This is a genomic window from Marinobacter santoriniensis NKSG1 (genome assembly GCF_000347775.1).
Taxonomy (GTDB): Bacteria; Pseudomonadota; Gammaproteobacteria; order Pseudomonadales; family Oleiphilaceae; genus Marinobacter; species Marinobacter santoriniensis.
The window spans coordinates 57672-101360 of the sequence record NZ_APAT01000008.1 but is presented as its reverse complement, the minus strand read 5'-3'; the positions used below and the strand labels follow the sequence as shown (position 1 = coordinate 101360).

Sequence of the window (43689 nt, the reverse complement as noted above, 5' to 3'; positions counted from 1 at the left end):
CAGAAGCAGATCGAGGATCTGGGGCTGAGTTACTACTACGAACTGATCGATGCCCAGGCGGCGCGCATTGTATCCAACCCGCCGGAGCGGGCGATCTGGGGTGTGCCGGATAACACCACCGGGCGGAAACTGCTCAAGCTCGTGAATCAGCTTCGGGAGTTCGGTATTCCAAGCCGGGGTGCTCATGTGTCCATCTCCCGCATGAGTGCCGGTGGCGGCGACCAGTACGGTAGCTTCAACATGGCGGCTAAGGAAGACGGCATTCTCAAGGTCATCGTCGACGGTGACGAGAAGCACGCGCGCCGGGTCAGGAAAGGCGATCCCATGCTGTTAATGTCCAATGACAGGGAGGCCATAAAGGACTGGGTCCTGCAAGTCTTTCGGGATGCCTCTCGCAAGGACAAAGAGGTGTATTTCGGTCTCAAGCGCGAGTACATGGAGTACGACGAAGTCTACAGCGATGTGATTACCGAGGTGCGCAGGGAGCTGGCCAGCGAGCACACGCCGCCCCCATCGTTCATGATCATGCGGCCTTCCAGCCAGCTCAAGAAGATGATTACAGACCCGCCCAGAAACGCGCTGTATCCCTCCCAAAACCTGGACGGCGACATCTTCTCGGACATTTCCGCCGCGCTCGGTGGCAGCCTGGCGACCGCCAGTTCGATTATCGAGAGCAAGGACGGCACCATGCTGTTCGAAGCGCCCCATGGTACCGCTCATGATCTTTATTTGAAGTATCTGGAGACCGACGGTCGCGACGCCCACTTTAATCCGTCAGCACTGATCTTTGCGCTTGCCAATGCCTTGGAAACCCTGGGTGAGCGAGAGGGTAACGAAGCCCTGAGCCATTACGCGGTGCAGCTTAAGGCTGCGTTAACCGATACTGTTGACGGTGGCATAGTCACTGCCGATCTAAAAGGAAAAACCGTCAATCCAGGGTCTGAGAAGGTGGTTGACATGGCTGGTTTTTTGGAAGCTGTAGACGCTTTGCTCAAGTAATTTCGGGCTCCCCTCGCTTCCTCAAGCAGTTGCCCCGAAGAGCATGCCCACTCCGGCCGTTAACGCCATGGCTAGAGCGCCCCAGAATGTCACGCGGGCGGTGGCTACGCCCATCGGCGCGCCGCCCGTTTTCGCTGATAAGGCCCCCAGCAAGGCAAGAGACAGGAGTGAGCTGCCTGAGACAGTCCATATCAGGGTGAAAGCGGGAAACAGCAGTACGACCAGCAGCGGAAGGGCTGCGCCCACCGAGAAGGTTCCCGCGGACGCAAACGCCGCCTGAACGGGACGAGCTGCCAGGGTTGTCGAGATACCGAGCTCATCCCTGGCATGCGCACCCAGCGCATCGTGCTGCATCAGTTGACTGGCCACCGTAGAGGCCAGCTCCGGCTCCAGGCCACGTTTGACATAGATGGCTTTGAGTTCCTGATGTTCCTGATCCGGATCGTTTTCCAGTTCTTGTTTCTCTCGGGCGATATCGGCACGTTCGGTGTCGGCTTGCGAACTGACCGAAATATACTCTCCCGCCGCCATCGACATGGCGCCAGCGATGAGGCCGGCCACGCCGGCAACTACAACGCCCTCGGAATCTGCTCCCGACGCAGCAACGCCCAGAATCAGACTGGCTGTCGAGACAATGCCATCATTTGCCCCAAGAACGGCTGCACGAAGCCAGCCAACCCGCTGTGTTTTGTGTGTTTCAGGATGCCCCATAGGCCTCTCGATATAGAACGATGAAAGAAAGCACTAACGTTCCAGGTGATTTTTTATTTCTTGCGCAGCAGCCCGGGCGCTGCGCATGACCCCAAGCAAAGTGGCAGAGGCAAAGCCTGTCCAGTCGCCATATCCCACAAGCCACAACCGTGGCTCCTTTACGGAACGTGTGCCGTTCGTTTTCACCTGTCGATTGCTTTCCACCACACCCAGGCTTTCCAGGTGGTCCAGGGCCGGCCGGAAGCCGGTGCACCAGATAACGGCATCGACCGTTTCCTCCTGGCCATCGAGCCAGACCACACCGTTTTCGGTGAAACGGGTAAACATTTGCCGGGTTTCCAGCACGCCCCGTTCACGGGCCTCCTTTACTGGTGGCACCATGACAATGTCCGCCAGGGTTCCGGCAGGTGTGTATTCACGCCCTTCCTGTTCGGCCTTCCATTTTTCGGTGGCCATTTCGAACAGAGCCCGGCCGTCCACATCGTCCGGCAGAAACTTGGGCGGATGGCGGGTCACCCAGCTGGCATTGGCCACCCGGGAGACTTCGGCGTAGATCTGGGCACCCGAATTGCCACCGCCGACCACCAGAACCCGCTGGCCCTCATAGGTCTCAGGGCGCCGGTAATGGGCGGAATGAATCTGCTCACCCTGAAAATCCTCGATACCCTCCACCGACGGGATGAACGGGTGACTCCAGGTGCCGGTAGCGCTGACAACGGCGCGGGCATGGTAGGTGCCGTGGTCGGTTTCGACGGCCAGTCCGTCGCCACTCGTCGTGACTGATTTCACCGCCACCGGCCGTTCCACCGGGATGTTGTACCGTTCCTGGTAACGCCGGAGATAATCGATGACTTCATCGCTCTGTGGCCACTCGCCATCCTCGGTTTCCGGCATCTGCCAGCCGGGCAGGGAACTCCACTGCGCCGGAGAGAATAGCTGCAACGAGTCCCACCCATGACGCCAGGCGCCACCCGGTGCTGGTTCACGGTCCAGCACCCGATAGTCCAGTTTGTGGCCGCGCAGAAAATAGCCAGTGGCCAACCCGGCTTGGCCGCCACCGATTACCAGAACATCAACCGTTTTTGGACTCATGGAGTTACCCATTCAGCCAGCCAACAATTTTGTCATGCTCCGGAATGGAGCCGCTGTGAACCACCTTGCCGTCCACGGCGACAGCCGGGGTGGACATGACCTGATATTCCATGATTTTCGCAGGGTCAGTCACTTTTTCCACGGTCACCTCCTGGCCCTGTTCTTTGGCGATCCGCTCGATAGTTTCAGCGGTTGTCACACACTTGCGGCAGCCGGTGCCGAGTACTTCGAATGTTTTCATAGCTTTCTCCAATGTGTTGGTTGTATCTGTTCAGTTTTGGTCAGAACCCGGCGAACAGCCAGGGTCCTACAGCATTGATCACCCAGCCGACCACCATGAAGTTGGCCAGCAGGATCACAAAGATGATAGCCAGCAGCCGGAAGGTCATAACCTGCTTGAGCATGATGAATTCCGGAAAGCTGGCCGCGACGGTGGCCATGCAGAAGGCCAGGGTGGTACCCACCGGCAGACCCTTCATGATCAGGCTTTCCATCACCGGAATGACACCGGTTGCATTGGAATACAGGGGCAGGCCGGCAAAGACGGCCGCCGGTACGCTCCACCATTGACCGGAGCCAAGGTTCTCGGCAAACCAGCCATCGGGCACAAAACCGTGCAGGACGGCACCAAGGCCAACGCCGATCAGTACCCACTTCCAGATCCGGCCGACGATTTCCTTCAGTTCGTCCTTGGCAAACTCATGCCTTGCCTGGAAGCTCAGCTTTGGTGCTTCGGGTAGCTCGGAACCGTCCGGGTGGCTATGGGCTTCAGCCGCCGCCTTCTGATAGGCCTTGGCGGCAAAGCCTTTCAGCCAGCGCTCGCCCTTGATCGCATCCAGAATCATGCCGCCAACGACGCCCACCGCAATGCCGATCACGATATAGGCCAGGGTGAACTTCCAGCCCAGCAGGCTCCAGAGCATAATCACGGCCACCTCATTGATGATAGGCGAGGTAAACAGGAAGGCCATGGTGATGCCCAGCGGAATGCCGGCGCTGGTGAAACCCAGGAACAGCGGAATGCTGGAGCAGGAGCAGAACGGGGTAATGGCGCCAAAGCCGGAGCCGAAGAAATAGCCCACCATCCGATGCTTCTGTTGGATATAGGCCCGCACCCGTTCCAGATTCAGAGACGCTCGCGCCAGGGCGATCACGTAGATCATTATCACCAGTAGGAACAGGATCTTGGTGGTGTCCTCAATGAAGAAATGGATGGACGTACCCAGTTTTGTGTCCGGGCTCAGGCCCATCAGATCGTAGGTCAGCCAGTTGGCCAGGTGGGTGAATATCTCAAGCATCGGTACGATCGCCCTTGTTTTGGCGTTAATGTTGAAAAGACTCATTGGATGACGAACAACCGATAAAAAGGATACTTCTGCTAGCAAAAAGTTTGCTGGTACGGTATGGAGCTGTGGTCGTTTTCCTGCGACTTGGAACCTTCGGGGGCGGAGGGAAGGCCTGACTCGAATGTTCGCTTTTGTTTAGCTACTGCCTGGGATGCGGGATGGTCGCAAAGCGAACGTTTGTTCCCAGTTGTGTTCACCTTTCGAGCCTTCCCAACCTTTTCGGGTAACATTAGTTTGAGCATTGCTCGTTGGAAAGATCCCGAGCTATTCTGGCAATTGAGCGGCGAAACCATCTTCTGAACCAAGAATCGGTCAACAAATCATCATGCGAGATAAGAGACATGCCCCATCAAAGCGATCTGGCTTTACATTAATTGAGCTTGTCGTTGTTATCGTGCTTCTAGGAATTCTTGCTGCCTTTGCCCTGCCGAAATATGCGAACCTGACAGCCTCAGCCAATATATCGGTGCTGGAGTCAATTGGGGGAGCCGTATTATCAGCTGCCAACATAGTTCATACCAAGGCGTTAGTGCTGGGCGTTCAAGGTGAGCCAAACGCAACGATTGATCTGGACGGAGATGGCGTTGACGACATAGAGGTTCGATATGGTTATCCAACGGCCAGCCGTGCGCCAAGCGGCTTTCGTGATCCGAACAACGTTTTTAAAGCTATGGATAGTAATTCTACAACCGATCTGGCTTGGGGTACCGATGCGCCTCCTGCATCCTACGTTGTGATTACTACTGCATCAATTCAGGGGTCGTCGGGAGGTAAGGTCAACCGCAATGCGATAGAAAACACCAATTGTTATCTTCGTTACGACCGCGCGGCGTCTCCAGGCGCACCTCCCACGGTCACCTATGTGACCAACGACTGTTAACCGGATATCGCCATCGCCTCTCTGCCACACGTCAACTAGTACTCTGGACATTGAAGAGGTCGCAAAGCGAACGTCCAGATTGACCACAATGCCGACCTTTTCATGGGCCGTGAGACCGCGTTTCCTCTCTCGATGATTCACTGAAGACTTGACGCAATTGGAATGTCTGGAGAAACACCAACGGGCGGAAAACTCTAATCAGCAGTGCAACTAAAGCAGAGATGTTTAAAACGCTCTGAGACGTGAGAACCACCAGCACCACTGCTTTATTGGACGCAGCTTGCGAGCAGGAATTTAAGCAATTAAGCCATTCATATCATTAATTAAGAATGTCTGTTTCCCGATGCGATCGGCGATTCAACAATGGCATTTTATGTGTCGATTTTTTTTTACACATATTACTGTCAGCTCGCCACATCCACTTAAATCACAGTGTAACTTTCTGAAAAATAGGTAATTAGATTTAGTTAGCAAAACTGGTTCATTTTTTGCTCCTAATGAATGGATTGCCAAGCCTGCCGTGTACGAGCAGGCACATCAGAATTAAGAATAGCTGGAGTAAGTATTATGGGAGTAAGTCAGTCCTTTTTTTCGAAGCAGCGTCAGCTTCAAGCTTGTCTCGTCGGAGTCGGTGTTTGTGCAGTTTCGATGACATCCGTTGCGGCTCCGATCACGCCTCAATTCGATCGCTTTGGTGAGTTGTCTGAAGCAACCTTTGGAGGAAGTGGAATTCCCAACGACTCCGTTGCCATAACGGAATTCGACGTTTTCGGCTCTATTGAAACCTTAAACCGTCCGCGGTCACTAGGAACAATCACGTTGGGAATGTCGTCTCATGGTCGGTACGATAATGTTGATGAGGGTAATGATGGGAACGGCACTTTTTTCGCATCGACAGGCTCCAACATTCCGCCTTCTTCCAGTCTGGAAGGGGCAACCTGGAACTTCAATTTCTTCGCGAGTTTCACCGCAAACGACTTCATTAGCGAGAGTTACATTGCTGAAGAACTCTCTGCGATCGAGTTAGCGCTTTTCTACGATTTCGACAGTGCAGTGGGTACAGATGAAGCCGATCATGGCGTGATCAACTTTGGGGCGCTGAGCCCTGCATCTCTTCCGCTTCAAGGATCGCAGAACCTGCTGTTCTCGTACCTCGGTGATTCGAGTTTGCCAGGCATCACCGCGCCAGCCTTCTCCTTTGACCCGTCGGCTGCTGGCGAATACACGCTTGCCCTTACGGCGTCGAAAAGCCTAAAATAAAGTCTACATCGGGCCGTGATAGACGGCTTGGTTGTGACGTGGACTCGCTTGCACAGTGACAAATGAAATCCGGTTCCTTAGCTCTAGGGATCGGATTTTTCATTTCTGTGGTGCTGGTATTCGGCCATAAACGATGTCGCCTTAAATCAGTCTGCATATCGGCTTTGTATTGCCATTTCCGCCGAACTCTCTGTGTTTAGGTTATGGGCTCTCCTTATCGACGATCGAAGAGCTGGAACTGTGAGTCCATTTGATCGTTTGCCGGGTTCTTGGGAAATGACCAAGCGCCCAACCAGGACAGAAAGAGCCGAAGACCTGAGGCACTGCGAATGTTCGCTTTTGTTTAAAAGCTTGGATTTATGTTGGGGCCCTTGCCACTCCTAGCCTATGAGTGAACTTACCTCGGTTCAGATTCCCCTCACTGGCTCATCTCGTCGCGGCAAAAAGTCCGCTTTCCCGATGAAAGCGTGGCCAGAACTCCGACGTATGTCGCCATAATAATGTGGCAGCTTGGGCTAGACTGGAACGTCAAGAACACACTCAGACTTGCAGCGTAGACGACTACTGTCACAGGAGGAACAAAAATGACTGACGGTCATTTTCCACCTGGCCGCAGATCGAACCGTCACAAGCCTTGGCACATATTTGTCACATATACGTCACAGGGGATTTTTGCCGGCCCAAACGCAAAAAAGGCAGACCAGTAACTAACTGATCTGCCTTTCTTAAATATGGTAGCGGGGGCTGGATTCGAACCAACGACCTTCGGGTTATGAGCCCGACGAGCTACCAGACTGCTCCACCCCGCATCAAAACTGGTTGTCTTTCGGGGAACCCCCGATCAACGTGGCGCGTATATTAAGGACTGAAGACAGACCTGTCAATTGTTAATTTTCGAACAAATCGGTTGGGAAGCTGAGCTCTTCGGCAGCCGGCTCACGAAGCTCCCGATACATACCGACAGCCTCAAATGCCTCTTGCACGGGCCGGAAGGATCGGCGGTGCTCAGGGGTCACGCCCAGTCGATTGAGTGCTTCCATATGCACTGGCGTGGGGTAACCCTTGTGTCTGGCCAGCTCGTAGCCGGGGTATCGATCTTCCAAGTGCTCCATTTCACGATCCCGCGTCACTTTGGCCAGAATGGAGGCTGCGCTGATTTCCGCCACCCGGCTGTCTCCCTTGACCACCGGCTCCGACGGCCAGCGCCAGTTCGGGCACCGGTTACCATCTACCAGCACATATTCCGGCGCAACCGGAAGTCCATCGACCGCCCGCTCCATCGCAAGCATGGTGGCCTGGTAGATATTCAGCCGGTCAATTTCGTGGGACTCGCACCGGCCTATACACCAGGCAGTGGCCTTTTCCAAGATCTCATCGTAAAGCGCCAGCCGCTTTTTTTCGGAAAGTTTTTTCGAATCAGCCAGGCCGAGAATGGGACGCTCAGGATCAAGGATAACCGCCGCCGTCACCACCGCTCCAATCAGGGGCCCACGACCGACTTCATCTACACCCGCAAGCAAACGCCCATCGTAACGGCACTCAAATGGCGGCAACACGGTCTTGGCCATCAGGCCCTCCCCTTCAGCAGGCCGGAGATCGCTTCAGCGGCCCTTTCATCCGCGTTCTGGCGTAGCGTCCGGTGAAGCTCAGTGAATGCAGCCTTCAGGCGCTGACGCTCTGCCAGATTCTCCATGCGTTCGAGCACAGCCGCCCCCAGGCTTTCGGGGGTCGCATCATCCTGCAGCAACTCCGGCACCAACGCCTCTCGTGCCAACAGGTTTGGCAGCGCCACGTGGGGCACCTTGACCAGACGGGAGACGAGTGCGTAACTGAAATTACTCAGTCGATAGCCGACCACCATGGGCTTTTTCAGCAGCATGGCTTCCAGAGTTGCCGTGCCTGAGGCCAGCAGGACCACATCGGAGGCCGCCATGACTTCCCGGGACCGTCCGCGAACAATGGTCACCGGCAAGCTGACGCCGAGTGACTCCACCAGGTCTCGAACCTGCTGTTCCCGCTCCCGATTGACGCAGGGAATCACCAGCTGGATATCCGGACGCCGTTGCTGAATCCAGCGACAGGCTTCCAGAAACAGGGTACCAAGGCGTTCCACCTCTCCCGAACGGCTACCCGGCAGCACCGCCAGCAGGGGCGCGTCCGGACTCAGACCAAGCTCTTCCCGAGCCCTGCCGGTCTCAGGCTCCATCGGAATCCGATCTGCCAGGGGGTGGCCGACAAAGGCGACAGGCACATTGTGCTCTTCGTAAAACCGGGCCTCGAAGGGAAACAGAGTCAGCATCAGATCAACGGACCGGGCAATCTTGAAAATACGCTTCTGGCGCCAGGCCCAGACCGAAGGGCTGACGTAATGAGCTGTGGGAATGCCTGCGTCCCGGCAGCGTCTCTCAATGGTCAGGGTAAAATCCGGCGAGTCGATACCGATCACCACGTCGGGACGGTTGGTAAACAGATAATCCAGCAAGCGTGCCCGGATGCTGAACAACTCGCGTATACGGCCAAGCACTTCCACCAGTCCCATGACGGACAACCGCTCCATCGGGACCAGCGAATGAAAGCCTTCGGCGATCATCTCATCGCCTCCGATGCCAACAAAGCGTGCACGAGGGTATCGGCGCCTGAGTGATCGGATGAGGCCTGCGCCGAGGATGTCCCCCGAGGCCTCACCGGCAATCATGGCGATGGTCAGTGGTCGTTCACGAAGATGATAAGGAAGGCTGTGATCCGTCACCGGAAAGCTCCGGCCGATCAGCGGATGATGCCGCGGTCTGCTCCGCGAAGGGAGTCGATCAGCGGGCGAACTTCCGGCACGTCCGGATACTGGGATTCCAGCTCTTCGACGGCCTGCTCCGTCGTCAGCCCCTGACGGTAGACAGTCTTGTAGGCCCGACGCAGAACCAGCAGAACGTCCTTGCTGAATCCACGACGCTTGAGCCCCTCCGCATTCAACCCGTGGGGTTGTGCAGACTGACCACTGGCCATGACATAAGCGGGAATATCTTTCAGAACGATACTGCCACCCGCCGCCATGCTATGCGGGCCGATATGGCAGAACTGGTGCACCATGGTCCCACCACCAAGGATGGCAAAATCGCCGACGGTAACGTGTCCGGCAAGCGTGGCGCAATTTGCGAGAATGGTGTTATCTCCGACCGTGCAGTCATGAGCGACATGGACGTAGGCCATCAGAAGATTATCACTGCCGATCCGGGTCTCACCCCGATCCTGGACCGTACCACGGTGAATCGTACAGTTTTCCCGAATCACGTTGTTGTCGCCGATCACCAGTGTGGTGGGTTCACCCGCGTACTTCTTGTCCTGGCACTCTTCACCGATACTGGAAAACTGGAAAATCCGGTTGTTACGCCCGATTACCGTTGGCCCCTTGACCACCACATGGGAAAGAATCTCGGTTCCCTCCCCGATTTCAACGCCCGGCCCAATATAACTCCACGGACCAACGGTTACGTTGTCCGCCAGTTTGGCTGATGGGTCCACGATCGCTTGAGGATGGACACCCGACCAGTCATTTGTCGCCATCAAACTTCTCTCTCAGCGGTGAGAACTTCTGCCACACAGACGACTTCACCGTCGACCAGTGCGCGGCAATCGAATTTCCAGATTCCGCGCTTGCCAGAGATCAATTCCGACTCCATACACAGACGGTCTCCCGGCAGCACAGGGCGCTTGAACCGCACCTTACTGGATCCAGCCAGATATTGTACCACGCCGTCAGCCGGTTTCCGTTCAACGGTCACAAATCCGAGGATGCCTGAAAGCTGGGCCATTGCCTCAATGATGAGGACTCCCGGCATGATTGGATTGTTCGGAAAATGGCCCTGAAAGAATGGTTCGTTGAACGAAATGTTCTTGTACCCCTTGATCGACTTTCCCTTTTCGACCTCGGTTACCCGATCCACCAGCAAAAACGGGTACCGATGCGGCAGGTATTCCAGAATTTCGTCAATATGCATCATGTTGGTCGGCCTCAGCCCTCTATTTTCTTTTCCAGTTCTTTTACCCGCCGTGCGAGCACATCCAGCTGGCGGAAACGCACGGCGTTCTTGCGCCATTGTCGGTTGGTATCCGCGCTGGTGCCGGAAGAATAGACTCCCGGTTCGCGAATATCTCCGGTAACCAGGGTCATACCTGTCAGATGGACGCCGTCGGTGATATCAAGGTGACCGGCGACACCGGAAGCCCCACCAAAAACACAGTGATGACCAATCCGCGTGCTGCCGGCAATTCCGACCATGGCCGCCATGGCACTGTGGTCGCCAATCTGGACGTTATGTGCAATCTGGATGAGATTGTCCAGTTTGACGCCATTTCCGATGACCGTATCGTCGAGGGCTCCCCTGTCGATCGTGGCGTTGGCGCCCACCTCGACATCATCACCCAGCACCACTCTTCCCAGCTGGGCAATGCGGTGCCAGACCCCCTTTTCATTGGCAAAACCAAAGCCGTCAGAGCCAATCACAGCACCGCTGAGTATATGGCACCGCTCACCGACAAGAACATCGTGAGCGAGAGTGACCCTGGGACGCAGCAGGGTTCCTGCTCCGATACGGGTGCGGGCCCCAATCACCGAGCCTGCACCGACAACCACTCCGGCACCAATCTCGACGCCGGCTTCAATCACTGTCTGGGGACCAATGCTGGCCGTGGCATCGATGTTGGCGGAGGGATCCACAACCGCGGAGGGGTGAATACCCGGCGCGGCCACAGGCGCCGGATCGAACCAATGGCTGAGGCGAGCGTAGCCCAGGTAAGGATTGTCCAGTAACAGGACATTCGTCTGAGTATCGCCAGCCGAGGCAGGCGATAGAATCACAGCCGAAGCCCTGGTATCGACCAGATATTTCCCATAGGCCGGATTGGCTAGAAAGCTGATCTGTCCGGGGCCTGCCGCCTGCAATGTAGCCAACCCCGAAATCCGGATATCCGGATCGCCACGTAACTCTGCGCCCAGGGCCTCTGCGATCTCTCCCAACCGATAGGACTGTTCTGTCATGTTTTCCCTCCAGGGCATGAGTCAGGACTCTGAGAGCCCTGGAGTGCTTAACGGTTCAGCTTGTCCAGGAGCTCGGATGTCAGGTTCATTTCCGGCTTTACATAGACGACTGCTTCACTGGGCAGGATCAGATCAAGATCGTGCTCCTTGAGCAGTTCTTTTACAGCCGCATCCACATCCGGACGCTGCGATTGGAGGAAGTCCTGCTTCCGCTTGGCGACGGTGGAGTCCAGCTTCTGCTTGAGGTAGTTGAATTCCTTGACCTTGTCCTGAAATTCCCCCGCCAGCTTGTTTCGCTCTGTTTCGTTCATCATGGCGCCATCTTTCTCGAGGCGATCCTTGAGCTTCTTCGCGCTTGCCTGAGCTTCACGGACTTTCTGTTCCTCGCCGGAAAAATCCTTCTTCAGAGTTTCGCTGAACGCCTTGGCCTCGTCTGAAGAAAACAGCGCCTGACGAAGATCGACAACGCCGATACGGGTCTCCGCGAAGGCAGAGACGGACACCACCATCAGCAGGGCCGCCAGAAGGGATTTCAATCGGAACATGGGGTTTCTCCTGTATTTCGTCCTTTATGTTGTTATGTCCGGGCAATCAGAAGGTCTGGCCCAGCGAGAACTGGAACACCTGGGTATCATCGCCCGGCTTATCGTTCAATGGCTTGGCCAGACTGAACGCCAGCGGACCTACGGCCGTTATCCACTGGAAGCTGACACCGGCCGACAGCCGGATATCTCCGAATGCCGGATCGAACCCGCGCTCGGTATCAAACACCTGCCCGCCATCGATAAACACCGAGGTCCGCATGGACCGACTGTCACCTGCGAAGGGTGTCGGTGTGATCAGTTCCAGGCTTCCTTCCGTCAGGAGGTTCCCACCGAACGGATCCGGGGTCGAGAGATCATATTGGCTGTTTGTCGCGCGAAGGCCAAGCGAATTGGACTTATAACCACGAACAGATCCAAAACCACCGGCATAGAAATGCTCATAAAACGGCATCTGGCTGCGCCCGGCGTACCCATCTCCGTAACCGATGTCCGATCGGGCACGGAAAATCCAGTGGTGATTATCGGTAAGCGGGAAGTAGAAGTTGGTTTTGTGGCTCAGCTTGTAGAACGTCAGATCGCTCCCGGGCACGGCCACATTGAGAGAGATCGACTGACTGTAACCATCGGTTGGCAGCACACCCCGGTTGAGGGTACTGCGATTCCAGCTGCCGCTCAGGAAGAAATTATCGAAAGAGTCGCCCTCTTTCGCAATGAAATCCTGAACCTCCTGGGAGGTGTAGATTCCCTGTTTCAGGTTTGACCGGGTAACTCCGAAACCAAAGTTGAGTCGGGTGATACTGTCCGTCGGGTAACCGAACGTGACCTTGCCACCGTATTCATCGAGCAGGTACGAGGAAATATCCTGTTCCTGGTAATCGGTCTTGCGCGCGAACAGACTGAAGCCACGGCTGACGCCATCGACGGTGTAATACGGATCCAGGTAGGACACGTTGGCGCTCTTGACCGCATTGCTGACGTTCACGCCGAAAGAGACCCGCTTGCCCGAGCCGAAGAAGTTGTTCTCTGACACGTTGGCACCCAGAATCACACCGGAACTCTGGGAGAACCCGACAGACGCGGAGAGGCTGCCGGTGGGCTGTTCCTCGACCGAGTAATTGACGTCAACCTGATCGTCCGTCCCGGGTACAGGAACCGTATCCACGTTAACCGTCTTGAAGAAACCGAGGCGTTCAAGCTGGGTCTTGGAGTACTCAATGCGATCGGAGGAAGCAACGCCACCTTCCATCTGGGTCATTTCCTGACGCAGCACATCGTCCCGGGTGGAGACGTTACCATCGAAGTTGACTCGACGGACATAGGCGCGCTTGCCCGGTTCCACATAGAACGTCACAGAGGCGGTATTGTCATCACCCGGTTCCGGAACCGCATTGACGTTGGCAAACGCATAACCTTCCTTACCCAACCGGAACGACAGAGCCTCAGAAATGGCCGTCATTTTGGCGCGGGAGAAAACATCCCCCTTCTGGATGGGGATCAGTTTGCGCAGCTCGTCCTCTCCGACAATCAGATCCCCTCGCAGTTTGACGTCAGAGACCGTGTATTGCGGCCCTTCGTTGATCGCGATGGCGATAAAGACCTTTTGCTTGTCCGGGGAGATGGAAACCTGGCTGGATTCGACGCTGAAATCGAGATAGCCACGATCGAGGTAAAATGAACGGAGACTTTCCAGATCACCGCTCAGTTTTTCGCGTGCGTATTTGTCCGCGTTCGTAATGGAATTCCACCAGTCGGACGTCTTCAGCTCGAACAGGTTCAGCAGTTGCTCTTCACTGAAATCATGATTGCCGACAATATTGATGTGCTGGATTGCCGCCACGCTACCTTCATTGATCTTCAGGTTGATCGCCACCCGGTTGCGGGGTAGCTCATCGGCAGTGGCGTTGACCCGGGCGTTGTAACGACCCTGGGCGATGTAGGAGCGCAAAATTTCCAGTTCGAGACGTTCCAGCGTAGCCCGTCGGAACACCTGCCCCTCCTGGAGGCCGGCCTTGGCAAGGGCGTCCATCAGCATGTCCGTTTCGATATTCTTGTTGCCTTCAATATCGATGGAACTGATCGACGGCCGCTCCCGGACCGAAATGATCAGGACGCCTTCATCACGACTGGCCTTGATATCGGTAAACAGCCCGGTCTTGAACAGCGAACGGATCGCATCGGCAAGCCCGGATTCATCGACCTGCTCACCGATATTGACCGGAAAGGCCGAAAAAACGGTACCGGCGGACACCCTCTGGAGTCCTTCAACCTCAATATCCGCAACCGTGAATTCATCCGCCAGAGCAGGTTTTATGCCCATCGTGGCCACTGCGAAACCGACGGCTACACCTAGGAGAGAACGTCTCATTCAAATATTTCGCCTGATTAATGCGCGTAAGGAGCTCGCAATTCTCACAACCGCATCAGGTCGTTGTAAAGAGCAAACACCATTAAAGTGAGGATCAAAGCCATACCAATTCGTAATCCAAGCGCCTGAGCAGCCTCGGAAAGCGGCTTCCGGCGTATGGCTTCGATGGTGTAATAGACAATGTGTCCACCGTCCAGAACAGGCACGGGTAAAAGATTCAGAACCCCTAGACTGACACTGAGATAGGCCAGGAATCCGACAAAGTCTTCGAATCCGGAGCTGACACTGGCTTCCGCGGCGCGCGCAATCGTGATCGGCCCGCTGAGATTGGAGGGCGAAAGCAATCCCGTGATCATTTTTTTGATGGCCACAAGCGTTAGCCGGGTATCGCCCCAGGTTTCGCCGATCGCCCGGGGAATCGCTCCTAACGGCCCATAGCTGATATCCCGAAGCATGTTGTCCGGCCAGGTGACGGATTCGACGCCCGCCCCGATGAAGCCGATGACTTCGCCATTGTTCAACGTCTTCTCGGCCGGAGTCACTGACAGGGTCTGTTCCGAACCGTTCCGGCGGATGGTAAAGGCCAGCGTCTGGCCTGGCGCATTCCGGACATGGTCCACCAGGTCCTGCCAATCGGATACATCATTGCCATCAATACTGACGATCCGGTCACCACTGCGCAGTCCTGCCGCGTCCGCCTGCCCGCCCTGGCTGATCTGGCCAAGGACAGCCGGAATGTCCGGACGCCAGGGTGTAATACCGAACTCTCCCAGGGGATTCGGGGTCTCGTCGTTCAGACGCCAACCGCCCAGCGCCCCATCAAGGGTTCCTTCGGCGCCGTTTTCGGATACCGAGATACGAATATCACCCTGCTCGCCGGCTCGCTCGAGCAGCCGCATGTTCACGTCGCGCCACGAGCTCACGCTGGAGCCATCAACAGCGGTGATTTCCATGCCGCGATGGAGTCCCATGCGATCGGCAATGCTGCCCTGCTCGACTTCCCCAACGACCGGAGCGACGGTCGTGACACCAACCACGGCGATCAACCAGTAGGCAAAGATTGCAAACAGGAAATTGGCAATCGGGCCTGCGGCTGCGATCGCAATGCGCTGTCCGGGCGATTTGGACGTGAACGCCTGATCCCGAAGTTCCTCGGGAACCGGCCCTTCCCGCTCATCAAGCATCTTCACGTAACCGCCGAGAGGAATGGCAGCCACGGCGAATTCAGTGCCGTGCCGGTCATACCAGGAAAACAGCGGTTTGCCGAATCCCACCGAGAATCGAATCACCTTGACGCCGCAGCGCCGAGCTACCCAAAAGTGGCCATATTCATGGAGGGTCACCAGGATGCCCAGGGTCAGTGCCAGGGCCAGGATAGTCTGAAGTATGTGCATAGATTTCCCGGTTAATTACTGAAGCCAGAGGGACAATATCACCGACGGTATCAGACAGTCAGCAAGGCAATCTGTTCCCTGGCGTGGCGACGCGCCTCGGCATCCCTGGAAAAAATGGTGTCGAAGCTGTCAGCAGGCACGACCGTTGTCGCCGCCATTGTACGCTCTATGATAACGGGGATATCAGCAAAACGCAGACAGCCCCTGAGAAACGCCTCGACCGCCACCTCGTTGGCAGCATTAAGTACGGCCGGCGCCGTGCCTCCGGCTTCAAATGCATCGGCCGCAAGTGCCAGGCAGGGGAACCGGTGGAGATCCGGCTTCTCGAAGTGAAATCGACCGATTGCAAACAGGTCCAGTGGAGCAACGCCCGCATCAATCCGCTCCGGCCAGGCCAGGCCATTGGCAATGGGCGTTCGCATATCCGGACTGCCCAATTGCGCCAACACAGAGCCATCCGCGTACTCGACCATCGAATGGATAATGCTCTCGGGATGAACGTGCACTTCAATCTTTTCCGGGGTGGTGTTGAACAGCCAGCAGGCTTCAATCAGTTCCAGCCCCTTGTTCATCAGGGTTGCGGAGTCGACCGAGATTTTCTGTCCCATCGACCAGTTCGGGTGCTTGCAGGCTTCGGCCGGAGATACGTCCCGCAACTGTGCCGCCGTATGTTCCCGGAAGGGTCCACCGGACGCCGTCAGGAGGATTCGGGTCACGCCCGCCGCACGGGGATCCCGGATATGCTCCGGCGGCATGCACTGGAAAATGGCATTGTGCTCGGAGTCGATCGGCAGTAGCTCGGCACCAGACTCGGCCACCGCGTCCATGAACAGACGGCCCGACATAACGAGCGCTTCCTTGTTCGCCAGCAGAACGCGCTTGCCGGCTCGAACCGCAGCTAGCGTCGGAGAAAGCCCTGCAGCACCGACAATGGCCGCCATCACCGTATCGGCTTCCCGGGCACTGGCCACGTCACACAGCCCAGCCTTACCCGACAGCACCCGGGTTTCAGGCACATCATCGAGTAGCCGTTCCAGTCGCTCGGCGGCCTCCTGACTGGCCATAACGGCTACCGACGGCCGGAACTCCCGACACAGCACAGCCAGTTCATCGGCCCGGGTTCCGGCAGTCAACGCATAGACGGCAAAGCGATCCGGGTGACGCCGAACGACATCCAGAGTACTCAGACCGATGGAGCCGGTAGCGCCAAGAATTGTAAGGCAGCGTTTTGACATACTTACCAGTGTCCGGTGGTCAGCCACCCGAGTTGCGTGATGATCAACGCAAACACGGGAATGGCCGCAGTCAGGCTATCGATACGATCCATGATACCGCCATGTCCCGGCAAAAGCTGGCTACTGTCCTTGATCCCGCGAAAACGCTTCAACATGCTTTCAAGCAGATCGCCAAGCACCGAGACCAGACCGGTCACCAGGCTGGCCAGGACCAACAGCCCCATTTCCTGTCCGCTGGCAGAAGCCAGGTAACTGACGATGACGGCGAAGACGCCCACAGCCAGCAATCCGCCCCAGACGCCAGCCCAGGATTTGCCGGGGCTGACCCTGGGCGCCAGCTTTTTCTTGCCAAACGCACGCCCTGCGAAATAGGCGCCAATATCGGCGACCCACACGACGCAGAAAACATAAAGGATTCCCCAGAGATTGTTCTCGACAGTCCCGAACTGGAACCCTCCGGTCCTCAGATGATTCAGGCCTACCCATGCGGGAACCAGCACAAACAGCCCCATCAGTGCCCGGAACGGAAGGTTGCCCCATCGCAACGACCCGGACGGATAGTTCCGAACCAGCAGGAAACAGACAAACCACCATACGAGAGCGAGCCAGAGCACAATCACCGCGGGAATATTCAGCAACCCGAACAGAATGAGAGCGGTTGCGACCGCATAGAGAATCCGGCCGCCCTGACCGACGATTCCGGCCATGTTGGCCCACTCCCAGGCTCCGATCGTGATGATGGCACCGGTAAAGACCGCAAAGCCGAGTGGGGGCAGGAAGAAGATGCCGCCGATCGCAAGTGGCGCCAGGATCAGGGCTGTAATAATACGGGTCTTGAGCACAGTAGAATTCGCTCTCGAATCATTATTGTTGTGCGGTCTGAAGCGCAATCTGGTCGTCTGTCTGGCCGAACCGGCGTTTGCGCCCGGCATAGGCGTGGAGCGCCTTCTGCATTTCTTCGTCCTTGAAATCAGGCCAGAACACCGGAGAAAAATAGAACTCGGTGTAGGCAAGGTGCCAAAGCAGGAAATTGCTGATCCGCTGCTCGCCGGCGGTACGGATCATCAGGTCAGGCATGGGCAGATCGCCAATACAGAGATGCTGCTGAATCAGATCATCGGTAATGTCACCCGGCTCAAGCTGCCCCTGACGGACTTTTTCCGCGACCTGTCGTGTGGCCTGGGCAATGTCCCAGTGACCGCCATAGTTGGCAGCAATAACCAGCGTCATGCGGGTATTGTCGCGGGTCAGGGTCTCGGCTTTCTCCATGCGTTCCTGCAAAGCATCACTGAATGCCGAACGATCTCCGATAATGCGCAGCCGGATGTTGTTCCGGTGCAGTTTCCGAACCTCGCGCTCCAGCGCAAACAGGAACAGCCGCATGAGGGCCGACACTTCGTCCTTGGGCCGCCGCCAGTTCTCACTCGAAAAGGCAAACAGGGTCAGTACCTCAACGCCCTCGCGGGCACAGGTCTCGACCACTGCCCGGACCGCATTGACGCCCGCCTTGTGACCCGCCACTCCTGTCAGCCGATGGGCCTTCGCCCACCGGTTGTTACCGTCCATGATGATGGCCACGTGCCGGGGCCGGCGATCCGCCGACACCGGAATTTCCGCGGTTACTTGTCCCGTCATGAAATCCCCTGCGCAGCCCCGATCAATCTGCGGAGCCGACTGTCCTGCAACTGAGCAACCCGGCGGATCAGACCGCCATCAGGTCCTCTTCTTTGGATTTGAGCATCTTGTCCACTTCGGCGATGTACTTGTCGGTCAGCTTCTGGACCTCATCCTCTGCCCGACGCTCTTCGTCTTCGCTGATTTCCTTTTCCTTCAGCAGATCCTTGACCATGGAGTTGGCATCGCGGCGGGCGTTGCGAACGGACACACGCGCGTGTTCCGCATCGGCCTTGGCCTGTTTGACCATTTCCCGACGGGTTTCCTCGGTGAGCATGGGCATCGGAACCCGAATGATGTCACCGCTGGTCGCCGGGTTCAGACCGAGATCCGACGTCATGATGGCTTTTTCGATGGTCGGCACCAGGTTCTTTTCCCAGGGAGACACCGCCAGAGTGCGGTTGTCTTCAACGTTGACACTCGCCACTTGCTTAAGCGGTGTCTCCTGGCCGTAATAGTTCACCATGACACTGTCCAGAATCGCAGGATGAGCGCGGCCGGTACGGATTTTATTAAAGGCCGAATGCAGAGCCTCCAGGCTCTTTTTCATTTTCTTTTCGGCTTCCGATTTGATGTCGTTAATCACTAGAGCATTCCTCAATTCGTCAGGTCAATCCGGGAGCCGACCGCTAACATCCGGGCCGGCTAACGAGTTCACTCGATCAGTGTACCTTCTTTTTCGCCAGTCACGATGCGGGTCAAGACGCCCGGTCGGTTCATGTCAAACACCCGCAATGGCATACCATGGTCGCGCGCCAGACAGATGGCGGTCAGATCCATCACGCCCAGCTTCTTGTCGAGCACTTCGTCATAAGTGAGATAATCGTATTTCTCGGCAGTGGGATCCAGATTCGGATCGGCGGAGTAGACCCCATCCACCTTGGTTGCCTTCAGTACCGCATCCGCCTCAATTTCGATACCTCTCAGACAGGCGGCAGAGTCCGTCGTAAAAAAGGGATTGCCGGTACCGGCGCTGAAAATCACCACATCGCCTTCTTTGAGATCGCGTACAGCACGACGACGATCATAATGCTCGACAATGCCGCTCATGGGGATGGCCGACATGACACGGGTGCGGATATTGGAGCGCTCCAGCGCATCCCGCATCGCCAGGCCGTTCATGACGGTTGCCAGCATCCCCATGTGATCGCCGGTTACACGATCCAGCCCGGCGGCATTCAGGGCGGCACCCCGGAACAGGTTACCACCACCAATCACCAGGCCAACCTGTACACCGATACCGATAAGGGCACCGATTTCCAGGGCCATACGGTCGAGAACTTTGGGATCAATACCGAAATCGTGCTCCCCCATGAGGGCTTCGCCACTGAGCTTGAGCAGAACACGTTTGTATCTGGGCTGATTTTTCGAAGATGTCGGCATGGTGATCCCCTTTTCGTCTGATGGCTATCCGCGTACACGGTTTTCAGGCTCGTATCTGACATACTCCTCGAAAAAGGGGTATCTCAGATACAAGCCCGCCACGAGAGCCGGAAACATCCGGCCAACGTGGCAGACTCAGGTCGGTGGTGGACTCAGTGGACCACCACCTTTCGGAAGGATCAGGCCTTGCCAGTTCCGGCTGCAGCAGCAACCTCGGCAGCAAAGTCGACTTCTTCCTTCTCAATGCCCTCACCGACTTCCAGGCGAACAAAACCAACCAGTTCACCACCGGCGGATTTGATCAGCTCGCCTACGGTCTGGTCCGGGTTCTTGACGAACGGCTGCTCAACCAGGCTGTTTTCCTTGAGGAACTTCTTGATGCGGCCACCCATCATCTTCTCGACGATCTCGGCAGGCTTGCCTTCCATATCCGGCTGGGCCTTGATGATTTCCTTCTCTTTTTCCAGCTCTTCCTGCGGCATGTCTTCCGGCTTGCCAACGCGCGGGTTGACAGCGGCAGCGTGCATGGCGATGTCGCGGGCAACTTCCGGATCACCGTCAGTCAGGGCAACAACGGAAGCGATCTTGTTGTTGCTGTGAACGTAGCCACCGACAACCGGACCTTCAACCTTCACGATGCGGCGAACGGTGATGTTCTCACCGATCTTCTGGACCAGCGCCTCGCGCTTGGCTTCCAGGTCGCCTTCCATCAGCTTTGCAACATCGGTTTCGCCCTTCTCGAACGCAACGTCCAGAACGTCATTGGCAAAAGCCATGAAGTTGTCGTCACGGGCAACGAAGTCGGTCTCGGAATTGACTTCCAGAATGTAGGCTACGGTGTTGTCGTCGGAAATCTTGATCAGAGACACACCCTCAGCGGCGGTACGACCAGCCTTCTTGGCAGCTTTCAGACCGGAAGACTTGCGCAGCTCTTCGATCGCAGCATCAACACTGCCGTCAGCTTCTACCAGAGCCTTCTTGCACTCCATCATGCCAAGACCGGTACGCTCACGCAGCTCTTTGACCATTGCAGCGGTAATTGCAGCCATGTTCAATCCTCTTAACTTGTACGAATTCGGTGGGGAGGTATGCCCGTAAGACAGGCGGGCATACCTTACAACTCAAACGTGAAGCTGATGCGTCACTCGGCAGCCGGAGCGGCGCCTTCGGCGTCTTCGCTGACTTCGACGAACTCGTCAGCGCCGGCGCCAGCAGACTGGGCCGCTTCAAGGCAGGTGTCAGCCACAGCTTGCACGTAGATCTGGATGGCGCGGATGGCGTCATCGTTGCCCGGAATAACGTAATCAACGCCGTCCGGATCGCTGTTGGTATCGACCACACCGATAACCGGGATGCCAAGCTTGTTGGCTTCCTTGATGGCGATACGCTCGTGATCAACGTCGATGACGAACATGGCGTCCGGCAGACCGCCCATATCCTTGATACCACCGATTGAGCGCTCCAGGCGATCCATTTCGCGGGTACGATCCAGAGCTTCTTTCTTGGTCAGCTTGTCGAAAGTGCCGTCCTGACTCTGGGTTTCCAGGTCACGGTAGCGACGGATGGACTGACGGATGGTCTTGTAGTTGGTCAGCATACCACCCAACCAACGGTGGTTGACGTACGGCTGGCCGGCACGCAGAGCTTCTTCTTTGATGATCTTGGCGGCGGAACGCTTGGTACCGACGAACAGGATCTTGTTCTTGTTCTCTGCCAGCTGCTGAATGAACTTCAGCGCTTCTTCCATGGCAGGAACAGTCTGCTCGAGGTTGATGATATGAATCTTGTTGCGGGCACCGAAAATGAACTTGGACATTTTCGGGTTCCAGTAACGGGTCTGGTGACCGAAGTGAGCACCTGCCTTGAGCAGGTCACGCATATTTACCTGAGCCATGATATTTACCTTTTAGCTTCGGGTTAGTCCTCCACGCATCCGATTGACCCAACCGACCCTATAAAAGGGAACAGCACCCTGGGACAACGTGTCGACACGTGTGTGAATTTGCCGGATTCGTTTCCGGCGGCGCGTTTATACCATAAACCGGCCGGGCGACGCCATTAAATTTGCGCCGAACCTTCCTTGTATGGAGCTCTCAGGGCCCTTAAAATGCCGGTTTGGCTCAAACCAACAGGAATCCCGATGCAGGTATCGATCAAGACACCGGAAGAAGTTGAAAAGATGCGCGTGGCCGGCCGCCTGGCCGCCGAAGTCCTGGAGATGATTGGCGAGCATGTGAAGCCCGGGGTAACCACCGAGGAGCTTGACCGCATCTGTCACGACTACATCGTGAACGTCCAGCAAGCCATCCCGGCACCACTCAATTATAAGGGATTCCCGAAGTCCATCTGCACCTCTGTCAACCACGTGGTGTGCCACGGCATTCCGTCGGAGAAGAAGGTTCTCAAGCACGGCGACATCCTGAACATCGACGTCACCGTCATCAAGGACGAGTACCACGGCGATACCAGCAAGATGTGGGTGGTTGGCAAACCCAAGCCCGGCAGTGAGCGCCTGATCCGCATAACCCAGGAATGCCTCTACAAAGGCATCGAGATGGTCAAGCCTGGTGTTCGGCTGGGCGATATCGGCCACGTGATCCAGCAACACGCGGAAAAGCATCACTACTCTGTCGTCCGTGAATACTGCGGGCACGGCATCGGCAAGGTGTTTCATGAAGAGCCCCAGGTCATGCACTACGGCAAGCCCGGCACCGGCCTGGAGCTGAAGGAGGGCATGACGTTTACCATCGAGCCCATGATCAACCAGGGCAAGCACCAGACCAAACTGCTTGCCGACGGCTGGACGGCAGTTACCAAGGATCACAAGCTGTCCGCCCAGTGGGAACACACGATCCTGGTGACCGCTGACGGGCATGAAGTGCTCACCAAACGATCGGAAGAGTCCTTCTGACGGTGGCCGATTCCGATCTGGAAGCCCGCATCAGCAACGACCCGTCTCCGGTCAGGGCCGCCCGCGAGCTTTTGCAGGAACGATACAACGCCGACGCTGAGGCATTTCGTCAGGGTGCCGATGTTCGCGCCCTCGTCCACTCCCGGGCACAGACCGTCGATCGGGTTCTGGATCTCATCTGGCACCGGTATCCGTTCGCCAGCTCAGAGGATATCGCACTGATTGCTGTCGGCGGATATGGTCGTGGCGAACTCCACCCCCACTCCGACATCGACCTGCTCATTCTCACCCGGAACGGCATTCGAGAAGACTGGCAAGACGACCTGGGCGCGTTCGTTACCCTGCTCTGGGATCTGAAGCTGGACATCGGGCACAGCGTGCGGAGCATCGAAGAATGCAAGGATGCCGCCCGCGAAGACGTCACCATTCTCACCAACCTTCTTGAAACCCGGACAATTTCAGGACCGGACAGTCTCCGCCAGACGCTAAGCGAGGAGGTGTATTCCGATACCGTCAGCTCCGACCGGGATTACTTCATTGCCAAGCGGGAAGAACAGCAACAGCGTCACAAAAAGTACGGCAATACCGAATACAACCTGGAACCCAACCTGAAGGGCTCTCCGGGCGCCCTTCGGGATATCCAGACCATCGGCTGGATTACCAAGCGCCACTTCGGACTCCAGAACATTGCCGACCTTACCCGCTTCAGCATTCTTACCGAGGAAGAACATCAAATCCTGTTCCAGGGCGAAACCTTCCTCTGGCAACTCCGGTTCGGTCTTCAACTGCTGGCCGACCGTAACGAAAACCGTCTGCTGTTTGATCACCAGCGGGCACTGGCCGAAATGCTCGGCTATCACGATGAAGGCAAGCGCCTTGGCGTCGAGCTGATGATGCAGTCCTACTACCGAACCGTCCTGGCGCTCGCCGAGCTGACCGACGTCATCCTGCAATATTACGACGAGGCGATTCTCGGAACCGGCGGCGAGGATGATATCCAGCCGCTCAACAAGCGGTTCCAGATTCGAAACCGGTACATCGAGGCGGTCAACAACCAGGTGTTCGCCTACGCCCCCTACGCCATCATGGAAATTTTCGTACTGATGGCACAGCATCCCGACATCAAAGGCATTCGCGCAACCACGATCCGTTCGCTGCGGGCCCATCGACACCTGATCGACGACGCCTTCCGGTCGGACCTGGCCGTCACCACGCTGTTCATGGAGTTATTGCGCACCCCCCATGCGCTCGACGTGACGCTTTCGGCCATGAAAAAGTACAACGTGCTCGGTCGATACCTGCCCGAGTTCGGGCAGATCATCGGCCAGATGCAGCACGACCTGTTCCATATCTACACGGTCGATGCCCACACCATGCGGGTCATCCGCAACATGGTTCGCCTGAACGGTTCCGAGGTTCGCACGGAATACCCGCTGGCATCGCGCCTGATCCATCGCCTGCCAAAGCTGGAAACCCTGTTTATCGCCGGCCTCTACCACGACATTGCCAAGGGGCGGGGTGGCGACCATTCAGAACTCGGCGCCGCCGATGTCGAAGCTTTCTGCGCCCGGCATCATTTGAGTGAACGGGACACCCAGCTGGCCTCCTGGCTGGTCGAAAATCACCTGTTGATGTCAATGACGGCTCAGCGCAAGGACATCTCCGACCCCGAGATTATTCATGCGTTCGCCCATGCGATGCCGAGCCAGGCCCACCTGGATTACCTCTACATCCTGACCGTCTGTGACATCAGCGCCACCAATCCGAAACTCTGGAACACCTGGCGAGCGTCACTGCTGCGCCAGCTTTATATCGAAGCCAAGCGCGCACTGAGACGGGGAACAGAGAACCCGGTAGATCGGCGCGAGTGGGTGAACGCGACCCAGTCGGAAGCGCGGGAAATTCTGCACGCCCAGAACATGACGGACGAGCAGATCGACCATGTCTGGGACACGGTGGAAGAGGATTACTTCCTTCAGGACTCCACGGTCGACATTGCCTGGCAAACCGCGGCCATCATTCGTCACGGTAATAACCCGGACCCACTGGTCCTGATCCGTGATACCCGGGGAGGGCCTACCGATGGCTACTCCCAGATCATCATCTACATGAAAGACCGGGTCGCACTGTTTGCCGCCACCACGGCCGTTCTCGAGCAACTGAACCTGAACATCGTGGACGCGCGAATCAGCTCGGGCCAGGGCCCCTATTCCATCAGCTCCTACGTCGTGCTGGACGACCAGGGGCAGCCTCTGGGCGTGGATCCGGCACGGAAGGAAAGAGTGCGCAAACGCCTGATTGAGGAACTCGATGATCCGGAGGATTACCCGGACATTATTCACCGGCGTACACCGCGACAGCTCAAGCACTTTGCGTTTCCAACCGAAGTCACCTTCTCCAACGATACCGGCAACCAGCGCACTGTCATGGAAGTGATCACACCGGACCGCCCCGGTCTTCTTGCCCGGATCGGCCAGGTATTGCTGGAGCATCGGGTCCGGCTGACCAACGCCAAGATCGCCACCCTCGGCGAGCGGGTCGAGGACGTGTTCTTCGTCACGGACGAAGACGGTCATCCACTGAGCGATCTTGCGACCTGCCAACACCTCCAGGAAGACCTCTGCACCATGCTGGACGACATTCAATGAACCCGAATCTTGACCGTTTACACCCTTATCCATTCGAAAAACTGGCCAAACTCAAAGCGGGCATTTCTGTCCCGGAGCACCTGGCGCCGATATCGCTTGGCATCGGCGAGCCCAAGCACCCCTCTCCAGAATTCGTCAAGCAGGTAATCGCCGACAACCTGGACAAACTGGCAAACTACCCGACCACCAAAGGTACCGATGAACTCCGCTCCGCCATCGCAGACTGGGCGACCCGGCGTTTTCAACTGAAAGAAGGCTCTCTCGACCCGGCACACCACATTGTCCCGGTGAACGGCACTCGCGAGGCCATTTTCGCCCTGGTTCAGGCGGTGATCGACTCCAGCAAACCCGCTGCTGTAGTGAGCCCCAACCCCTTCTATCAGATCTACGAAGGGGCGGCATTTCTGGCCGGCGCCGATCCCGTTTATCTTCCCTGCGATGCCGGGAACGGCTTCATCCCGGATTTCGACCGGGTTCCCGAGTCCGTCTGGCAACAGTGCCAGATCCTGTTCCTGTGCTCCCCCGGCAACCCCAGTGGCGCAGTCATCGGCAGGGATACGCTGGCCAGGGTGATTGAACTGGCGGATACCTACGACTTCCTCATTGCCTCCGACGAATGCTACTCGGAGCTGTATCCGGATGAAGGCCAGCCACCGGAAGGATTGCTGCAGGCCTGTGCAGCGCTGGGGCGTCATGACTTCAGCCGCTGCATCGTGTTTCACAGCCTGTCCAAGCGCAGCAACCTGCCGGGGCTGCGTTCGGGGTTTGTCGCCGGCGACGCAAAGGTACTACAGGGCTATCTCAAATACCGCACCTACCACGGATGCGCCATGCCCATTCACAACCAGCTGGCCAGCATCGCCGCCTGGCAGGACGAGGATCACGTCCGGGAAAACCGGGCTGCCTACCGGGCGAAATTCGAGGCCGTCGTTCCGATTCTGCGGGAAGTGATGGACGTAGACTTCCCCGACGCCGGGTTTTACCTGTGGCCGGAAACCCCCATGGACGACGAAACCTTCGCGCGGGAATTGTCCGCCCAACAGAATGTGCATGTCCTCCCGGGCCGATATCTGTCCCGCACCATCGACGGCCATAATCCTGGCGAGAACCGGGTTCGCATGGCACTGGTGGCTCCGCTGGAAGAATGCGTGGAAGCGGCCCGTCGTATTGTTGAATTTGTAAAGGCGAACCAGACATGAAGCTCTATGGCATCAGGAACTGCGATACCGTGAAGAAAGCCCGGAAGTGGCTGGACGAACAGGGCATTGGCTACGATTTCCACGACTTCAAGAAGGAAGGGCTTGATGATGCCCTGTTGAAACGCTGGGAGCAGGCAATTGGCTGGGAAACCCTGCTGAATCGCAGGGGAACCACCTGGCGCAAACTTCCGGAAGAGGTTCGTGATACCATTGGCGCCCAATCCGCCCATGAGCTCATGCTTGAGAATCCGTCGATCATAAAGCGGCCGGTCGTTGAGCATGACGGAACCGTCAGCGTGGGATTCAGCGCAGACGATTGGGCCAAACGTTACTCTAACGCCTAACTTCAAAACAGATCAGACAGGAGCAACCACCAGATGAGTTTTGCATTCGGCATCGGCGTCGGGACCCAGAACAACCAGGGCGAATGGCTGGAAGTGTTCTACCAACAGCCGATCATGACACCCGACAAGACCCTGATTGATGTGGTTGAAAGTGCCCTTGACTACCAGGGCGGCAACGAAGCCATTGCGGCCACCCCGGAACAGTTGCACCAGTTCGCCAATTCGCTGCGCCAGGTGGGCCAGACCGACCAGGCGACCCTCGCCGAGAAAGCGGCCGAGAGCACCCGTCCCGTGGTCGTCACAGTGCTGGCCACCGACGATACCGCCTCCAGCACCCCGGAGGTCTACCTGAAGCTGCACCTCATCTCCCACCGGATGGCCAGGCCCCATGGCGTCAAGCTCGACGGCATTTTTGGCCTGCTGCCCAACCTTGCGTGGACCAACGAAGGCGCCATCGATCTGAACGAACTGCCTGAGCGGCAGCTGAGCGCCCGTATTGCCGGTCGCACACTGGAAGTGAAGTCTGTGGACAAGTTCCCCCAGATGACCGACTACGTCGTACCAAAAGGTGTCCGGATTGCCGACACGGCCCGTGTCCGCCTGGGTGCCTATGTTGGCGAAGGCACGACCGTCATGCATGAGGGCTTCATCAACTTCAACGCCGGCACCGAAGGCACGTCAATGATCGAGGGCCGGATCTCCGCCGGCGTTATGGTGGGCAAGGGTTCCGATCTTGGTGGAGGCTGTTCCACCATGGGCACCCTGTCCGGCGGCGGCAACATCGTGATTGCCGTCGGGGAAAACTGTCTGATCGGCGCCAATGCCGGTATCGGCATCCCTCTCGGCGACCGCTGCAAGGTGGAAGCGGGTCTGTATATCACTGCAGGTACCAAAGTGGCCCTGCTCGACGACAACGGCAAACTGGTTGAAGTCGTCAAGGCCCGGGACCTGGCCAACCAGCCGGATCTGCTCTTCCGTCGTAACAGCCAGACCGGCGCGGTGGAATGCGTGACCCACAAATCTGCCATCGAGCTGAATGAAGAACTGCATGCCAACAACTGATTCCCCGACCCAGAATCTGGCCATTGACCTGATTCGCCGGCGTTCCGTCACGCCTGACGACGCCGGCTGTCAGGAGCTGATGATGTCGCGTCTGGCTCCCCTGGGTTTCCAGGGTGAGAACCTGCGCTTCGGCGATACTGACAACCTCTGGGCCCGCCGGGGCAAAGAAGGCCCCTTGCTCGCCTTTGCCGGCCACACCGATGTGGTGCCAACCGGACCGGAGAAGAACTGGGCTCACCCGCCCTTCGATCCGGTCATCCGCGACGGCTACCTGTACGGGCGTGGCGCAGCTGATATGAAAGGCAGCCTCGCAGCCTTCATCACGGCCTGTGAACGCTTTGTGGCCGCCTATCCGGATCACCGTGGTTCCATTGCCCTGTTGATTACCAGCGATGAGGAAGGCCCGGCACAGGACGGCACGGTGCGCGTGGTACAAACACTGGAAGCGCGGAACGAGAAAATCGACTGGTGCCTTATCGGTGAACCGTCCAGCACCGAGGAGGTCGGTGACGTCATCAAGAACGGGCGCCGTGGTTCACTGCATGGCTACCTGACGGTCCATGGCATTCAGGGGCATGTTGCCTACCCTCACCTGGCAGAGAACCCGGTGCACGCGGTCGCCCCGGCGCTTGATGCCCTGGCCAGCGAATTCTGGGACAACGGCAACGATTTCTTCCCGCCAACCACCTTTCAGGTTACCCGCATCGAGTCGGGCACCGGCAGCAATGTGATCCCCGGGGAATGCCTGGTGCATTTCAATTTCCGGTATTGCACGGAAAATACCGCGGAGAGTCTGGAGGAGCGCGTGGTTGCCATCCTAGACCGACACAATCTCCGCTATGACCTGAAATGGCATCTCAGTGGCCGCCCCTTCCTCACCGATAAGGGGGCTCTGGTCTCCGCCAGCCAGGCGGCAATCCGCGAGATAACGGGACGGGAAACCGAACTGTCCACCTCGGGCGGGACATCTGATGGTCGCTTCATTGCGCCCACCGGCGCGCAGGTGGTGGAACTCGGACCGATCAACGCCACCATTCACAAGATCGACGAGTGCGTGAAAGCCGAGGACCTGGACATCCTGTCCCGGATCTACGAGCGCATCCTTATCGAACTCCTTGCCTGACGGGCAATCCGGAAACGCCGTCTCCGCTCAGTAATGCGGGGGCGGTGTTTCCTCTTCCTCGCTCCGGATATTGGACGGGGACACTTCCTTGAGTTGCTTGTGCAACTGCCTTTTCGCGTCCCAAAGTTCTCGAATGTCGAGCTCCTGCCGGGCCAGCTGCTCACTCAGGGTATTGATGAGATCGTCCTGGAACGCAAGCCGCGTTTCCAGTTCGTCAAGCCTGCTTTGAAGGTCTTTCTGTGTCATGGGTTTGGTCAGTGCTCAGGGTAATCTGGTAATATTCCGCTTTTCTCCGCCGGGCCCCTGGTTTTCGGGGTATGGCGGTTTTCACCGGCCGGATGACTGATTTTACCCGATATCCGGCTCTTTATCGTTAGCGCTCAAAAAATGGAGAACTATCTTTCAATGCGTAATCCAGCCAAAGCGATCCTTGTTGCCATCCTGGTCGCCATTCCTGCTCCCTTTATTCTCGGTACCCTGCTGGTTGCCCTCACGCCGGAGCTGTTCCAGATCCTGTCCCAATCCGAAACCAGCGAACTGGCGACCAACACGCCGTTCGTTCTTGGCAGCGCTCAGGGCATTGCCGCCTACGTGATTGCCTTCGTGATTTTCGGACTTGCCGGTTTCTTTGCGATCGCTCTCGCCGCCAAACAGCAGCCAGCGCAGCGCAACACAGGCCAGTCACAGGCTCCGCGCAATCAGAGTCGTTACGAGGAAGAGGACAACGATTACGACGACACCACACCTGAAGGCGACGAAGAAGGCACGGTAAAATGGTTCAACGTGAAAAAAGGCTTCGGCTTCATCGTAAGGGACAGCGGTGATGAAGTGTTTGTTCACTTCCGGGCCATCCGCGGCCGCGGACGTCGCGTTCTCCGCCAGGGCCAACTGGTTCGTTTCAACGTTGTTGAGGCGGAAAAAGGCTTGCAGGCGGACAATGTGTCCATCCTGAGCGACTGAGCCAGTCGCTTCGCGGATCGTCAAAAGGCAGCCACTTGGCTGCCTTTTTCAGTTCCAGACGACCATTTTCTCCCCGCGGTCATCCAGACGCCACCATTTTTCATCCTCGACCGGATCACCCTCTTTCCAGTCGCCGGGGCTGCAACGGATTTCGGTTTCCATGGCCCGCCAGGCACTGCGGGCACAGTCGAGGTCACTGTTCCAGGGCAATGATTCGCCCTCAAGCACCAGGGAAGTGAACCTTTTCCCGAATGCCCCGGGGTATAGAGTGATCCGGAGACCTGCACCTTCATACACTGCGAAGCCCTTGATCACCTTCGCGGTATCCGAGTCATCAAGATCAAGCTTATCGACGTGTACTTCCAGCCAGGCGGATACCTGACCGGGCTCCAGATCACGAATGTAGATTTCCAGATCCTGCACTCGCGGATTCTCCCTGCTGCTGTTCACAATGCTGCACATAGTGAACCGGGCCGGGGCGCGCCGCAACCCATCTTTCCAGCTCCTGGCGCAAATCAGCCACGGTCAGCGTGCGCAAGGTACCCTCTCTCTGGCGCTCATGCCACGCCACCTCCGCCGCCGCTTTCTGTAACTCCAGAGCATCCAACGCCTCTTCGATAGAGGCCACCGGCTGATTGCGGGCGGTCGCCACCAGACTCTGACGTCGGAGTGTGTCTATCTGGGCGGCCAGCACTTTTGCCTCCCCGGGGCCTTGCCGCGCGAAGAGGTCCAGCCGTGCTGCAGCACGCTCAACCCACTGAAGCAGACCTCCCGGTGTCGACACTGCCCGGTTCTGTCTGGAACAGGCGTACCGGATTGCGGCTGGCGTCAGCTCTACCGCCCTGCTTTTTTCGATCCGGGATTGGTGACTGGTCAGTATCGCCTGCCGCTGGACCAGACTGCAGGCGGGAAACCTGACCGATTCAAGGGTGCGCCCCAATTGACGCTCAAGTCGTTCCGACGAATCATCCGGTCCGCCTTCCGGCCCCAGCAGCAGAATCGGGCCGGCCCACCGCAGGATCAGTTCACGGGTCGCCGTCTCTCTGGCAACGACCACCTCAAGCAGGTCCGCCGGCGAGGTATTGTCCAGGATCAGTATGGGCCAGGCACGGGAATGATCTCCATCGACGCCACCGGGGATCTTCGGCCATTCAACGGCCTGCGTTTCAGACTCCCGTCGCACGTCGAGTGCCACGTAATCGCGATCCAGCATCGGCGTCAGACAGTTCAGCCATGAGGATTTACCAGCTCCCCGCTCTCCCCGCAGCCAGAACAAGGCACCGGCATTGGCCGAGAAGGCAACCGCAATCTCCTCGGCCAGTGTCAACCAGCCGGAATCGGTCACGGTGATGGGCACATGGCCCCGTGTAACCGGCTCCGGGGACAGGCAGCCGGAGTCTCCAACCGGCCAGTCTCCGATCGTTTCCAGAACCGCCACATAGGCCTTGCCCTGTAGTCGCTCAGCACTCCGGACCAATGCTGACAGCAGGTGCGACCATGTCAGCCAGGGGCCGAGGTATATTTCCCGGGCGCAGGCCAGCCAGTAGGTCAGTTGCGACGACAGCGCGCCCTCTGCCCCGACCTCGGTAATAATAGGCTGCTCACACTGAATGGTGCGCACCAGTTCGTCCAGATCCACGCCACGCCCGACCATGAAACGGGGCAGCCCGGGCTCGGTGTCCAGCAGCGCCAGCAGAAAATCCTCAACGGTGATCACAGTGCCACCGCGGCGTTCCACCTGCTCGCGCGCCTTGACCAACGCAGCTTGTCCTTCCGGTGCCAGGCATCCTTGCCAGTCCTCCATCACATTCTCCTTGTGTTGTATTCCGATTGCCGCCTATCCATTGGCGACGGGTGGTGCATTCCTTACCAGGTGCCGGTGTTCTCCATACTTGCCCAGGGCTCCCGGGCCGGCAACGCCTCGCCCTTCTGGAGCAGCTCGATAGAGATATTATCCGGTGTACGGACGAACGCCATATAGCCATCCCGAGGCGGGCGATTGATGGTCACACCGTTCGCCTGGAGCTTTTCACACAGGGCATAAATATCATCAACCCGGTAGGCGAGATGGCCAAAATTCCGGCCACCCGTGTACTCCTCCGGATCCCAGTTGTAGGTGAGCTCGATCATCGGGGCTCGATCCTCCCGGGCGCGCGCCTCATCTTCCGGGGCTGCCAGGAAAACCAGCGTAAAGCGTCCTTTTTCACTGCTTTTTCGGCTGATTTCAACCATTCCCAGGAGATCGCAGAAAAAATGAAGCGTCTCGTCGAGATTGCTAACACGAATCATCGTATGTAAATACTGCATTCTGGCTCCTTGGCGCTGTCAGTCCAGCATCATTTAATGTTTACCGCATTCTCCGCACAGTTTACGGTATTCTTTCGCTATGAGTGAGAATACGGACACCTGCCTTTTATTGCCATTCCGTCACCCGGCGGTACGACATCTGGCGTGGACATGCACCGCCCCTCAACTACTGCACTGTAGCCAGAGCTTCGAGCCAGCTCGCCACCTGCCGACTAATTACCCGGAGATATTACGGGACTGGGATCACCAGCCAGAGCGGATCCCGAAAATCCTTACGGAGACACCGCCCCGACGGCTCGGCTTCTATTTTGAACGTCTCTACGAAAGCCTGCTCACCGACCTCCTCGGATGGGAAATCCTTCTGAAAAACCAGCAGGTACAAACAGAGGGACGGACCCTGGGGGAGCTGGATTTTGTTGTTTTCAACAGAAACGAGAATCGAATCGAACATCACGAAATTGCCATCAAGTTCTACCTGGGCGTACCCGGCCACGACGGGCCGGACCGTTGGTATGGCCCCAATGCCAGGGATCGCCTGGACCTGAAAACGGATCGGCTGCTGAACCAGCAGACCCGGCTCACCCGTCGGCCCGAGACACGCCATCTGCTGGCGCAGCGGGGCATCGCCACGCCGCTGGTGTCTCGGGTGTTTATGCCCGGCTACCTCTTCTATCCGGACAACCGCTCGATCGACATCTCCGTGCCCTCGACAACGCCCGTAAATCATCTCCACGGTACCTGGCACTACGCCTCGCAGATCCTGCAGGCAGACATCGCCCGATGCGTGCCGCTCCATAAGCCCCACTGGATTGGCCCATGGATTCAGACTACCGAGCCGGATCCGGCCGCGGCGGAGGCGGCACTGTCCTTGGTCATCCAACGCAATATCCCGCAGCTTTTCGCAGAATTGGATCGGGACTCCGCATCCGGTGCCTGGACCGAGCAGCGGCGGTTTTTCCTGGTTCCCGATAGCTGGCCCGCAAACGCCTGAGTTGCAACCAATGCGACAACGTTGACCTCGCGGACGTTCTCCGGCACTCTAATCTGGTTTCATTATGCAACCTAAAATGAAAGGAACCCCATCGTGAGCGAATACACAAACCGAGCCATCGTGCTGAAGCAGCGCCCGCAGGGTGAAATCCAGGAAGGCGACCTGGCCATGGAAGCCCGTCCCGTGCGCGCCCCGGGGGAAGGCGAAGTCGTCGCCCAGGTGCTCTGGCTGTCGCTGGATCCCTATATGCGGCCTCGCATGAACGATGCCAAAGGCTACATGGACCCCATCGGGATCGACGAAGTGATTGTGGGCGAGAGCGTCGCCCGGGTGGTCGAATCCCGCTCGGACAAACTCAAGGTGGGCGACCTCGTAACCTGCTACTCCGGCTGGCAGGAGTACGTCACCTTTCCGGCTGATGCGCCGATGGTCTACAAGATCCACCAGAAGGACAACGTTCCCCTACAGACCTACCTGGGCGTTGCCGGCATGCCCGGACGCACCGGTTACTGCGGACTGATGTACGTTGGCAAGCCCAAAGCCGGCGACACGGTCGTGGTATCTGCCGCCTCCGGACCGGTCGGCACCGTGGTCGGCCAGACCGCAAAACAGGAGGGATGCCGGGTGGTAGGCGTTGCCGGCGGACCGGAAAAGTGTCGCTTCGTGACGGATGAACTAGGCTTCGACGCCTGCGTCGACTACAAGGCCGGTAACCTTGAGGACGACCTGAAGGCGGCCTGCCCCAACGGCATCGACATCTACTTTGAAAACGTCGGTGGCGCCGTCACCAAAGCCGTCGCACCACTGCTTAATCCGGGCGCCCGTGTTCCCATCTGTGGCTACGTGTCCGCCTACAACGCCAAAGACATGAGCGAAGTGGAAACGCCCTTCCAGATTCTCAAGGCGCTGGACCCGGTGCCGGAGCACCGTTTTTTCCTGGTCACCGAATGGCAGGATCGCCACCAGGAGATCACACAGATACTGGCGGACAGGGTAGCCAGTGGCGAGCTGAAATACCGCGAGACCATTGCCGAGGGCCTGGACAGTGCCATTGACGCCTTCAAGGGCATGCTGAAGGGCCGCAATTTCGGCAAGCAGCTGGTTCACATCGCGGACTGAGGCACCTCAGCCCGGCACCGCACGCCTGTTGATCAGATCATCGATCAGCCGCCAATAGGCGGGCTGCAGCCGGGAAAGACGCCAGGCTTCCGGGGCACAGGGTCGAGCTCCGGAAGCAAGCAGTCGCTCGATCACATCCACTGCGGATCGGGCTTCATCGCCCGGCGTTTCCGAACCGCTACCGTAACGGTTCTCACACGGCACGTATTCCGGATACGCAAGCCGGTCCGGCGCCACCGGGACGCAACCGGCCGCCATGGCCTCCAGCATGGCCAGGCCCTGGAAATCGTGCAATGCCGTCGACAGAACGACGTCCGCTTCCCCCAACAACTGCTCGTAATCCGATCGTTCAGGCAGGAATCCCCACGCATGGATACGCTTCCCATGGCGCTCACGGATCCGCGCAAACACCTCCGGCTGATTCCGGAACCCTTCCCCAACCACACTGATCCGGAAATCACGACCACGCCGATCCAATTCGTCCAGAATCTCGAGCAGCAGATCGGGGCCTTTGTCGTACTCCCAACGATGATTCCAAAGAATGTGCGGGCGCCCGACATTCAGTCCGGTGCTTCGTCCAGTGAACAAGCGATCCTCAATCGGAACCGGCAATACCTCCGATTTTCCAGCCAGTCGGGTTACCAGGCCGTCGGGCACCGCGTCCGGAAGCTTCTCAACCAGCTCCGACACGCCCGTCATAAAACTCTGACGGTTCCAGTCGCTGTTGAAGACAACGCCATCGGCGGCCAGCGCACTGTAAAGATTGACCATCTGTGGGTCGATGCTCTGATGCTGCCCTTGAGATGTGGGGTAGGCAAACTGGTTCTCGTGCATGTAAAGCATTACGGGGACGGGCGCCAGGGATGGGAACAGACCTTTCAAGGCTGCCACATCCACGGTGGACGTGGCGACGATCAGGTCCCAGGGCTCCAGGAGTTCCGGCGCATCGAGCCAGCTCAACGGATTGCCCCGGATCCGCCAGCGGAAGAATCGGGGCGGAAGGCTCAGGACATGCCAGTCGAACGCTGGCTGACTGGCGACCAGCTGTTCCCGCCATCGTCGGTGGCTGGCAGCGTCGTAGGCGGACAGGAGCAGGATGCGGGGCTTGTCGGCATTCTCGGGCTTGGACATGGGCGCATTCTGCCCTACTCCCGGTTCGACAGCCAGACGCCCTGGTACGGTTTGAGGGTCACGCTTCCGGACAGATCCTCAATGACCATCCCGGAGATCAGGTCCACCCACCGATCCGTCCCGATCAGGTTGATGTCGGCCAATGCAATCTCCTGAGTCTCCGGGCTGATGTTGTGGATGCAGAAGATGGACTGGTCCCGACGGGCGCTCTGACGCCAGAAGCCGAATATCTGAAGACCAAGGTGCAGCGTGAACTGGGTGGCGTTGGGATGGAACGCGGGTTGCCTGCGCCGAATGCCGATCAGCCGTTTCAGCTCCCGGAACACCTGTGCGTGATGGTTATCCGGCTGAGCCAGCAGTTCGTCCAGCCGATCGGCCTCGCACTGGGCCCGATTGATTGAACGCAGACGCCCAGTATGCTCCACCCGCTCGTAATCGTTACCGGTGGCCAGCAGACTGTGAATGTAGAAGGCCGGTACCCCTTCCAGCGCCAGCATGATGGTATGGGCACAGACAAACCTCGCCTGCTGCCAGTGGTCCACGCCACCTTCCGCCGTGCCTTTCAGCGCATCGTAAAGCGCAATGTTGATCTCGTAGGGCTGGTCCCGGCCATCGGCGGTGCGGCGATAGGACACCCTCCCCCCGAACGATTCCATCGTATTGATCAGGCGCTGCTTTTCGTCTTCGTCCAGCAGGCCATCGGTGGGACGCATGCCGATGCCGTCGTGGGACGCGATAAAGTTCAGATAGGTGGTGCCCATCTGGGCCGGTGGCATGCTCATCAGCCAGGTCTTCAGGTGTCGGCAGTTCCCCGTGACCAACGTATTGATCAGTAGAGGCGGCAGCGAAAAGTTGTAGATCAGATGGGCTTCGTTGGCGTTTCCGAAATAGGTCAGGTTTTCCCGGTTCGGAACATTGGTCTCGGTAATCACGATGGCCGTTGGCGTGTGGTGCTCGGTCAGCAGTCGCAGGATCTTGATCAGTTCATGTGTCTGCTGCAAATGGATACAGGGAGTCCCGATTTCCTTCCACAGGAACGCCACGGCATCCAGCCGGAAGATGGAGATTCCATGCTCCAGGTACTTTCGGATAATTGAGACAAATTCCTCCAGCACGCGGGGATTGGCGAAATTCAGATCCACCTGGTCCTCACTGAACGTGCACCAGACATAGCGCTCCCCATCTTCCGTCTGGACGGCAGTCAGCAGCGGAGAGGTGCGAGGACGTACCACGGCACTCAAATCATCCCGCGGGCTGGCCTCGAAGAAGTAATCCTTGCCCGGGTCCAGACGCTTACGGAAGTTCTCGAACCACCGGCTGCGGGCGGACATATGGTTGATGACCAGATCGGCCATCAGCTTGAAGTCGCCGGCGATCCGCTCGATATCCTGCCAACTCCCATGGCTTTCGTTCACCGCCAGATAATCCATCACGGAGAAGCCATCATCTGAGCTGTAGGGGAAAAACGGCAGGATATGAACACCCGAGACAGCGTCTGACAGCCAGTGTTTCAGGAAATCATGCAGGGTGACCAGTGGCTTTTCGCCCGGTCGCTGCAGCGTATCCGCGTAGGTAATCAGCCAGACATCGGCTTCATCCCAGTGATTCTGATGCGCCGGAACCGGAGCCTGATCACCCGCCATCCCCATGGCCAGCAGCAAACGATCCGCCAATACGTTGCAATCCTCCTGCGGATACACCATGCAGAGCATGCTGACGAGTTTGGTCTTCAGCGTCTGGCCCTGGGTCATGCCCGGAACTCCTCGTTGTCCAGCTCCACCGCTTCCATCAACTGTTCCTTGATGTCCGGAATGGCACTGGCCACCCGATTCCAACTGGGAATGAACGGAGTGTCCATCGGGTTTTCCAGAAAGTACGCCCCGGCCCGCATCACATTCTGGGCAAACAGTTCAACCGCCTTCTCCTCCTTATGACGATCAAACGTCAGCCCGTTCATGATGGCGTCGTTCTGATAGGTTTCGACAAAGTCCAGCGCAATCCGGAAATACGTCGCCTTGACAGTGCGGAATTTCTCGCTGGAAAAAATCTCTCCATTGGTTGCCAGTTTGCGGAACAACGCCTTGGCGATGTCCATGCTCATCTTCGACAAACCTCGACTGGCATCCTCTGGCGACAGCTCCTGGTGCTTGTGGTCGTAGACGTCGGCAATATCCACCTGACACAACCGGTTGGTCGCATAGTTTCGCTTCATCTCGGACAGCACCCCGATTTCCAGGCCCCAGTCGCTGGGGATGCGAAGGTCGTTGATGACGTCCGTCCGGAACGAGAACTCCCCGGCCAGGGGGTAGCGATAGCTATCCAGGTAGTCCAGAAAATCGCTGGGGCCGCAAACCTTCTTGAGCGCCCGGATCAGCGGCGTCACCAGCAGCCGGCTTACCCGACCATTCATTTTCGAGTCCGCGACACGGGCGTAATAGCCTTTACAAAACATGTAGTTGAAGGCGGGATTGGCCACCGGGTAGATGAGCCGCGCCACCAGGTCCCGGGAATAGGTCAGGATGTCACAGTCATGGAGCGCCACGGATTTACTGACACCGGAGGCCAATACATAGCCGAAGCAGTACCAGACGTTCCGTCCCTTGCCCATCTCGGTCGGCGCCAGGTTCTGCTCCCGGAGTTTCAGGTCCAGTGCCCGCAGTCGCGGACCATCGTTCCACAGCACCCGCACGTTCTGGGGCAGTTCCGAGAAATAAGCCATGGCGTGGCGATACTGGTCCTCACTGGCCCGGTCCAGGCCAATCACGATCTGATCCAGATAGGGCACCTTGGCCAGTTCACTGACAATGTGTTTCAACGCGGGCCCTTCCAGTTCCGAGTAGAGCGAGGGCAGCACCAGTGACATGGGGCGGGCCTTCCGGAATCCGAGAAGCTCCTGTTCAATGTCCTCCACCGGGCGCCGGACAAGATTGTGAAGGGTGGTAATAATGCCGTTCTGGTAAAAGTCGCCCATGGCGCCTCTCCTTTCTAGTAGCCGTACTCGAACAGGAGGTTGAGTACGCAGTCATTCCAGCCTTCAGGGCCAGATCTGAGAGAGCGGACGGCATGACGGTCAGACGGTAATTGCACGGAATCGCTGTTGAAGCCCCGAATCACAACCGGAATATCTGCGGACTCCAGCAACTGCTGATCGTTGGGGCTGTCACCAAGTGCGATGGCCAGGAGTGACTCACGACCGTACCGCTCCTGATATTTCTCCAGCAAGAAACGGGCCCCATCGGCCTTGTCGAAGATCCCCATGGCATGCCAGAAGCGACCACCCTGCACCAGTCGCAGATTGGCGGCAGCCAGGGCGCCCCGGAATTCTTCGAGTTCGGCGTCGGATCCCTGCCAGATCAACGGCTCGGTGGCATGGCGCTGAAGCGCCCGGGAGGCAGCCTCCACATCCAGTCCGGTCAGTTCGGCAAGCTCTTCCGCCGCCATATCCTGAAAGCCCTGAAACTGTGCGCCTGCCGCCCGGAGGCGCCCCAGTTCGGAGAGCACCACATCCCGCGATGCGCCAAAAGTCACCACCTGCGCCTTGGGATCCCCGAAATATTCCTCGGGAATCACGACCGCCGCCCCGTTTTCGACAATGTAGGGATCGTGATTCCCCATGTCCTCACGGATAACCGCCATTTCCGCGGAGGTCTTGCTGGAACTGAGTACAAGCGGAATACCGGCCATGCGCAGGCGCTCCAGTGCCGGTTGTGCCGACGCCCAGGAGTAACTGTCATGATCCAGCAGAGTGCCGTCCAGATCGGAGAACAGGATCAATTGGGGTTTGGCCATGGTATTCCTCTCTACATGGGACTAATCGGGTCCGGGAGCGTCCCGAAACTGCGGTGCTCCCAGTGAGTGGTCTGCACTGACCGGTACAAGAACGTCCGCTCGATCCGGCATCTCCCGGAGACAGTGTTCGGTGACGCGCTGGTAGTGCATGATGAATCGGATCACCTCGTCATCGGTCATGATGCGCATTGACGGGGCATCGCCTGACTGACCGCACTTTTCTGGTGCATTTCGGTGGCGTTCCGCAAGCTTGTGTTCCTGAAGGGTGCGCCATTCCCGAACACAGTCCATAGATGGCGCCTGAAGCATCACCAGCAGGTCCAACTTGCCAAAAAGCTCACGGTAAGGCCCCTTGAGACAGTCATTGACGTAACCACGCCACGCGCCATGAGGGTCCTCTTCCTCTTCCAGCCGGTTCACTGGATGAGCCAGGGCCTCGGCCCCTTCCGGAAGCGCGCCTACGCACCAGCCTTCAAACAGAACGACCTCTGCCCTTCCCTTGAACACCGGCCAATCCCGTTCAGCCAGCCGGTCGTCACTGGCCTTGTCGAAGGCCGGTATCGTCGTGACATCGTCTGGCCCGGCGGTGGTCAGGCGCTCAAGGATCGCCAAACCGAGCTCCACATCGTGGGTCCCTGGAACTCCCCGTGTCTGCAGAAGCGGATGGACAGTCCGGGCAAGTGTCTGGCGCTCTGCTCTGGTAAGGTAGAGGTCATCAAGAGACAGACCGGCACTGGCACACTGGTATCGACGGTGCAGGATTTCCTTCAGGAACAGGGTCAGGGTCGACTTGCCGGTGCCCTGGGCTCCGTGGATACCCACCACCACGGGGCGGCCCAGTTGCTGACGCAAGGCAATGATCCGCTCGGCCAGGGGCAGGATGGTCTGCCTGACGGTCTGTTCGTAAGATGATGGGAGACGCTCTTGCTGAATGAGCGTCTCGATGACAGGGGCCATTGAATCGTCGGTCACAGTCAGTTCCCCGAATGAGATGAATGAAAACGCAGCAGAATCCGTACCAATTGGGAGTATACGCATTTCATGAATGACCAGGGTTTCCGGATTGAACACCGTTATCTGGAGCTACCGGACAGCTTCTACACCCGGGTGCAGCCCACGCCCCTGAGCGGCGCCAGGCTGGTCACCTTCAACCACGAGCTGGCCAACCAGATGGGGTTCCACACGAACGATACGGAGCAATGGGCGGGCGTCGGCGCTGGCAAGGAACTGCTTGAGGGCATGGACCCGGTGGCCATGAAATACACCGGGCATCAATTCGGCGTCTACAATCCCGAGCTGGGCGATGGACGAGGCTTGCTGCTCTGGGAAACCATTGGTCCCGATGGGCAACGCTGGGACTGGCACCTCAAGGGTGCCGGAACCACGCCCTACTCCCGTTTCGGGGATGGTCGGGCGGTTCTTCGGTCCACCATCCGCGAGTATCTCTGCAGCGAAGCCATGTATCACCTGGGCATACCCACCACTCGGGCCCTGTTCATGGTGAGCGCCCGCGATCCGGTCCGTCGCGAATCCATCGAAACCGCCGCCTCCCTGATGCGGGTGGCGCAAAGCCATATCCGATTCGGTCATTTCGAGTTCGCCGCTCACCACGAAGGGCCGGAAGCGGTCACCACGCTCATCGAACACGTTATCGCCCTTCACTTCCCGCATCTGATCGGGTTGCCGGACGACGAACGCCATAGCCGCTGGTTCGAGGAAGTCGTGGAAGGCACCGCGCGGCTGATTGCGGACTGGCAGGCGGTGGGCTTCTGCCACGGGGTCATGAACAGCGACAACATGTCCATCATCGGGGATACCTTTGACTACGGCCCCTATGCTTTCCTGGACGATTTCGATGCCGGGTACATCTGTAACCACACCGATCAGGGCGGACGCTATGCCTATAACCGTCAGCCTCAGGTCGGCTTCACCAACTGCCAGTACCTGGCCAGCGCGCTGCTGCCCGTGATGGATGAAGACGCCGTACGGCGAGGCCTGCGTCGTTATGAAACAGCCTACAATGAACGCTTCCTGCAGAACATGCGGGATAAATTGGGCATTGCCGAGCCGGACGACTCGGACCTCGGGCTGATCATGGACACCTTCAGCATGCTGCATGAGCATCGTGTGGACTACACGCTGTTTTTCCGAGGGCTGTCCAATCTCTACAACAGGGGCCATGGCCCCGTGCGGGACCTGTTTGTCGACCGGAGCGTCGCTGACGACTGGCTCTCGCGTTACGAGCAACGACTGAAGCAGGAATCACGGGCCCACGACGAACGGGAATACGCCATGCGGCGGGTGAACCCCAAGTACATCCTCCGCAACTATCTGGCTCAGCAGGTCATCCAGGAAGCCCAGAACGGTGACTACCAACCTCTGGAGGAACTGCTCTCCGTTCTGAAGCACCCCTTCGACGAGCAAGCGGGCGCTGAAGCCTTTGCCGCGCCGCCGCCCGACTGGGGTAAACATCTGAACATCAGCTGCTCGTCCTGAGGACACCCACAAAAAAGGGTGAGGCCGGAAGCCTCACCCTTTTTCTTCATAAGACGATCCTGTGCAGACCGATCAGACTGCCTTGGCAGCAATGATCTTGTCGTGCCACTCGGCCGGACCTGTCTGGTGTACAGAGGATCCGCGCGAATCCACCGCGACAGTCACCGGCATGTCTTCCACCTCAAACTCGTAGATGGCTTCCATTCCCAGTTCCGGAAACGCAACCACTTCCGCGTGCTTGATAGCCTTGGATACGAGGTAGGCCGAGCCACCTACGGCCATCAGGTACACCGCACCGAATTCCTTGATGGCATCAATGGCCACCTGCCCACGCTCAGCTTTGCCGATCATGCCGGTCAGGCCAGTCTTCTCGAGCATCGTGTGGGTAAACTTGTCCATACGAGTCGCCGTCGTCGGGCCAGCCGGACCAACCACTTCCTCGCGCACCGGATCCACGGGACCCACGTAATAGATGAAACGGCCCTTCAGATCGACCGGAAGTTCCTCGCCCTTCTCGATCATATCGACCATCTTCTTGTGGGCGGCGTCGCGGCCGGTCAGCATCTTGCCGGACAGCAGAACCGTCTCGCCCGGCTGCCACTCTTTCACGTCTTCCGGCGTCACTGTATCAAGGTTCACGCGGCGAACATTCTCACCCACTTCCCAGGTGATTTCCGGCCAGTCTTCCAGGCTCGGCGGTGTCTGCAGGGACGGGCCAGTGCCGTCCAGGGTGAAGTGTGCATGGCGGGTGGCGGCACAGTTCGGAATGATGGCCACCGGCTTGTTGGCGGCGTGGGTCGGGTAATCTTTCACCTTCACATCCAGAACGGTGGTCAGACCGCCCAGCCCCTGGGCACCAATCCCGAGATCGTTCACCTTGTCGAATAGCTCCAGACGCAATTCCTCAGCCCGGTTGGAAGCACCCCGCTCCTTCAGATCATGAATATCGATCGGGTCCAGAAGTGCTTCTTTGGCCAGTTCCATCGCTTTCTCAGCGGTACCACCAATACCGATGCCCAGCATTCCCGGCGGACACCAGCCAGCGCCCATCTGCGGAACCATTTTCAGCACCCAGTCCACCACCGAGTCGGACGGGTTGAGCATCGCAAACTTGGACTTGGCTTCAGAGCCACCACCCTTCGCGGCAACGTGCACTTCCACCTTGTCGCCGGGAACCATCTTGTAATGAATAATGGCCGGTGTGTTGTCCTTGGTGTTCTGGCGCTTGCCGTCGGGATCGGCCAGAACGGACGCCCGAAGCACGTTGTCCGGGTGCGTGTAGGCCCGGCGAACACCTTCATTGATGACGTCATCCAGCGGCTGGTCACACTCGAATTTCACATCCATCCCGACGTTGACGAAAACCGTCACGATACCCGTGTCCTGACAGATCGGACGGTGACCCTGGGCACACATGCGAGAGTTGATCAGAATCTGCGCCATGGCGTCCTTCGCCGCCTGGGACTCTTCCTTCTGGTAGGCCTCGTAGACCCCCTGGATAAAGTCCTTCGGGTGATAATAGGAAATGAACTGCAGCGCGTCCGCTACGCTTTCAATCAGGTCGTCCTGGCGGATTACGGTGGTCATAGGCGCCTCATCAGCTTGATGTGATTATGAAGTCGTCAAAAAGAGGAGGCGTGAGTTTACCAGAAAATCGGCCCGGCGAGGGATGCGACGTAAGGCTCGACAAAGC

Annotated in this window: 42 protein-coding genes and 1 tRNA gene; 13 read left to right on the top strand and 30 right to left on the bottom strand. The window is 57.9% G+C overall.

Annotated features, from left to right (window positions below):
* Positions 1-999, top strand: a 999-nt coding sequence (locus tag MSNKSG1_RS03160) for an isocitrate/isopropylmalate family dehydrogenase (RefSeq protein WP_008937793.1), incomplete at its 5' end; no start/stop codon positions are given.
* A gap of 21 nt (positions 1000-1020) precedes the next feature.
* On the opposite strand, the gene MSNKSG1_RS03155 is transcribed toward MSNKSG1_RS03160, so the two are convergent.
* From MSNKSG1_RS03155 to MSNKSG1_RS03140, 4 genes are read right to left on the bottom strand one after another with little or no spacing between them, the layout of a single operon-like run.
* On the bottom strand, positions 1021-1710 hold the full coding sequence (locus MSNKSG1_RS03155) for a VIT1/CCC1 transporter family protein (protein WP_008937792.1): 690 nt from the start codon (positions 1708-1710) through the stop codon (positions 1021-1023).
* Positions 1711-1743: 33 nt separating this feature from the next.
* Entirely contained in the window at positions 1744-2802 is a 1059-nt protein-coding gene (locus tag MSNKSG1_RS03150; RefSeq protein ID WP_008937791.1) for an ArsO family NAD(P)H-dependent flavin-containing monooxygenase, read from the bottom strand.
* 4 nt (positions 2803-2806) lie between these two features.
* Positions 2807-3043, bottom strand: coding sequence for a thioredoxin family protein (locus MSNKSG1_RS03145; RefSeq protein WP_008937790.1), 237 nt, complete (start codon positions 3041-3043; stop codon positions 2807-2809).
* Positions 3044-3083: 40 nt separating this feature from the next.
* The gene (locus MSNKSG1_RS03140) at positions 3084-4100 is read right to left on the bottom strand and encodes a permease (protein ID WP_008937789.1); all 1017 of its coding nucleotides are present in this window, start codon (positions 4098-4100) and stop codon (positions 3084-3086) included.
* Positions 4101-4473: 373 nt separating this feature from the next.
* Here MSNKSG1_RS03140 and MSNKSG1_RS19580 point away from each other — a divergent pair, with 373 nt between their 5' ends.
* Positions 4474-5028 (top strand): type II secretion system protein, encoded by a 555-nt coding sequence (locus MSNKSG1_RS19580; protein ID WP_008937788.1) that lies wholly within the window; start codon positions 4474-4476, stop codon positions 5026-5028.
* Between the two features lie 567 nt (positions 5029-5595).
* A complete protein-coding gene (locus MSNKSG1_RS18655; RefSeq protein WP_008937787.1) occupies positions 5596-6288 on the top strand; it encodes a hypothetical protein in 693 nt (230 codons plus the stop codon).
* Positions 6289-7020: 732 nt separating this feature from the next.
* Here the strand turns inward: MSNKSG1_RS18655 and MSNKSG1_RS03125 are convergent.
* From MSNKSG1_RS03125 to rpsB, 16 genes are all read right to left on the bottom strand, one after another.
* Positions 7021-7097, bottom strand: a tRNA-Met gene (locus tag MSNKSG1_RS03125).
* Between the two features lie 78 nt (positions 7098-7175).
* Positions 7176-7856, bottom strand: a complete 681-nt coding sequence (gene rnhB / locus MSNKSG1_RS03120; RefSeq protein WP_008937786.1) for a ribonuclease HII — start codon at positions 7854-7856, stop codon at positions 7176-7178.
* Positions 7856-9037 carry a lipid-A-disaccharide synthase gene (gene lpxB / locus MSNKSG1_RS03115; RefSeq protein WP_008937785.1) on the bottom strand — a complete coding sequence of 394 codons (1182 nt, stop codon included), beginning with the start codon at positions 9035-9037 and terminating at the stop codon, positions 7856-7858. The genes rnhB and lpxB overlap by 1 nt, the downstream gene beginning before the upstream one ends.
* Before the next feature lie 17 nt (positions 9038-9054).
* Complete coding sequence (gene lpxA / locus MSNKSG1_RS03110) at positions 9055-9846, bottom strand: acyl-ACP--UDP-N-acetylglucosamine O-acyltransferase (protein WP_008937784.1); 792 nt, start codon at positions 9844-9846, stop codon at positions 9055-9057.
* A complete protein-coding gene (gene fabZ, locus MSNKSG1_RS03105; protein WP_008937783.1) occupies positions 9846-10283 on the bottom strand; it encodes a 3-hydroxyacyl-ACP dehydratase FabZ in 438 nt (145 codons plus the stop codon). Before fabZ ends, lpxA begins: the two co-directional genes overlap by 1 nt.
* A gap of 11 nt (positions 10284-10294) precedes the next feature.
* On the bottom strand, positions 10295-11320 hold the full coding sequence (gene lpxD / locus MSNKSG1_RS03100) for a UDP-3-O-(3-hydroxymyristoyl)glucosamine N-acyltransferase (protein ID WP_008937782.1): 1026 nt from the start codon (positions 11318-11320) through the stop codon (positions 10295-10297).
* Positions 11321-11367: 47 nt separating this feature from the next.
* Positions 11368-11865 (bottom strand): OmpH family outer membrane protein, encoded by a 498-nt coding sequence (locus tag MSNKSG1_RS03095; protein WP_008937781.1) that lies wholly within the window; start codon positions 11863-11865, stop codon positions 11368-11370.
* Between the two features lie 46 nt (positions 11866-11911).
* Positions 11912-14230, bottom strand: coding sequence for an outer membrane protein assembly factor BamA (bamA, locus tag MSNKSG1_RS03090; protein WP_040886591.1), 2319 nt, complete (start codon positions 14228-14230; stop codon positions 11912-11914).
* A 44-nt stretch (positions 14231-14274) separates the two neighbouring features.
* Positions 14275-15624: an RIP metalloprotease RseP gene (rseP, locus tag MSNKSG1_RS03085; protein ID WP_008937779.1), complete on the bottom strand. Its 1350-nt coding sequence runs from the start codon at positions 15622-15624 to the stop codon at positions 14275-14277.
* Positions 15625-15674: 50 nt separating this feature from the next.
* Complete coding sequence (ispC, locus tag MSNKSG1_RS03080; protein WP_008937778.1) at positions 15675-16859, bottom strand: 1-deoxy-D-xylulose-5-phosphate reductoisomerase; 1185 nt, start codon at positions 16857-16859, stop codon at positions 15675-15677.
* A gap of 2 nt (positions 16860-16861) precedes the next feature.
* Entirely contained in the window at positions 16862-17701 is an 840-nt protein-coding gene (locus MSNKSG1_RS03075; RefSeq protein WP_008937777.1) for a phosphatidate cytidylyltransferase, read from the bottom strand.
* A gap of 22 nt (positions 17702-17723) precedes the next feature.
* Positions 17724-18494 carry a polyprenyl diphosphate synthase gene (gene uppS, locus MSNKSG1_RS03070; RefSeq protein ID WP_008937776.1) on the bottom strand — a complete coding sequence of 257 codons (771 nt, stop codon included), beginning with the start codon at positions 18492-18494 and terminating at the stop codon, positions 17724-17726.
* Positions 18495-18561: 67 nt separating this feature from the next.
* Positions 18562-19119, bottom strand: a complete 558-nt coding sequence (gene frr / locus MSNKSG1_RS03065; protein WP_008937775.1) for a ribosome recycling factor — start codon at positions 19117-19119, stop codon at positions 18562-18564.
* Positions 19120-19187: 68 nt separating this feature from the next.
* On the bottom strand, positions 19188-19916 hold the full coding sequence (gene pyrH / locus MSNKSG1_RS03060) for a UMP kinase (protein ID WP_008937774.1): 729 nt from the start codon (positions 19914-19916) through the stop codon (positions 19188-19190).
* A gap of 179 nt (positions 19917-20095) precedes the next feature.
* Entirely contained in the window at positions 20096-20965 is an 870-nt protein-coding gene (gene tsf, locus MSNKSG1_RS03055) for a translation elongation factor Ts (protein ID WP_008937773.1), read from the bottom strand.
* A gap of 92 nt (positions 20966-21057) precedes the next feature.
* Positions 21058-21810: a 30S ribosomal protein S2 gene (gene rpsB / locus MSNKSG1_RS03050; protein WP_008937772.1), complete on the bottom strand. Its 753-nt coding sequence runs from the start codon at positions 21808-21810 to the stop codon at positions 21058-21060.
* 246 nt (positions 21811-22056) lie between these two features.
* Between rpsB and map the strand changes: the two genes are divergently transcribed.
* From map to dapE, 6 genes are read left to right on the top strand one after another with little or no spacing between them, the layout of a single operon-like run.
* Entirely contained in the window at positions 22057-22827 is a 771-nt protein-coding gene (map, locus tag MSNKSG1_RS03045; RefSeq protein WP_008937771.1) for a type I methionyl aminopeptidase, read from the top strand.
* Between the two features lie 2 nt (positions 22828-22829).
* Complete coding sequence (locus MSNKSG1_RS03040) at positions 22830-25475, top strand: [protein-PII] uridylyltransferase (protein WP_008937770.1); 2646 nt, start codon at positions 22830-22832, stop codon at positions 25473-25475.
* Complete coding sequence (dapC, locus tag MSNKSG1_RS03035; RefSeq protein ID WP_008937769.1) at positions 25472-26674, top strand: succinyldiaminopimelate transaminase; 1203 nt, start codon at positions 25472-25474, stop codon at positions 26672-26674. Before MSNKSG1_RS03040 ends, dapC begins: the two co-directional genes overlap by 4 nt.
* Positions 26671-27018 carry an ArsC family reductase gene (locus tag MSNKSG1_RS03030; protein ID WP_008937768.1) on the top strand — a complete coding sequence of 116 codons (348 nt, stop codon included), beginning with the start codon at positions 26671-26673 and terminating at the stop codon, positions 27016-27018. The genes dapC and MSNKSG1_RS03030 overlap by 4 nt, the downstream gene beginning before the upstream one ends.
* Positions 27019-27051: 33 nt before the next feature.
* Positions 27052-28080: a 2,3,4,5-tetrahydropyridine-2,6-dicarboxylate N-succinyltransferase gene (dapD, locus tag MSNKSG1_RS03025; RefSeq protein WP_008937767.1), complete on the top strand. Its 1029-nt coding sequence runs from the start codon at positions 27052-27054 to the stop codon at positions 28078-28080.
* Positions 28067-29203, top strand: coding sequence for a succinyl-diaminopimelate desuccinylase (dapE, locus tag MSNKSG1_RS03020; protein ID WP_008937766.1), 1137 nt, complete (start codon positions 28067-28069; stop codon positions 29201-29203). The genes dapD and dapE overlap by 14 nt, the downstream gene beginning before the upstream one ends.
* A 27-nt stretch (positions 29204-29230) precedes the next feature.
* Here dapE and MSNKSG1_RS03015 read toward each other — a convergent pair whose 3' ends face one another.
* The gene (locus tag MSNKSG1_RS03015) at positions 29231-29449 is read right to left on the bottom strand and encodes a SlyX family protein (protein WP_008937765.1); all 219 of its coding nucleotides are present in this window, start codon (positions 29447-29449) and stop codon (positions 29231-29233) included.
* 159 nt (positions 29450-29608) lie between these two features.
* On the opposite strand from MSNKSG1_RS03015, the gene MSNKSG1_RS19630 reads away from it, so the two are divergent.
* A complete protein-coding gene (locus MSNKSG1_RS19630; protein WP_008937764.1) occupies positions 29609-30163 on the top strand; it encodes a cold-shock protein in 555 nt (184 codons plus the stop codon).
* A gap of 48 nt (positions 30164-30211) precedes the next feature.
* Here the strand turns inward: MSNKSG1_RS19630 and MSNKSG1_RS03005 are convergent, their stop codons facing one another.
* The 3 genes from MSNKSG1_RS03005 to MSNKSG1_RS02995 all read right to left on the bottom strand — a co-directional run bounded on the left by MSNKSG1_RS03005 (position 30212) and on the right by MSNKSG1_RS02995 (position 32470).
* The gene (locus tag MSNKSG1_RS03005; protein ID WP_008937763.1) at positions 30212-30586 is read right to left on the bottom strand and encodes a hypothetical protein; all 375 of its coding nucleotides are present in this window, start codon (positions 30584-30586) and stop codon (positions 30212-30214) included.
* Entirely contained in the window at positions 30558-31967 is a 1410-nt protein-coding gene (locus tag MSNKSG1_RS03000; RefSeq protein WP_008937762.1) for a hypothetical protein, read from the bottom strand. The genes MSNKSG1_RS03005 and MSNKSG1_RS03000 overlap by 29 nt, the downstream gene beginning before the upstream one ends.
* 62 nt (positions 31968-32029) lie before the next feature.
* The gene (locus MSNKSG1_RS02995; protein ID WP_008937761.1) at positions 32030-32470 is read right to left on the bottom strand and encodes a VOC family protein; all 441 of its coding nucleotides are present in this window, start codon (positions 32468-32470) and stop codon (positions 32030-32032) included.
* 79 nt (positions 32471-32549) lie between these two features.
* Between MSNKSG1_RS02995 and MSNKSG1_RS02990 the strand changes: the two genes are divergently transcribed.
* Together MSNKSG1_RS02990 and MSNKSG1_RS02985 are read left to right on the top strand one after the other, a co-directional pair.
* Positions 32550-33461, top strand: coding sequence for a DUF1853 family protein (locus tag MSNKSG1_RS02990; RefSeq protein ID WP_008937760.1), 912 nt, complete (start codon positions 32550-32552; stop codon positions 33459-33461).
* Between the two features lie 93 nt (positions 33462-33554).
* Positions 33555-34580 (top strand): NADP-dependent oxidoreductase, encoded by a 1026-nt coding sequence (locus MSNKSG1_RS02985; RefSeq protein WP_008937759.1) that lies wholly within the window; start codon positions 33555-33557, stop codon positions 34578-34580.
* 6 nt (positions 34581-34586) lie between these two features.
* Here MSNKSG1_RS02985 and MSNKSG1_RS02980 read toward each other — a convergent pair whose 3' ends face one another.
* The 5 genes from MSNKSG1_RS02980 to MSNKSG1_RS02960 are packed head-to-tail and all read right to left on the bottom strand — an operon-like array spanning position 34587 to position 40472.
* Positions 34587-35711 (bottom strand): tRNA-queuosine alpha-mannosyltransferase domain-containing protein, encoded by a 1125-nt coding sequence (locus tag MSNKSG1_RS02980; RefSeq protein WP_008937758.1) that lies wholly within the window; start codon positions 35709-35711, stop codon positions 34587-34589.
* A 14-nt stretch (positions 35712-35725) separates the two neighbouring features.
* A complete protein-coding gene (locus MSNKSG1_RS02975; RefSeq protein ID WP_008937757.1) occupies positions 35726-37462 on the bottom strand; it encodes a sugar phosphorylase in 1737 nt (578 codons plus the stop codon).
* Positions 37459-38682 carry a glycosyltransferase family protein gene (locus tag MSNKSG1_RS02970; protein WP_008937756.1) on the bottom strand — a complete coding sequence of 408 codons (1224 nt, stop codon included), beginning with the start codon at positions 38680-38682 and terminating at the stop codon, positions 37459-37461. Before MSNKSG1_RS02970 ends, MSNKSG1_RS02975 begins: the two co-directional genes overlap by 4 nt.
* 14 nt (positions 38683-38696) lie before the next feature.
* The gene (locus MSNKSG1_RS02965) at positions 38697-39500 is read right to left on the bottom strand and encodes an HAD-IIB family hydrolase (RefSeq protein ID WP_008937755.1); all 804 of its coding nucleotides are present in this window, start codon (positions 39498-39500) and stop codon (positions 38697-38699) included.
* A gap of 21 nt (positions 39501-39521) precedes the next feature.
* Positions 39522-40472 carry a hypothetical protein gene (locus MSNKSG1_RS02960; RefSeq protein WP_227497939.1) on the bottom strand — a complete coding sequence of 317 codons (951 nt, stop codon included), beginning with the start codon at positions 40470-40472 and terminating at the stop codon, positions 39522-39524.
* 69 nt (positions 40473-40541) lie between these two features.
* On the opposite strand from MSNKSG1_RS02960, the gene MSNKSG1_RS02955 reads away from it, so the two are divergent.
* Positions 40542-41996 (top strand): protein adenylyltransferase SelO, encoded by a 1455-nt coding sequence (locus MSNKSG1_RS02955; protein ID WP_008937753.1) that lies wholly within the window; start codon positions 40542-40544, stop codon positions 41994-41996.
* 72 nt (positions 41997-42068) lie between these two features.
* On the opposite strand, the gene MSNKSG1_RS02950 is transcribed toward MSNKSG1_RS02955, so the two are convergent.
* A complete protein-coding gene (locus MSNKSG1_RS02950; RefSeq protein ID WP_008937752.1) occupies positions 42069-43583 on the bottom strand; it encodes a fumarate hydratase in 1515 nt (504 codons plus the stop codon).
* Positions 43584-43689: the final 106 nt, after the last annotated feature.

Excerpts from the sequence above, each read along its gene's own strand:
- MSNKSG1_RS19580 (WP_008937788.1), top strand. The coding sequence starts at position 4,474 with ATGCGAGATAAGAGACATGCCCCATCAAAGCGATCTGGCTTTACATTA.
- MSNKSG1_RS03030 (WP_008937768.1), top strand. The coding sequence starts at position 26,671 with ATGAAGCTCTATGGCATCAGGAACTGCGATACCGTGAAGAAAGCCCGG.
- MSNKSG1_RS02955 (WP_008937753.1), top strand. The coding sequence starts at position 40,542 with ATGAATGACCAGGGTTTCCGGATTGAACACCGTTATCTGGAGCTACCG.
- MSNKSG1_RS02970 (WP_008937756.1), bottom strand. The coding sequence starts at position 38,682 with ATGGGCGACTTTTACCAGAACGGCATTATTACCACCCTTCACAATCTT.
- dapD (WP_008937767.1), top strand. The coding sequence starts at position 27,052 with ATGAGTTTTGCATTCGGCATCGGCGTCGGGACCCAGAACAACCAGGGC.
- MSNKSG1_RS03095 (WP_008937781.1), bottom strand. The coding sequence starts at position 11,865 with ATGTTCCGATTGAAATCCCTTCTGGCGGCCCTGCTGATGGTGGTGTCC.
- rseP (WP_008937779.1), bottom strand. The coding sequence starts at position 15,624 with ATGCACATACTTCAGACTATCCTGGCCCTGGCACTGACCCTGGGCATC.
- MSNKSG1_RS02950 (WP_008937752.1), bottom strand. The coding sequence starts at position 43,583 with ATGACCACCGTAATCCGCCAGGACGACCTGATTGAAAGCGTAGCGGAC.
- bamA (WP_040886591.1), bottom strand. The coding sequence starts at position 14,230 with ATGAGACGTTCTCTCCTAGGTGTAGCCGTCGGTTTCGCAGTGGCCACG.
- map (WP_008937771.1), top strand. The coding sequence starts at position 22,057 with ATGCAGGTATCGATCAAGACACCGGAAGAAGTTGAAAAGATGCGCGTG.
- rnhB (WP_008937786.1), bottom strand. The coding sequence starts at position 7,856 with ATGGCCAAGACCGTGTTGCCGCCATTTGAGTGCCGTTACGATGGGCGT.
- MSNKSG1_RS03000 (WP_008937762.1), bottom strand. The coding sequence starts at position 31,967 with ATGGAGGACTGGCAAGGATGCCTGGCACCGGAAGGACAAGCTGCGTTG.
- dapC (WP_008937769.1), top strand. The coding sequence starts at position 25,472 with ATGAACCCGAATCTTGACCGTTTACACCCTTATCCATTCGAAAAACTG.
- MSNKSG1_RS02990 (WP_008937760.1), top strand. The coding sequence starts at position 32,550 with ATGAGTGAGAATACGGACACCTGCCTTTTATTGCCATTCCGTCACCCG.
- MSNKSG1_RS18655 (WP_008937787.1), top strand. The coding sequence starts at position 5,596 with ATGGGAGTAAGTCAGTCCTTTTTTTCGAAGCAGCGTCAGCTTCAAGCT.
- MSNKSG1_RS03155 (WP_008937792.1), bottom strand. The coding sequence starts at position 1,710 with ATGGGGCATCCTGAAACACACAAAACACAGCGGGTTGGCTGGCTTCGT.
- dapE (WP_008937766.1), top strand. The coding sequence starts at position 28,067 with ATGCCAACAACTGATTCCCCGACCCAGAATCTGGCCATTGACCTGATT.
- lpxD (WP_008937782.1), bottom strand. The coding sequence starts at position 11,320 with ATGACAGAACAGTCCTATCGGTTGGGAGAGATCGCAGAGGCCCTGGGC.
- MSNKSG1_RS03140 (WP_008937789.1), bottom strand. The coding sequence starts at position 4,100 with ATGCTTGAGATATTCACCCACCTGGCCAACTGGCTGACCTACGATCTG.
- MSNKSG1_RS02965 (WP_008937755.1), bottom strand. The coding sequence starts at position 39,500 with ATGGCCAAACCCCAATTGATCCTGTTCTCCGATCTGGACGGCACTCTG.
- MSNKSG1_RS02980 (WP_008937758.1), bottom strand. The coding sequence starts at position 35,711 with ATGTCCAAGCCCGAGAATGCCGACAAGCCCCGCATCCTGCTCCTGTCC.
- pyrH (WP_008937774.1), bottom strand. The coding sequence starts at position 19,916 with ATGCCGACATCTTCGAAAAATCAGCCCAGATACAAACGTGTTCTGCTC.
- uppS (WP_008937776.1), bottom strand. The coding sequence starts at position 18,494 with ATGACGGGACAAGTAACCGCGGAAATTCCGGTGTCGGCGGATCGCCGG.
- MSNKSG1_RS03150 (WP_008937791.1), bottom strand. The coding sequence starts at position 2,802 with ATGAGTCCAAAAACGGTTGATGTTCTGGTAATCGGTGGCGGCCAAGCC.
- tsf (WP_008937773.1), bottom strand. The coding sequence starts at position 20,965 with ATGGCTGCAATTACCGCTGCAATGGTCAAAGAGCTGCGTGAGCGTACC.
- MSNKSG1_RS19630 (WP_008937764.1), top strand. The coding sequence starts at position 29,609 with ATGCGTAATCCAGCCAAAGCGATCCTTGTTGCCATCCTGGTCGCCATT.
- MSNKSG1_RS03145 (WP_008937790.1), bottom strand. The coding sequence starts at position 3,043 with ATGAAAACATTCGAAGTACTCGGCACCGGCTGCCGCAAGTGTGTGACA.
- MSNKSG1_RS02975 (WP_008937757.1), bottom strand. The coding sequence starts at position 37,462 with ATGACCCAGGGCCAGACGCTGAAGACCAAACTCGTCAGCATGCTCTGC.
- fabZ (WP_008937783.1), bottom strand. The coding sequence starts at position 10,283 with ATGATGCATATTGACGAAATTCTGGAATACCTGCCGCATCGGTACCCG.
- ispC (WP_008937778.1), bottom strand. The coding sequence starts at position 16,859 with ATGTCAAAACGCTGCCTTACAATTCTTGGCGCTACCGGCTCCATCGGT.
- MSNKSG1_RS02995 (WP_008937761.1), bottom strand. The coding sequence starts at position 32,470 with ATGCAGTATTTACATACGATGATTCGTGTTAGCAATCTCGACGAGACG.
- lpxA (WP_008937784.1), bottom strand. The coding sequence starts at position 9,846 with ATGGCGACAAATGACTGGTCGGGTGTCCATCCTCAAGCGATCGTGGAC.
- MSNKSG1_RS03015 (WP_008937765.1), bottom strand. The coding sequence starts at position 29,449 with ATGACACAGAAAGACCTTCAAAGCAGGCTTGACGAACTGGAAACGCGG.
- rpsB (WP_008937772.1), bottom strand. The coding sequence starts at position 21,810 with ATGGCTCAGGTAAATATGCGTGACCTGCTCAAGGCAGGTGCTCACTTC.